The 57,671-nt window shown below is 41.4% G+C and carries 42 protein-coding genes (1 of these 42 running past the window's edge); 27 read left to right on the forward strand and 15 right to left on the reverse strand.

All coding sequences use genetic code 11. The features are described from left to right. Nucleotides 1-2,143, forward strand: partial view of a lantibiotic dehydratase gene (locus G7092_RS15765; RefSeq protein ID WP_166090760.1) — the 3' portion only. Its footprint begins 791 nt before the window's first position; the window shows 2,143 of its 2,934 coding nt (coding positions 792-2,934); its start codon lies beyond the left edge, outside the window; the stop codon is at nucleotides 2,141-2,143. Between the two features lie 243 nt (nucleotides 2,144-2,386). Here G7092_RS15765 and G7092_RS15770 read toward each other — a convergent pair whose 3' ends face one another. Continuing rightward, nucleotides 2,387-3,322: a hypothetical protein gene (locus G7092_RS15770; RefSeq protein WP_166090761.1), complete on the reverse strand. Its 936-nt coding sequence runs from the start codon at nucleotides 3,320-3,322 to the stop codon at nucleotides 2,387-2,389. Nucleotides 3,323-3,480: 158 nt separating this feature from the next. Between G7092_RS15770 and G7092_RS15775 the strand changes: the two genes are divergently transcribed. Together G7092_RS15775 and G7092_RS15780 are read left to right on the forward strand one after the other, a co-directional pair. Continuing rightward, nucleotides 3,481-4,410 carry a dienelactone hydrolase family protein gene (locus tag G7092_RS15775; protein WP_166090762.1) on the forward strand — a complete coding sequence of 310 codons (930 nt, stop codon included), beginning with the start codon at nucleotides 3,481-3,483 and terminating at the stop codon, nucleotides 4,408-4,410. A gap of 16 nt (nucleotides 4,411-4,426) precedes the next feature. Further along, nucleotides 4,427-7,459, forward strand: coding sequence for a lantibiotic dehydratase (locus tag G7092_RS15780; RefSeq protein WP_166090763.1), 3,033 nt, complete (start codon nucleotides 4,427-4,429; stop codon nucleotides 7,457-7,459). Between the two features lie 10 nt (nucleotides 7,460-7,469). Here the strand turns inward: G7092_RS15780 and G7092_RS15785 are convergent, their stop codons facing one another. Both G7092_RS15785 and G7092_RS15790 read right to left on the reverse strand, forming a co-directional pair. Continuing rightward, nucleotides 7,470-8,195 (reverse strand): LytR/AlgR family response regulator transcription factor, encoded by a 726-nt coding sequence (locus G7092_RS15785; RefSeq protein ID WP_166090764.1) that lies wholly within the window; start codon nucleotides 8,193-8,195, stop codon nucleotides 7,470-7,472. Further along, on the reverse strand, nucleotides 8,167-8,985 hold the full coding sequence (locus G7092_RS15790; RefSeq protein WP_166090765.1) for a sensor histidine kinase: 819 nt from the start codon (nucleotides 8,983-8,985) through the stop codon (nucleotides 8,167-8,169). Before G7092_RS15790 ends, G7092_RS15785 begins: the two co-directional genes overlap by 29 nt. 376 nt (nucleotides 8,986-9,361) lie before the next feature. Here G7092_RS15790 and G7092_RS15795 point away from each other — a divergent pair, with 376 nt between their 5' ends. The 3 genes from G7092_RS15795 to G7092_RS15805 all read left to right on the forward strand — a co-directional run bounded on the left by G7092_RS15795 (nucleotide 9,362) and on the right by G7092_RS15805 (nucleotide 11,538). Next, a complete protein-coding gene (locus tag G7092_RS15795; protein WP_166090766.1) occupies nucleotides 9,362-9,547 on the forward strand; it encodes a hypothetical protein in 186 nt (61 codons plus the stop codon). Between the two features lie 488 nt (nucleotides 9,548-10,035). After that, nucleotides 10,036-10,821: a LytR/AlgR family response regulator transcription factor gene (locus G7092_RS15800; RefSeq protein ID WP_166090767.1), complete on the forward strand. Its 786-nt coding sequence runs from the start codon at nucleotides 10,036-10,038 to the stop codon at nucleotides 10,819-10,821. A gap of 156 nt (nucleotides 10,822-10,977) precedes the next feature. Beyond that, nucleotides 10,978-11,538 (forward strand): DapH/DapD/GlmU-related protein, encoded by a 561-nt coding sequence (locus G7092_RS15805; RefSeq protein ID WP_166090768.1) that lies wholly within the window; start codon nucleotides 10,978-10,980, stop codon nucleotides 11,536-11,538. 83 nt (nucleotides 11,539-11,621) lie between these two features. Here the strand turns inward: G7092_RS15805 and G7092_RS15810 are convergent, their stop codons facing one another. Next, nucleotides 11,622-14,060, reverse strand: coding sequence for an outer membrane beta-barrel family protein (locus G7092_RS15810; RefSeq protein ID WP_166090769.1), 2,439 nt, complete (start codon nucleotides 14,058-14,060; stop codon nucleotides 11,622-11,624). Nucleotides 14,061-14,344: 284 nt separating this feature from the next. Between G7092_RS15810 and G7092_RS15815 the strand changes: the two genes are divergently transcribed. Then, complete coding sequence (locus G7092_RS15815) at nucleotides 14,345-17,296, forward strand: endopygalactorunase (RefSeq protein WP_166090770.1); 2,952 nt, start codon at nucleotides 14,345-14,347, stop codon at nucleotides 17,294-17,296. A gap of 471 nt (nucleotides 17,297-17,767) precedes the next feature. Here G7092_RS15815 and G7092_RS15820 read toward each other — a convergent pair whose 3' ends face one another. Continuing rightward, nucleotides 17,768-18,379, reverse strand: a complete 612-nt coding sequence (locus tag G7092_RS15820; protein ID WP_166090772.1) for an FMN-dependent NADH-azoreductase — start codon at nucleotides 18,377-18,379, stop codon at nucleotides 17,768-17,770. Between the two features lie 501 nt (nucleotides 18,380-18,880). Between G7092_RS15820 and G7092_RS15825 the strand changes: the two genes are divergently transcribed. The 11 genes from G7092_RS15825 to G7092_RS15875 all read left to right on the forward strand — a co-directional run bounded on the left by G7092_RS15825 (nucleotide 18,881) and on the right by G7092_RS15875 (nucleotide 32,726). Further along, a complete protein-coding gene (locus G7092_RS15825; RefSeq protein WP_166090774.1) occupies nucleotides 18,881-19,315 on the forward strand; it encodes a hypothetical protein in 435 nt (144 codons plus the stop codon). A 49-nt stretch (nucleotides 19,316-19,364) separates the two neighbouring features. Continuing rightward, nucleotides 19,365-19,958, forward strand: a complete 594-nt coding sequence (locus tag G7092_RS15830) for a penicillin-binding protein activator LpoB (RefSeq protein WP_166090775.1) — start codon at nucleotides 19,365-19,367, stop codon at nucleotides 19,956-19,958. A 135-nt stretch (nucleotides 19,959-20,093) separates the two neighbouring features. Beyond that, entirely contained in the window at nucleotides 20,094-21,521 is a 1,428-nt protein-coding gene (locus G7092_RS15835) for a COG3014 family protein (protein WP_166090776.1), read from the forward strand. A gap of 529 nt (nucleotides 21,522-22,050) precedes the next feature. Beyond that, complete coding sequence (locus tag G7092_RS15840) at nucleotides 22,051-22,473, forward strand: DUF1801 domain-containing protein (RefSeq protein WP_166090777.1); 423 nt, start codon at nucleotides 22,051-22,053, stop codon at nucleotides 22,471-22,473. A gap of 118 nt (nucleotides 22,474-22,591) precedes the next feature. Beyond that, nucleotides 22,592-23,131 carry an RNA polymerase sigma factor gene (locus G7092_RS15845; RefSeq protein WP_166090778.1) on the forward strand — a complete coding sequence of 180 codons (540 nt, stop codon included), beginning with the start codon at nucleotides 22,592-22,594 and terminating at the stop codon, nucleotides 23,129-23,131. 86 nt (nucleotides 23,132-23,217) lie between these two features. Next, nucleotides 23,218-24,258 carry a FecR family protein gene (locus G7092_RS15850; RefSeq protein ID WP_166090779.1) on the forward strand — a complete coding sequence of 347 codons (1,041 nt, stop codon included), beginning with the start codon at nucleotides 23,218-23,220 and terminating at the stop codon, nucleotides 24,256-24,258. Between the two features lie 138 nt (nucleotides 24,259-24,396). Then, on the forward strand, nucleotides 24,397-27,594 hold the full coding sequence (locus tag G7092_RS15855) for a TonB-dependent receptor (protein ID WP_166090780.1): 3,198 nt from the start codon (nucleotides 24,397-24,399) through the stop codon (nucleotides 27,592-27,594). Between the two features lie 25 nt (nucleotides 27,595-27,619). Next, nucleotides 27,620-29,200 (forward strand): RagB/SusD family nutrient uptake outer membrane protein, encoded by a 1,581-nt coding sequence (locus tag G7092_RS15860; protein WP_166090781.1) that lies wholly within the window; start codon nucleotides 27,620-27,622, stop codon nucleotides 29,198-29,200. Nucleotides 29,201-29,329: 129 nt separating this feature from the next. Beyond that, nucleotides 29,330-29,737: an HYC_CC_PP family protein gene (locus G7092_RS15865; protein ID WP_166090782.1), complete on the forward strand. Its 408-nt coding sequence runs from the start codon at nucleotides 29,330-29,332 to the stop codon at nucleotides 29,735-29,737. Nucleotides 29,738-29,864: 127 nt separating this feature from the next. Next, on the forward strand, nucleotides 29,865-30,380 hold the full coding sequence (locus tag G7092_RS15870; protein WP_166090783.1) for a DUF3347 domain-containing protein: 516 nt from the start codon (nucleotides 29,865-29,867) through the stop codon (nucleotides 30,378-30,380). Nucleotides 30,381-30,395: 15 nt separating this feature from the next. Beyond that, nucleotides 30,396-32,726 (forward strand): multicopper oxidase domain-containing protein, encoded by a 2,331-nt coding sequence (locus G7092_RS15875; RefSeq protein ID WP_166090784.1) that lies wholly within the window; start codon nucleotides 30,396-30,398, stop codon nucleotides 32,724-32,726. Between the two features lie 302 nt (nucleotides 32,727-33,028). Here G7092_RS15875 and G7092_RS15880 read toward each other — a convergent pair whose 3' ends face one another. From G7092_RS15880 to G7092_RS15895, 4 genes are all read right to left on the reverse strand, one after another. Then, nucleotides 33,029-34,258 carry a multiheme c-type cytochrome gene (locus G7092_RS15880; protein WP_166090785.1) on the reverse strand — a complete coding sequence of 410 codons (1,230 nt, stop codon included), beginning with the start codon at nucleotides 34,256-34,258 and terminating at the stop codon, nucleotides 33,029-33,031. A 161-nt stretch (nucleotides 34,259-34,419) separates the two neighbouring features. Further along, the gene (locus G7092_RS15885) at nucleotides 34,420-35,919 is read right to left on the reverse strand and encodes a RagB/SusD family nutrient uptake outer membrane protein (protein ID WP_166090786.1); all 1,500 of its coding nucleotides are present in this window, start codon (nucleotides 35,917-35,919) and stop codon (nucleotides 34,420-34,422) included. A 21-nt stretch (nucleotides 35,920-35,940) separates the two neighbouring features. Then, nucleotides 35,941-39,396: a TonB-dependent receptor gene (locus G7092_RS15890; protein ID WP_202985281.1), complete on the reverse strand. Its 3,456-nt coding sequence runs from the start codon at nucleotides 39,394-39,396 to the stop codon at nucleotides 35,941-35,943. A 211-nt stretch (nucleotides 39,397-39,607) separates the two neighbouring features. Further along, nucleotides 39,608-40,627, reverse strand: a complete 1,020-nt coding sequence (locus G7092_RS15895; protein ID WP_166090787.1) for a FecR family protein — start codon at nucleotides 40,625-40,627, stop codon at nucleotides 39,608-39,610. 174 nt (nucleotides 40,628-40,801) lie between these two features. On the opposite strand from G7092_RS15895, the gene G7092_RS15900 reads away from it, so the two are divergent. Next, the gene (locus tag G7092_RS15900; RefSeq protein WP_166090788.1) at nucleotides 40,802-41,242 is read left to right on the forward strand and encodes a MarR family winged helix-turn-helix transcriptional regulator; all 441 of its coding nucleotides are present in this window, start codon (nucleotides 40,802-40,804) and stop codon (nucleotides 41,240-41,242) included. 10 nt (nucleotides 41,243-41,252) lie between these two features. Beyond that, nucleotides 41,253-41,690 (forward strand): GNAT family N-acetyltransferase, encoded by a 438-nt coding sequence (locus G7092_RS15905; protein ID WP_202985282.1) that lies wholly within the window; start codon nucleotides 41,253-41,255, stop codon nucleotides 41,688-41,690. A 101-nt stretch (nucleotides 41,691-41,791) separates the two neighbouring features. Here the strand turns inward: G7092_RS15905 and G7092_RS15910 are convergent, their stop codons facing one another. Further along, nucleotides 41,792-42,454 (reverse strand): RNA polymerase sigma factor, encoded by a 663-nt coding sequence (locus G7092_RS15910; RefSeq protein ID WP_166090789.1) that lies wholly within the window; start codon nucleotides 42,452-42,454, stop codon nucleotides 41,792-41,794. Nucleotides 42,455-42,739: 285 nt separating this feature from the next. Here G7092_RS15910 and G7092_RS15915 point away from each other — a divergent pair, with 285 nt between their 5' ends. Then, entirely contained in the window at nucleotides 42,740-43,717 is a 978-nt protein-coding gene (locus tag G7092_RS15915) for a CobW family GTP-binding protein (RefSeq protein ID WP_166090790.1), read from the forward strand. Then, nucleotides 43,696-44,559 (forward strand): prolipoprotein diacylglyceryl transferase, encoded by an 864-nt coding sequence (gene lgt, locus G7092_RS15920; RefSeq protein ID WP_166090791.1) that lies wholly within the window; start codon nucleotides 43,696-43,698, stop codon nucleotides 44,557-44,559. The genes G7092_RS15915 and lgt overlap by 22 nt, the downstream gene beginning before the upstream one ends. A gap of 55 nt (nucleotides 44,560-44,614) precedes the next feature. Here lgt and G7092_RS15925 read toward each other — a convergent pair whose 3' ends face one another. The 4 genes from G7092_RS15925 to G7092_RS15940 all read right to left on the reverse strand — a co-directional run bounded on the left by G7092_RS15925 (nucleotide 44,615) and on the right by G7092_RS15940 (nucleotide 51,107). Then, nucleotides 44,615-46,783, reverse strand: coding sequence for a S46 family peptidase (locus G7092_RS15925; protein ID WP_166090792.1), 2,169 nt, complete (start codon nucleotides 46,781-46,783; stop codon nucleotides 44,615-44,617). An 18-nt stretch (nucleotides 46,784-46,801) separates the two neighbouring features. Next, complete coding sequence (locus G7092_RS15930) at nucleotides 46,802-47,731, reverse strand: NAD(P)/FAD-dependent oxidoreductase (RefSeq protein WP_235953833.1); 930 nt, start codon at nucleotides 47,729-47,731, stop codon at nucleotides 46,802-46,804. Between the two features lie 143 nt (nucleotides 47,732-47,874). Then, a complete protein-coding gene (locus G7092_RS15935) occupies nucleotides 47,875-49,305 on the reverse strand; it encodes a sugar porter family MFS transporter (protein ID WP_166090794.1) in 1,431 nt (476 codons plus the stop codon). Continuing rightward, nucleotides 49,302-51,107: a class I mannose-6-phosphate isomerase gene (locus tag G7092_RS15940; RefSeq protein WP_166090796.1), complete on the reverse strand. Its 1,806-nt coding sequence runs from the start codon at nucleotides 51,105-51,107 to the stop codon at nucleotides 49,302-49,304. Before G7092_RS15940 ends, G7092_RS15935 begins: the two co-directional genes overlap by 4 nt. A 271-nt stretch (nucleotides 51,108-51,378) precedes the next feature. On the opposite strand from G7092_RS15940, the gene G7092_RS15945 reads away from it, so the two are divergent. Further along, nucleotides 51,379-52,107, forward strand: a complete 729-nt coding sequence (locus tag G7092_RS15945) for a GntR family transcriptional regulator (protein ID WP_090472617.1) — start codon at nucleotides 51,379-51,381, stop codon at nucleotides 52,105-52,107. 636 nt (nucleotides 52,108-52,743) lie between these two features. Next, on the forward strand, nucleotides 52,744-54,228 hold the full coding sequence (locus G7092_RS15950; RefSeq protein ID WP_166090797.1) for an aldehyde dehydrogenase (NADP(+)): 1,485 nt from the start codon (nucleotides 52,744-52,746) through the stop codon (nucleotides 54,226-54,228). A gap of 371 nt (nucleotides 54,229-54,599) precedes the next feature. Here the strand turns inward: G7092_RS15950 and G7092_RS15955 are convergent, their stop codons facing one another. Continuing rightward, the gene (locus G7092_RS15955; RefSeq protein WP_166090798.1) at nucleotides 54,600-55,496 is read right to left on the reverse strand and encodes a LysR family transcriptional regulator; all 897 of its coding nucleotides are present in this window, start codon (nucleotides 55,494-55,496) and stop codon (nucleotides 54,600-54,602) included. A gap of 226 nt (nucleotides 55,497-55,722) precedes the next feature. Between G7092_RS15955 and G7092_RS15960 the strand changes: the two genes are divergently transcribed. From G7092_RS15960 to G7092_RS15970, 3 genes are read left to right on the forward strand one after another with little or no spacing between them, the layout of a single operon-like run. Continuing rightward, nucleotides 55,723-56,361, forward strand: coding sequence for an NAD(P)H-dependent oxidoreductase (locus G7092_RS15960; RefSeq protein WP_166090799.1), 639 nt, complete (start codon nucleotides 55,723-55,725; stop codon nucleotides 56,359-56,361). Continuing rightward, nucleotides 56,333-56,620, forward strand: coding sequence for a putative quinol monooxygenase (locus tag G7092_RS15965; protein ID WP_166090800.1), 288 nt, complete (start codon nucleotides 56,333-56,335; stop codon nucleotides 56,618-56,620). Before G7092_RS15960 ends, G7092_RS15965 begins: the two co-directional genes overlap by 29 nt. An 18-nt stretch (nucleotides 56,621-56,638) precedes the next feature. Further along, the gene (locus G7092_RS15970) at nucleotides 56,639-57,622 is read left to right on the forward strand and encodes an aldo/keto reductase (protein WP_166090802.1); all 984 of its coding nucleotides are present in this window, start codon (nucleotides 56,639-56,641) and stop codon (nucleotides 57,620-57,622) included. The last annotated feature ends 49 nt before the right edge of the window (nucleotides 57,623-57,671 follow it).

The following is a 57,671-nucleotide window of genomic DNA, read 5'->3' on the forward strand; positions in this document are numbered from 1 at the left end:
AAATGCTTTGGGACCTGCTTACATTAATGATGATCTGCTTCATTTCGTAACAGAATTCACACACCATTATGGCGATGCTCAAATCCCTTTATTAACAGCGCTTGATCAGCAAAGCGGCATTATTTACCCATCTTCCAACGCTGAAAGCTGTACCTTCAACGGTCATATTTCTCCCTTGTCCGCGCAAGAAATTACGGGGGGCAGAACGGATGTTTTAAAAAGCTTACGACTTAAAAAGTTTGCGGAGGCAATGATCAACAACCAAAAAGAGGTTGAAATTACCGCTGATGATATTAACCGTTTTAAAAGCCACCAGTCGGCCGCGGTTAAAAACTTTTATTTGCAGGGCAACCTTATTGCTGCTTCATCAGATGAACTTGACCGGGAATCATTTCAATTCTTTATCAAAAAACAATCAGCACCATCTGCCTTAGCCTTAGTAAGTAAGTCGGCCTATGGTTTGCCGGGGCTACGCAATCAATTATCCGATTTTATCAGCCAGGAAGATGTATTAAGCGGAGATTCCATTTTAGCCGAAATAGTTTTTATCCCCGGCGATGTTATCGACAATTCTATTTACCGGCCAATCCTCCGGCGGTTTACTATTGATCTTCAATCAGGTGCCTTGGGGCAATCCGAAGAAAATATACATTTAACTGATCTGTTTATCTCGGTTAAAAACCAGGAGATCATTTTACATTCCAAAAAGTTAAATAAAAGGATCATTCCTATACTCACTTGTAATCATAATTTTTATAAAGGTCCGGCGGTATACCGTTTTTTAAGCGAGCTGCAATATCAAAACCCTAAACAGGTATTCGCCTGGTATTGGGAGCATCTGGCAAGCGAGTCTTTTCTTCCCCGCATCACCTACAAACACCTGGTACTTTCCAAGGCCCAATGGCATATCAGTCAACAAGAAATTAACGCTGTAACCGAACGGCTTGCAGAGCCTGTTGAGGCTTTGAAGGAATTACAGCGCCGGCTAAAATTCCCGCAGCTATTTACTATAGCGAATGATGATAAAGAAATGCTGATCGATATCCGGTCGGCATTTTCCTGTACCCTTTTCCTGGAAGCCGTAACCGAAAATGGCATTACCATTATAGAGTATCTTGGCAATCCGGCGTCAACCTTATTTAAAAACAAGGGCGATAGTTTTCACCACGAAATGATCATCCCTGTTTTGGATAACCGAAAAGCTTCGGCCATATACAATGAGATAACAACACAGCAGTATCCGGAACCGGACGAAAACCTCCCGGAGCAAAATGAGTGGATATATTATAAAATTTATGGCCGCCCAATAGTTCTTCACCAAGCTATGGAAACCCTTTATCAGCTATTAAACCTGATGACCGATGAAGGCATCATTTCGCAGTGGTTCTTTATCCGATATGATGATCCGTATTATCACCTGCGGTTAAGGATAAAAATGGCTTCGTACGCCATGGCTAAATATACCAATGTTATTGCTGAATTGAAAAACGCGTTAAAGAGCCAGATAGAAAACCACCATATCTGGTCTTTAGAGCCCGATACCTACATTCCCGAGGTTGAACGCTATGGCTCCGCGACCATGGAATACTGCGAGCAATTATTTTATCACGACAGCTGCGCCGCTATGCAATTGTTTAAAAGCGGTGTTACCATACCGGATAGCTGGCTGGTTGGTATACTTAACGTTGAAACCTTGATGAATGATTTTGATTTGGATATTGCCGGTAAAATTGAGCTGTTGTATCAAATGGAGATTGATTTTTTTAACCGGGCAGGCGGTTCCAAACAACTCCAGGTATCTTTTGATACACTATACCGGGCGCATAAACAAAGTATTGAAACCATGATCAATGGTGAAAATGAAGCGTATTGGGTATTTAAAGAAATATTTAAAACCCGCACCGAGCAAAATAAACTGACCCTCTCTGCCCTTCAACATACCTGTAAAGAATATCCTTACAATTGTAAAACACCTTCGCAAATTATCAACAGCGTTATTCACATGGCACTTAATCGTTTCTTTTTGACTCAGCAAAACAGGAATGAGTTGTTGATATATGGATTGTTACGCAGATACTATGTTTCCCTTATCTGCAAAATTCGTTATGAGGTAAAACAGTTGGCTAATCACATCGGAGCATAACCTATCCTCAATTCAAGAAAATCATTCTCTTAATTTATTCGGCTAAAGCCATTTACAATTTTATGTTTTCCGCCCCATAAATGGGACGGCAATGAATTTTGATTTCTATCGTGAACTAAATTTCAACTCATTCTCGTTCGGCTTTAGCCAACGGATAGGCCAGCTAATCAAAAAAGGCTTTAGCCAAATTTCACTAAGAAGGTGCTTTAAATGCAATTCCGGTAATTTCGAATGATGCGGACACTAAATTTTATTATAATATTCCATAAAACTATTGATCAGCAACTCCCAATGAGTTGAAGGGCAAAAGCCCGGTGATGTGGCAATAGTAACATCAACAATTTGTGGTCTAATACGACTTAGCTCGGCACAAATAGAACGAATCTCCTCTTCCAATTCACCATGGGTTATCATCTCAACCGGGTCATCATTCCGGTAATTACCGTTGAACTGATTTAAGAAATAGTCCAGATCGATATGCAAAAAGGTAGGATCATCATTGATTTCCCCGATCAGGGATTTCATATCATTTCCCCGGTAATAAAAGCCCTTTGCGGGTTCATCATTTTTATCGGTAACCGATATAGAGATGCGGTCTTTAGCCAGATATGGAAAATCGTTAATGTATGATTCTACCAGGTTCTGCTTGGTAGGCCCATTGGGCGAAAGTTCTTTTCGCAGATGAAAAATATTTACTCTGTCCAGGAAAAAAATAAGCGGAGCTATAAACGATCCCAGGTTTATACTTCCTTCCCGGATAAAATCAGTAATGCTTTCCGGATCATCAAAATTCACCTTCTTATCATCTGTCACCTGAAAATATTCACCCTGCTCTTTATATAACAAGGGCGGCATCAAATCGGTATGATCGTCCAGGTGAATGATATTGATTTTTTTTACCCCGGGATTTGCTTTTAAATATCGTAACCAAAACAAAAGCGACCAGGTATCTTCAAAACAAAGATTATAGTCCGCCTTCGCCTCATGAAAGTCTGCCACATCTGCCAGTGATAACTTATGCTCTGAAAATCCGGCCAGGTTAGCGGTCAGGTTTTGATCCAGGCCCAAATAGCTTAGTCCGGGACCTTGCAGTTGAAATTCGTTACCTGCCTGGGTCCATTTACAGTTTGTAAAATAACGGTTTAACTGTTGTTCAAAAGTAGCTTCTAACATGGTCATGAATACTTAGATTTATATATGAATAAGCTTATTTGTAGCTATAAACTATATTACATTCAAGATAATAATTTGGTGAGATAAAACCATTTTATTTTATAATATTTATAATAAAATAAATAACAAAAATATTTCTGTCAACCCTTATCCAACCAGCATATATGCCAGTAACGCCGCAGGAGTACAGCTTTAAGGAATATGTGATTCAACAGGACCAGGAAACCATCCGGTTCTACATCCATACGCCCGGATTTTCTCCAGAAAAAAGCACATTTCTCTTCCTGCAAGGCTCTGGCGCTGTACCCTTGTGTATGGAAAATGATCAGGGGCACCGGTTAACTTTTTCGCTTCATACCAGGCCCGAGATTGTCCAAAACTTTAATTTCGTTATCATTTCAAAGGCGGGTTTTACTTTCAGCCGCCACCAGGATGCAGCCGCACCTGCTGAGTATCATCAAAAAACCAGTCTGGCTTACCGGGTGTTTCAAGCCGATACGGTATTGCGCTATCTACAATCAAACCAAGTAATCAACAGTAAGCATATCCTGGTATGCGGCCACTCCGAAGGATCGGATGTTGCAGCTAAGCTAGCTACTATCAATAAAGATATCAGTCATCTTGGATTTTTAAGCGGAGGCGGGGCATCGCAATTCCTGGAATATTTTCTTTATACCCGCAAGCGTATTACACGCGGAGAAGTTCCGTTCAGGGAAGGGCAACAGGAGATCGAAACACTCACCAGGCAATTTGAAGAGATTATGCAAAGCCCAACCTCAACCATCAAATTCTGGCAGGGGCATACCTACCTGCGCTGGGCCACCTTTGCCGAGCCTGCGCTAAGAAACCTCCTGCAACTTAACATACCTGTTTTTATGGCTATGGGTTCCCAGGACCCAGTGGTACATCCCGAAACTTTCGACCTCATCATCAGCGAATTTTTGTTCAACAAAAAACAAAACCTCTATCATCAAATTTACGAGGGTGCCGATCATGGATTTAAGGAGAAAAGTGATACCGGCCCCGGTATTGATCATATACCTCCATTAATAACCGACATGGTTAACTGGTTCCATCAAACTTTAATAGCCTAATAATCCAGAACCATACATGGCCGATTATCAGTTTATCCCCGACCTTATATTGCGGATCCCCTTATTTAGTTTTGAACGTTATCAGGCAGATAATGTACAGGGTATTGTCAGCGACCCGCAGTTTCAGTATGCTATTTACCTCGCTAACCCGGCATTACATCAGGTATTGCTCCATAAACATTTTGATATCAGCGCTTTTAATGACAAGGAATTATTAAGCATCAAAAAATATATCAACCGCACCTGTTTCAGGCCTACACCTTTTGGCTGTTTTGCTTCGTCCACGGTTGTGGATTGGGGGCAGGATGACCAAATCCTGCTGAAAGATAAAACACACGACCACGTTCATCTGCTTTTAGACCTGGAGATATCCTTACTATTAGCCAAAAAACTATTAAAGAATAACCCCTATTCCAGGCAATTATCTTTAAATCCAACCATTTATCGTTTAAAAAGAACTTACCGGTTTGTAAAGACCACGCACCAGGAAGGAGTATCGGCGCTATCTTTTACCCTCGATTCCATTAAGGCGAATAACTTTATTGACAGCATTGTTAAGCTGTTTAAAAAAGGGCCATTACCCGAAGCTCATCTGTTATCCCTTATCACCAGCTGGGGTTTTCAGGATACAGAAGCGACAGAGTTTTTAAACAGGCTGCTTGCCAGTCAGATTTTAACTACACAACTGGAACCCAATCTAATGGGTGAGGATTATTTGTACCGGTTAATAAATACATCTTCTGCAGCGGCCAATCCGCTTTCGCTTCAATTAAATACTTTATATAAAAAACTAAATGCAGCAAAACCCTTTGCGCAAGAAGTGTTACAGGAGTTTGACGATGAAATAAAACAACTAACAGCCGATTGTACAAAAAAAAGCAGTCTGAATTTTTATTCAAATCTGGAGCGAAAAAAGCTGAGTGGGAGTTTACATATAAAGTACCAGGAACAGATTTCGATGGCTATAACAGCCTTGCGGGTTTTAGTTCCATATGCTTCACCACAAAACCTTAAGGATTTTATAACGGAGTTTAAAACCCGGTTCGACAGGCAAAAAGTGCCGCTGCTCCTGACCATCGATCCGGATACAGGTATTGTATATGGAGGTGCTTCGGGCTCTGACAAGGGGCCACTCCTGAGCAAAGTTAAATTTAGCCCAACCACTAAGAGCTCTCCGGTAATGGAATGGACCATGGTTCACCAGTTACTATTTCAGCTTTGGACAAACAATACCAACCGCGGCACCTTTGAGCCCATCAAATTAAGCCCCGCTCATTTAAGTAAGCTTGATCAACCTCCACACCCGTTACCGCCATCGATGATGGTGATGTTCCGGGAGTTTGGTGACCAGATCTTTATCGAAAATGCAGGAGGCTGCTCGGGTACATCCATCATTGGGCGTTTTACCTTGTTTAATGATAGCATATTAGACCTCGGCAGGCAGATTGCTCAAATCGAGGAACAGGCCAATCCGGATATAATTTTTGCCGATATCGGGATACTATCAGATACTCATACCGATAATATCAACCGGCGGTACCCGGTTTATCAGTATGAAATCCCTATCAACTCTGTCCCTGCACAACCAATATCTCAACAGATTGCGCTATCTGATCTGTTGGTATCAGTAGTAAATGATGAGGTAGTACTGGAATCTGTTTCGTTGAAAAAAGTTGTACAGCCCAGACTAAGTTCGGCCTATAATTATGCACATAATCATTTAAGCATTTTTAAATTTTTGTGCGATCTTCAATACCAGGGCACTCAAAATAATTTAACTTTCGACCTCGAATATTTTTTCCCGGGCTTAAAATTTTATCCGAGAGTAAGCATGGGAAACGTTATCCTGAGTACAGCTAAATGGTATTTAGCAACCAGCGATATTGACTATCTGAATAAGGCAACCGAAAAAGAAGGCTTAGATAAAATACTGGAGATAAAACGGCAAATTAACCTGCCCGATTTGATCTGTTTAACCAGGGCCGATCAGCAGCTTGTTTTTGACCTCGGCAAAAAAGAAGAAGTATCGCTATTATTAAACTGCATAGCTGGTGCCCAACAGGTTAAGCTGCAGGAATATTTTTTACCCCAATCATCCCAATCTAAAGTAGTAATAGCAGGGAAACCGATGGTTAACCAGTTTATCACTTTTCTGTATCAAACCAATAGAGTTTACCCCTTAAAGTTTAGTCCGCAGCACGTATCTGATAAAAAAATTAAAAGGGAGTTTGCAACTGGGACTGAGTGGCTTTATTTTAAAATTTATTGCAGCCCTCAGGTAGCCGATCATCTATTATCCGATCAAATTTTACCGCTTATGGCTGCTTTGGAAAAAAAAGAGGTAAACTCCTGGTTCTTCATCCGTTACCTGGAATCGGGTTATCACCTGCGGCTCCGGTTAAAAGTAAATCCGGCTGATATTGGTCGGGTGATGATCAAATTGAACAAGCAGTTGGCCATTAGCCTGCAAAGCCATGAAATTAAAAAATTACAAACCGATACTTATACCCGGGAAATAGAGCGATATGGTGCTGATATGATAGCGCTTGTTGAAGAGTTTTTTAATACGAGTAGCAAGCTGGTAGTTCACTTCATAAAAAACCGGTTGCCGGTTTACGCCAATTATAGTCTGGCGATTATAGATATTGACCAACTAATGAGGTTATTTATACCATCCGTAACCGATCAAATATCTTTTTTACAGTTAGTAGCGGATAATTTCTATCAGGAATTTTCGGGCAATAAAGCTTTAAAAGTTGATCTGGATATGAAATACCGGGAATTAAAACCCGAAATTCAATCGTTGTTTAATGACCCTCATTTCTTTAAAACACTCAGGCTTGATAAATACCACAGGAGCTTTTTACACCAGGCGGCCCAGGTAGCCAACGCAGCCCTCCATTTCACTGCCGAACGCCGGATTGCACTGCTTGCCGATATGATCCACATGCACTTTAACCGTTTATTTACCGAAGATGAGCGGGAGCAGGAGTATATTATTTACTACTGCATGTTAAAATATAAACTATCGATAAAAGCCCGGCTTTAAAAATGCGAAATCAACGCTTTTTCAAAATACTCAGATCTAATTTTTTAAAAAACAGGTCGCGGTAGGTTGCTCCTAATTGGAGTACTTTTTTGTTAGCCAAAAAAATCTGGTTGCCGTTTATAAATTTAATTTTATTGGTATTAACGATAAATGATTTATGGATGCGGCTAAAACTGCTTTCGGGTAAGTGTAATTCTATATCTTTTAGGGTTATGTAGGCTTTATAATCGGTATCGTTTAAAAAAATGGTAATAAAATTATTGCTGGCTTCTATGTAAACGATGCTTTCATGATCAATCTTTACTATTTTACCAAAGTCGCTTTTTATATAGAAAAAGCCTTGTTCCTGTTCGCCTGTTTTTACGCTATCTTTCTCGACCATGCTCCCCATCACTTTTTTAATACAGGTTAAAAACCGGGGGTATGAGATTGGTTTAAGCAAAAAATCGAGTGCGTTTTTTTCAAAAGCTTCCACAGCATGGTTGGCGTAACCGGTAACAAATATTATTTTAATCTGAGGGTCGAGCAGGGTTGATAATTCCAGGCCATTAAGCATAGGCATATCTATATCCAGAAAAAGAATATCGGGTTTGTTATTCCGTACAGCAGCCAAACCTTCCATGGGGCTATTGGATGTTCCTAATAAAGTTAGGTCAGGTGTATTAGCTATATAATCTTTAAGTAAATCAACAGCATGTGATTCATCATCAATTATAAAGCACTTTATTGTGTTCATGTAAGTTTATGTTTAGGTCTATTGAGAATATACCATCCCTGTTATTGATAGTTAAATCATATTGGCGTTTGTACTGATTTTCTAACCTGTTTTTTACGTTCACCAATCCTAATTTGCTATTATTATGAGGCATGGAATGAGTTTTCCCTATTTTATTGATGGTATAAAAGCTAAGGCTTCCGTTATCTAATCCAACATAAATTTGTACCGGAAAATCACGATCTGATAAGTTAGCGTATTTAAATATATTTTCAACAAAAGTGAGCAGCACCAGCGGAATTATTTTTATCCCCTCAAAATCGCCCTTTAATATTAGCTCGATACAAAGCTTATTATTAAACCGTATTTGGTTAAGTTTAATCAGGTTTTCTATCGCCACTATTTCATCTTTTAAACTAACCGTTTCATTACTGCCTGTTGATTTAAATGAATAATGGGTTATCTCTGATAAAAGCATAATAACCTCTGCCGCTTCTTCCGAGCTTTTATACACCGTATTATAAATATAATTTAAGGTGTTAAATAGCAGGTGCGGGTTAATTTGCGCCCTGAGTAAACTGTTATGCGTAGCCAGCAGGTCTTTTTCAAGCAATATCTTCCTGCTTTCAGATTTCATCCGTTCATTTTCAAGCTGAAGTATTTTCCTTTTATTGTATACACTGTATAAGGCAAACCAGTAACAAGTGCTCAGGCCAATAAAATAAATGGCGCGCCATATACTGGCTACAAAAAAGAGATAAGGCAGGTGGATTGATCTTAAAACTTTGATGTGGAACCAATTTTCCAACATGTAATTTAAGCCGTAATTAAGCGCTAAATAAATAAGTATCTCTAATGGAAGTAAAATCAAAAATGAGACGAACCAATTATGTTTCTTTTCAGAAAAATTTTTGAGCAAAACCATCGCATTATAATAAAACAATGCAATGTTAAGGGGGTAGTGAACTATTTGATCAATCAACGGGATTGAGCCCGAAGACAATATTAATAATACCGAAAGTTCGTATACAATAAATGAGCCCCAAAAAATCAAGTGCCAAAAAACGTGAATACCATGGGTATTATTCACCATGCGTTTAAAGTTGTTTACCATCCATTTAAATCTGTTTGCACAATAAATTTCATATTATTTACACTTTACTCTAACTTAAATAAAAAAAGAACCTATGAAAAAGTCTCACTCCTTAAAAGCAATTTTTGAAATTGAAACAGTTTTCAAATTTCAATCAGATTCCAAGGCCCTACATCTAAACGTAACACAAACCGAAACAACAACAACGTCGTCAACAGCCACGATAACTTCTTTTCAAACTATTGGTTTCCACAAGGTACCCAATGGCTTAAGAATATAAGCTACTGCCGATTAATGATTAAATTAAACCGCTTAGAATAAAAGGAAAAGAACGATATATGGTTAATTCATACTAACTAATAATACAGCAATTAATGAAAATCGGAACAGATTGACAGTTCTTAAAGCTACCTGTCTGATATCGGCCATTCATTGTTTGGGCTTATACTATATATTATTAAGTTAATTAAAGGGGTATTTAAATAATGGCCGCTTTTAATGCTTTGATATAAATATATATTTTTTATCACTAAAAGCTAGCAGTAATTATTTAAAAAAAACTTACAGCTAACTTGTTTATTTAATGCGGCTAAAACAAATATATCAATCATAAATTGAAATTATAATTTACAGATTAATATCTGCTTAAATTATAAGAATTTATGGCAACTAAGAAAAAATAAGATAGAGCTAAAAGTTTTATTTCAATAAATATATGCCCTTAATTTTAGCAAATTATTAATTATTTGATATCATAATACTTGGATTATGAATAATTCTTGTCAACTATCTGTTATTATTGTTGAAAATGACGAGACAGATGCGTCTACATTAAAACAGTATATTTCCCGTATCCCGTTCCTCCACCTGTTAACGGTTTGCCGAACAGCTATTGAGGCATTGGATCTGATCTATATCAAAAAACCGGATATTATTATAGTGGATGTAAACCTCCCGATGATGTCTGGGCTGGAACTGATCAGCGGGTTAACATCACAGAAGCCCCAGATCATCCTGACGTCTGCCCACCAGCAATATGCCTTTAACGGTTTTGAACTTGATGTAACCGACTTTTTGTTAAAGCCATTTGATTACCAGCGCTTTATTAAAGCTATATGTAAGGTTAAGCAAAGGCATTATAATTTAAACAGCGAATTAAGCGTCAAAGAATTAGCGCCTAAACGTAATAACTTGCTGGCAGACCTCAACACCAGAACAGCTACAAAGCCTTTATCAAAAGAGGAGCGGTTTATATGGGTTAAGGTTGACAAGAAAATGATGAACCTGAATACTTCAGAAATTGTATACGTTGAAGGGTTAAGGGATTATGTAAAAATACACCTGGCTAAAATCAATTACGTGGTTAACTTAACCATGACCAAAACCGAAGAGCTCCTGGGCAACAGCAGCTTTATACGGGTAAACCGATCTTTTATCATTAATAAATCGTTTATCATTTGTGTTAAAGGCAATACCATTGAAACCAGCTTAAATAATTCTTTACCTATCGGTGTAAACTATAAAGATGCTGTGAAACAGTTGCTGTTTAACTAAGTTGTCTTACATTTTTATAGCTTAAGCGAAGAAATTTTACTACGCCCCAATCAAACCTACTTTATAAAAGACGCCCCTGGTACTTTACACCAGGGGCATTTCTGTTTATAAAATTTTATTCAAGGCCTTATCTTTGGCATGTTAAACTCATAATTTATGCCGGATAAGGACAGTACCAGGATGATTTACAACAGGACGCCGGAATCAGCAGCGATGTCAGCAAACGTAAAACGGGCAATGGCGATCACTGCCAAGCTTAATCAACTAACGTTTAACGATGCGGACGAGATCCGGGCCCTATTCAGCGAACTGATTGGTAAAAAGGTTGACGATAGTTTTTTACTGATCCCTCCATTTTATACTGCCGGTGGCGACGAAATCTGTGTGGGGCATAATGTCTTCATTAATCAAAACTGCACGCTATATGACCTTGGCGGCCTTTGCATAGGAGACGATGTGATGATTGGGCCTAACGTAAGCATCATCACCACAGGGCATTCACTTGAACCATCGCAACGCCGCAAGGTCACCATTGGCAAGCCCATCGTTATTGAGCGAAACGTCTGGATTGCGGCCGGCGCAATAATTATAGGCGGAGTAACAATAGGAGAAAACTCGGTTGTGGCTGCAGGCGCTGTAGTTACCAGGAACGTTCCCCCAAATACCCTTGTCGGCGGAAATCCGGCCCGGGTTATTCGCTCCATTGGCGACGAATAAGGTACATCTGCCAAAAGTAGTGAGCAAAAATTCAAACGAAAATGCGACTACATTTTCTGATGATCCCTGGTCTTTAAGTAAACCTATTGATTCAAACCATTCTTAACCCGGTCGCCTTCTTCGGTAGCTTTCGGTTCATTTTTCAGGTTGCCATTGATAGATTGGTTACCGAACGAATAGGTAATCCTGAAATTAAAGTATCGGGTGTTGGTAAACTGAGATAAAGAATTATGCAGATTTAAATAGTTCACCGTTAAAACATCTTTACGGCCGCGATAAACATCGTAATAGTTAACATCTATAGTCAATTTCTTTTTCAGGAGTTCTTTTTTCAACCCAAAATCAAGCGAGCTGAGGGCATTAACCTGGTAAAAGTTAAATACCGATGGTGAGGTATAAAAGAAAGCCGTGTTAAAATAAAAACCTGTACTAATGGTAAACGTGCTCACAAAATTATTGGTAAAGTTTATTTTATTCCGTGTAAATGAACTTCCGGCCAGTTGCGATTCATAATGATCATGCAATACGGTACTGGAGTTTTCGAGGGTCCACCAGCTGGCCACCTTTAATGGAAAATTCAGATCGAATGAAATGTTTCTTTTTTTATCCAGGTTAAGCGGCGAGTAGGTTAAAATGTTGGTTTCGGAATTTAACACCGGTAACTGGGTGATAATATTTTTCTGGGTCCGGTAACTCAATGACATATTAACGGAATGGATGGAATACTCTACCTTAAAGTTATTGTACGTACTTGGATTTAAAAAAGGATTACCGCTTACATAGGTGTAGGGATCGATAATAAATACAAACGGATTCAGATCGCGATAGCTGGGCCTGCTTATTTTTTTGGCATATGAAAGGGTAAGTGTTTGGCCCGAACCCCATTTTTTATACAACTGGGCACCCGGTAAAACATTGGTATAGTTTTTTGTAAAGCTTTGCGATGCTATAACTGCGGTACCTACTGAGCGCGTATCCTCCACCCTGGTGCCAACTTCCAGCGTGGCAAAACCAAAGTCGTAATCTAAATTAAAATAATAGGCGTAAATTTTTTCGTCGTATTTAAAGTTATTGGTTTGGCCTGCGGCATTAATAACCGCATTGTTTTTTACAGAGTCGCTTACCAGGCCATCTTTGGTGGTACTATTATTAAACTTACCACCTATTTGCAAGGTTACGGCTTTTGACAGCGCTGTCGAGAAATCGGCATTAATATTAAACAGATCGATGGTTGATTTGGCATCGTTAATAATTCCCGAGGTATTGGTGGGTGTATTTACATTTGAACTGATGGTATTTTGATTTTGGGTAAGATCATAACGCCCCAGGTTTGACTCTAAACTAAACTTGGTGCCTTTGTTAAAAATGTGCTCATAATTAACCGTATAGGTGGAGTTTGTAGCATCGGTTTTGGTTAAACCTGTAGTGTTAATCAGACTAACCAGTTGACTATCATCTGCGGTGTTACCTAAAAATGTTTTTGAAGCGCTGTTGGGCTCCTGGGTAATTTTAGTATTAGTACCCCTGTAATACACGCCAAAGGTATTAGCAGTATCTATATAGTACTCCAAACCTGCATTATAATATAACAAAGTAGGTTTATTTTTAATGAACGATTTGGTGTTGAGCAGATAGTTCTGCCCATCCTGCTCATAATAACGGTTACCGGTAATGTCGGTAAAAGCCGGGGTCCATATCCTGCCTGCCGACGCGGTAATGGTATATTTTTTCTGCTTAAAGCTAAAGTCGCCGCCAAAGTTAAACTGGTTGTATTTGTTGCGGGCATATTCTGTATACAGCGATGTATTGTAGCCGGTTTCCTTTACTTTGTTTTTGAGTAAGATATTGATGATGGCTTTTCTATCCCCCTCATATGAGGAATTGGGATTACTGATGATCTCAATTTTTTCAATATTATCATACGGGATCGATTTTAACTCCTCCATGCTTAAAGGTGTTCTTCGGCCATTCAACAAAATATCGGGCTCCACATTACCGTTTATTTTGAACGATCCGTTGAGCAAAGCCACACCCGGCGCTTTTTGCAAAACATCAAAAGCTGTATTTGACGATGCGAAGATCTTGCTTTGCGCATTAATCTCCATTTTGCCGGGTTTATTAGAAACCAACTGTTTTTCGGCCTTTACCTGTACTTCGCCCAATTGATTTAAATTGGGTAAAAGTCTTAATACACCTATATTATATACGGTTGTGGAACCGGTAAGCTCAATACCGGCCTTATCCAACATTTTATAGCCCAGGTAGGATACATTAATGCTATACTTCCCTTTATTAAGCCCTTTGATGGTAAACTTACCGGCCGAATCTGTTTGGAGTGATTTGATATTATTAGGATCTTCGGTACTAATCAGTTTTACGGTGGCCAGTTCAACCGGGGTATTATTGGAGTTATCAACAACGGAACCGGTTAATGTTAAATTACCCTGGGCTTTCAGAGTTATCGAAGTAAATTCAAGCAATGCAATAAATAATGTGAGCAACCTGATTAGCCGTTTGTTCATAAGTAGCTTTGTTATGATATTTTAAACTTTATTGTAAAGTCTCATTTCTTCCTAATTTAGTTTAAAGAAAATCCACCGCTTAATTTTTTCGATGAACTAACCTATAGTTTCGATATATATCCTATTTGTTTATGACGAGTTTAATCGGAAACCAGGAGTGGGTAAATGTCAAAATAGATGAATAGTTAGTCAGAAACTTATAGGCACTATGTTGTAATTTCCTATTTATTTGTACAGGCTGATCTTCACCGGTTGGTCTCCCGTTCTCCCTTGAATATCATGATATGACCAGGCAATCTGTAATAAAACTTGCACTCTTTTTGTGTTTCGCTATTCGGGCTATAACAACCTATGGTCAAACGAAAGCCATGGGCACCCGCATTACTTTTGGTAAAAACGCCAAAAACATTGCCCGCATAACTAACGATTCCCTGATACTCATTAGCGGCTCTACCAACCTGTTTACGGTAGATACACCCGAAGACCAGGGCCTGGTTTCCACCAAGGCGAGTATAGGTGATCTGCTCAGGCAGCTGGTTTCTGTCGATGGTTCTATTCAACAATATACCATTACCGATAAAGATGGCACCCCAAAAACTACCGGAGATATCAACACCGGAGATAAACTGGTGGTAAGCTCTTCGAAAGGGATATCGACCAAAACCTACCACATCGCTGTTAAACCCATGGCGCTTAGCGGGCAACTCACTTTAGATAATACCACCATAACTGCCAACACCAACCATGACCTGATACTGTATTTTACAGCGGGGCAACGCAGTTCGGATGCTACCGTTAAAATTTACGTCCCCGCAGGCATTCCTGTTACCATGGATAATACCACGGTAAATGTGATTGGCCGGGGCGAGGTAAAATTAAGTGGCCTCGCCACACAATCCATCGGAAGGGTAGGTACCAGATATTCCTACTCCAAGGTTGGCGAAGCAGCTATTTCCACTTCGTCTGGTGCAGGATCTGTTATCACCTTCAGCCACCTCGATCTGCGGCCCGCAAACGGTGCCGATCTGAAGATCAGGATCAGCGGGGTAAATCTTAAAAAAACGGGCAGGTACCAATTCAAGGCATCATACAGTACCTCCAAACCCGAGGTATTGACCAGCCCCGGCACAGGCCCCGAAACAGCTGCACTAACCGCCACCCGCACCATCTCGGATTTTATGCGGATCCCCGATACCGCCATGAGCTACCGGGAAACACCCACCTTATACACAACAGCCCATTTCAAGTGGGGACAAGGCGGTAACGCATCCGGCCTGCAATTAATGCAATCTGTGGATAAGGGCAAAACCTGGTCGGCAGCATCAGCCAAAATCGACCTCCAAAAGGCCACCGCCTCGGTTTCGGGTCTGGCTCCCAATAAACTGTACACCTTTAGGCTCAGCATTAAAGATGGCACGCAAAAAGGCTATTCCAACCCTGTTTCGTTTTACTCGGGCAAAATGGATATCAAATCCTTTGGTGTTACCGGCAGCGGTACCGATGATACCGAAAATATCAATAAGGCTATAGCTTACCTCAATCAATTAGGCGGCGGAACCTTGTTATTCACCCCGGGCACTTATATGGTGCGTACCGTTCACCTTCTGAGCAATGTTTTCCTGTACCTCGAAAAAGATGCCATCATCAAAGCGCTCAAGGGCGGCGACGCCCCGGAATCAACCTGGTTCAGCGATCGTAAATACCGCTCGGGACTTTCGCCTACCGATGCCGGCCCCTATACCGACCCCGAAAACTATATGACCAAACAGGACGTGGGTCATCATTATTTTAAAAACGCCATGTTCTTTGGCGAACGACTGGACAATGTGAAAATTATAGGCAATGGCCAGATCAACGGTAACGGCAACCTGGTTAACGGCGACGGCGTGATGAAAAACCTACCCGATAATCGCTGCGATAAAATGTTTTCACTCAAGCTGTGTACCCATGTCGAGATCGGCGGTATCTATCACCCCGAAGATCTGTGGTATGATGAAACCAAGGATGAACCCTATTACATTGGCGCTAACGGTGCTAAAAATTTCGATAGTGACAATATGCTCAAACTTGATCGCTCCGGGCATTTCGCCTTGCTGGCTACCGGTACCGATGGCATCAACATACATGATACCTACATCTGCAAAAACAATCAAACCAACGTGCGCGATGTGTATGATTTTATGGAGTGCAATAATGTAAAGGTCACTAATATATTTTCCAGGGTAAGTTCTGATGATGTGGTAAAACCGGGCTCCGATTGTTCGCTGGGCTTTACCCGGCCTGCCAGTAATTACCTGGTGCGTAATATTATTGGCGATACCAATTGCAACCTTATCCAGTTAGGCTCCGAAACCGCCGACGATATTACCCAGGTTTACGTAGATAATATTTATGTACTGGGCGCGAACAAGGCAGGTTTTTCTATATCTACCAACGATGGCGGCCATGTAAAAGATATTTACCTCAACAGCGGTCGTACAGGTCCTATTCGTGAGCGCTCCAAAATGTACCGGGCCATGACACCGTTTTTTATATCCATCTCCAACCGCGGCCGTATTATTGGTGCCGAGGCAGGCAGATATGTATTTACCGAAAATGGCAAAAAGCATGATGAACTGCTGGTTAAAAACGTAAACATAGGCCAGGTAGAAAACATTAACCTAAAAGCACTGGATGTATACGAGGTTTACAGCGGCAGCTCCTACAGCGGTAAACGCTGGAAACCTTATGATGGCACCCAGCGCAAAGCCTCGCCCATTATTGCGGGCTACAAGCTGCCCGATAATGCCGATGTTACCGGCGGATTGGATTTTAAACTCCCCAACGGCTTACATACCGGCTATATAAAAAATGTTGTTTTTGACGATATCAACTTCCTGGTAAAAGGTGGCAACCCGATAACCGATACCACCGCCGTTCCGGCCGAGCTTGGCGTAGGGCAGTACAATGCCGCCGATCTTAAAATACAACCGTCATATGGGCTCTGGGCCAGGCACGTGAAAGATATCTCAGTCAACAACTGCACGTTTAATTACGAGAAACGCGACAGCCGCTATGCGCTGTTTTTTGATGATGTAATTGATGCCCGGATCAGCCATATCAAAGCGGTAAAGGCACTGGATAATCCTATAGTAATCGGCACAAAAAAAGCGCAAAACGTACAGGTATCCAACTCCGTGTATTATCATGATACCTGGGGAAACGCATCGGCAAAAGTAGACGGGATCGATAAATAAAGCCTCGGTATCGATCTCAAAACGAACCAAAACACTTACGAAGTTTTGAAAACTTCGTAAGTCTGCACACCGTTAAAACTTTTAAAAGCCGGGCCTTGTGTGATTCCTTCCCTCGGGAAGGGGAGGAAGGGGTTTCTCTTCGCCAATGTTGGTGACAACACCAACAACGGCGCGAAATATATCAGACTTAAACCGAAGGGAACAAAAAGGAATAACGCATAGCCGACTCACCCGGTCTACGCTTCGCTGGACCACCCTCTCTCCGGCTTCGCCGCATAGAGGGTCAAAAAAAATTAAAAACCCCTCTTTCCGCCGTAGGCGAAGAGAGGGGTGAAGAGCGTAGCGATGTCGGGGTGAGTCGACATCGCGTTTCATCCATTAGCCTATGGTAGGTGTTATCACCGTACCATTTCTTTCGGGCTTAAACACTTACGAAGTTTTAAAAACTTCGTAAGTGTTAGCAAATGCCTATTAATAAGCATACTCCTCAACAGCACCCAAAGCCTTGGGCAGCGCGGTTTCTTTGGTTTCGGCTTTAAAATGTCCCTCTACCCTAAAAGTTGTAATATCAGTTATGCCAATAAGACCAAAAATAGTTCTCAGATACGATTCGGTAAAATCATAGCTTTTCATAGGTCCTTCGGAGTACACCCCACCAGAAGCGATAGCCAGGTAAACTTTTTTGTTTTTTACAAGTCCTTCCAATACTCCCGCCTCTGTATAACTAAAAGTAACACCACGCCTAACAATATGATCTATCCATGATTTTAGCGTAGAAGGGATACCAAGATTATACAAAGGGACACCAATTACAATAATGTCGGCATCCTTAATTTCGTTTATAGCGGCATCAGAGTGTTTAACGGCTTCGCGATGTTCTTCTGTACGTGCTTCATCAGGTGTATAAAACGCGGTGAAATGTGATTCTTCTAAATGCGGAAATGGCTTTTTGGTTAAATCACGTGTATGCACGGTGCTGCCAGGATAAGCTGCGGCCAGTTTTTCTAATATGGCTCCGGATAGTTTGTTGCTGAAGGATTCGTTCCCTTGAACACTCGAAATAATATTCAGTATCTTTTTCATTTGTTTTTATTTTTTGTTTAGTCAAAGGTATTTACCATTGCTATTAAAAAGATACTAGTATACTAAAGGATAGTAGTATCCTTTAGTATAGTGACAAACAAGATGGAAGCACGGTGAAATAGCATGGGGCGTAATTGACTCACCTGGTCTACGCTTCGCTAGACCACCCTCTCTTCGCCTGCGGCGAAAAGAGGGTAAAGAAAAAGTAAAATCCCCTCTATGCGCAAAACGGAGAGAGGGGTGACAAGCGCAGCGACGTCGGGGTGAGTCGATAACCAGGCGTTTCAAACTAAATTTTATTTACAAACCCCATTAATCCATTTCCCAAAATTCAAGTCTGATGAAAAATAGCTTATCTTACCAAAATGGCAGACCAGCTTTTTTATTTATTCATATATGATCGTAATAGTTAAAAAACGTTAAATAAATGACTGTACGTCAACTTTGTGTAGGTACATAATATTTGTTTTTACTTATTTTTGCTACATCAAATTTAAAGTCATGCAAAGGAAATTAATTATCATTGCCAGCTTACTGATAGGTAGTTTTTACAGCAGCGTAGTACGCGCCCAACAAACAACCGCCTTAGAACCTGATCAAAATCCAAGATATCTGGAAAGTCAGTATAAATATATGCGTGGGGCCGACAGCCTGAACAGCCTGCACGGTACTACTGTTCAAAACACCTATAAAGCTTACGATTGGTACGAAGCCAGAATGGAACGCCGCCGTCAAAATCGCGAATGGCGCCATGAAGAACGGATGAACGGTTATGATTATAGCCCGTCATGGAGCGTTTATGGTGGTTACTCTTATCCTTACAGCAATTGGGGTTGGAATAGCGGCTGGGGCGGTGGCTGGGGTAACCGTTGGGGCGGTGGCTACGGCGGCCGCTGGGGCGGACGTACCAGCGTTGGTATAGGATTTGGCTGGTAACAATTTACTCAAAATACACTCTTATTATATAAAACCCCGAACAATACACATGAAATTCAACAAAATTATAGCAATTGCTGCCCTTGCAGTTTCAGGAATGTTGGTAGCTTCTTGCTCCAGACAAGTAACACGTGTTAGTACAGACGAAACCATTGATATCAGCGGTAACTGGAACAACAGCGACTCCAGATTAGTAGCAGCCGACTTAACCGATAAAATACTAAATGCCGCCTGGATAAATACCCACCTGGAAGAACACCAGGGCAAAAGACCGGTAGTTATTGTAGGCTTTGTTCAAAACAAAAGCCACGAACATATTGATGCCGAAACATTTGTAAAAGATGTGGAAACCGCATTTATACAAACCCAAAAGGTACGTTTGGTACAAGGCGGCAAAAAGCGTGATGAGTTACGTGCCGAAAAAGAAGATCAGCAAACCAATGCTACCGTTTCGAGCATGAAAAAATTTGGTTTGGAAAACGGTGCCGATTATATATTGCAAGGTTCTATCAACTCTATTGTTGACGCGCACAAACGCCAAAAAGTAGTTTACTACCAGGTTAACCTGGAACTGACCAACATCCAAACCAATGAAGTAGTTTGGATAGGCGAAAAGAAAATAGCCAAATACGTAAAAAACTAAATCGGTATCAAGTAGCTAGTATCAAGTATCAAGATTCCTCATCTTTTTGCTAGTACCAAATATCATGTAAAAAATACTTGATACTTGATACTAGCTACGTGATACTAACTATACCTACTTGATACCCTATAAACAATGATAAACCTCCGCAAGTATATTCTCCAGGCATCGTCTGTTATAGGATTGATGCTTTTTTTGTCGGGCTGCGCATCTTATAATGACCGTATTCTTCCGTATTATAAAAATGTTTCGGCCGGGAATTACAAAGCGGCGGAGACTGAGCTCGACAAAAACAGCCTGATCCAAAAACCCCGCAACAAACTCCTTTTCCTGATGGAAAAAGGCAGGATTAGTCAGCTGAATGGCGAATACGAAGCAAGCAACCGTTATTTTAACGAGGCCGATCAGATGCTGGAGCAAGGCCTTACCAGTGCAACAGACGAAGCCGTTGGCGCCTTGGTAAACCCCATGGAGCAACGGTATAAGGGCGAGGATTTTGAAAAATTCATGATCCATTACTACAAGGCGCTCAATTACATGTATCTGCATAACATTGATGAGGCTGTAGTAGAGGCCCGCCGCATTACCCTGCAGGCGCAACAACAGGGCGATAAATTCAATAATAAGGATAACCGCTACTCAAACGATGCATTTTCACTGATGCTGCAGGGTATGTTGTATGAAAGCAACAACGATGTGAACAACGCTTTTATATCGTATCGCAACGCGGCCGAGATCTACCTGAAAAGCTCCGACAAAACCTACTATGGCACCCCGATGCCACTGGGCCTGCAGCAGGACGTGATCCGCACGGCCAAACTAAACGGCTTTACAACCGAGGCCGATGAATTTGAACAAGCATTCGGCTTTAAATATGATATGCCCAAACCCAGCGATGGCGGCGAACTGATCCTTTTTTGGGAGAATGGCCTGGCCCCGGTTAAAACTCAGGTCGACTTATTTTTCAGCCTGATCAGGAACGATAACGGCGATCTTTTTTTTACCGATGCTGCCGGAGGCATAGTAGTTCCTTTCAATTACAGCGGCGACAGATATAAAGTAAATACCAAATCGGTAGAAAGCCTGCGGGTAGCCTGGCCAAAATACGTGGCGCAAACCCCTTATTATTCTGGCGCGGTGATCACCAATAATCAGCAGCAAATACCGCTTGAAAAAGCCGAGGATATCAATCAGCTGGCCTTTAAAACCTTACAGGAACGTACCTTAAAAGAGATTGGTAAAACACTCTCCAGGCTAGCTGTAAAAAAGATTGCCGAATATTCTGTACGTGCAGCCGCTAAAGATAACAATGGCAATAACAATTCCTTATTACAAGGCATTGGCTATGGTATACAGCTATACAGCCTGCTATCAGAAAAGGCCGACACCCGTAACTGGCAAAGCCTGCCCTCGTACATTTCATACGCGCGCATACCGCTTCAAAAAGGCGAAAACCAAATCAGCTTAACTTTAAAAAACAGCCATGGCGCCGACGAGGTTAAAACCATCAAAGTAAACGGCACCGGCAGGCTGCAGTTTTATAATTATTCGTCATTAAGGTAAAATTCTTATACTTAATTTGTCATCCTGAGCGGAACGAAGGATCTATCGGCGATTAGATTCTTCGCTCCGCTCAGAATGACAAAAAACTATTCGCTTCGTGCCTCGCAATGACGCATTTTTATTAAAGCACTTCCGTCCATCCATTGCCAATCCCAAACATTTTTTGTATCTTTAAATACATCCAAAGGCCAGCCCTGCTTACTTGAATATTGTAAGCAGGGCTGTTTGGTTAAAGAGATAAAAAGCTCCAAAAATTAACTCTTTGAAATATATCTACCTAAATTTCAGACAAGTCAATCTTTTTAAATATTAAAAACCGTGTCGAAAATTTGTTAAAAAGTGTTAAAATCGATAGTTATGAATAAGTTTTGAGCTGTTTTTGATCCATTTTTGCCTCGTTTTTGAGGAGAAAAGTGTTAAAATTGAGGTTTAAAAAGTCCTTCCTCAATTATTGCTGTTTGAATTTTATAAGTATCTTTAATTAGGTCGTTCAAACTTCAGGAACCTGTCAATTTCAACCTATCATACCATGGCCGAAAATAAAACCAAAGAAAGCACCGCCAGTGTAACCGAATTTCTGAACCTGGTACCCGATGAAACCAAACGAGCAGATAGTTTCCGGCTGGTGCAAATCATGGAAGAACAAACCGGCCTGAAAGCCAAAATGTGGGGACCTGCTATTGTGGGTTTTGGCAGCTATCATTACAAATATGAAAGTGGCCGTGAAGGAGATGGCCCTATGGTAGCGTTTTCGCCACACAAAGCCGAAATTTCCCTGTACCTGATGCTGGATGCTGTGGAGAAAGAAAAACTGCTTGCCAAATTCGGCAAGCATAAAACCGGGAAAGGCTGTATCTATATCAAAAAATTGCAGGACATTCAGGAAGAAGTACTTAGGGAGATGATCAACTCTTCTGTAAGTTATGTAACAGCAAAATATAGCACACCATAACATCCTGAAAGCCTTTATATATGCTCCATTGGGCTTTTAAAGCTTAACAATAACTTAACTTATAAAATTAAGCATAGTAATACCTTAGTGATATAATTGCCCCTATTGAATAATTATAATGGATGATATAGAATTACTGTCGCAGGTAAAAGCAGATGACAGGGAAGCCTTCAACTCCTTATTTCTAAAATACTATCCATTATTATCAGACTTTTGCAGGTTTCTAGGTATAAATAGCGATGATGGAGAAGACATCATTGCCGACGTTTTCCTGGATCTGTGGGTAAAACGGGAAAGACTTCACATCCATACCTCTATAAAATCATACCTGTACGGCGCTGTAAAAAACAGGATTTATACGCTAAAAGGGAAAAATCAAAAGATGCAGCTGCTGCCCGAGGAGTATGCATCGGATAAAGCCATCAGTGATCATCTCAGGCCCGATGAAATGCTTTTCAGAAAAGACCGCCGCCTGATGATCGAACGCTTTGTTGATGAATTACCCGAACAGGGCAAGCTTATTTTTCTAATGAACTGGCAACACCAGCTTGACTACCAGGAGATTGCCGAGATCCTAGGCATCTCGCCCAACACGGTAAAAACACATATTTACCGGTCTATAAATTATTTCCGGAAACGCCTGCTCTTTGTTAAGTAATCCACTCCAATATTAACATTACATTAAATCGCAAAATCATGTAATCGAATTATGCCCTTTTGAATACTTACCTCAAAATGGCATACATGGATGAACATCACTACCTGCTGATTATAGGTTACCTGGAAGGAAAAATAACCGAGGAGGAAACCCAGTATTTATTACAAAAAGTTCAAACAGATAAGGAATTTTCCGATGCTTTTGAGGATATCGCCGAGATCTGGTCGGCCAAAAAGGCCGTGCCCAATAATAGTAGTAAGGCCAATGAAGCATTAGCCCGTTTAAATAGAAAAATAGATGATCAGGAAGCCACAGGACTGGTTTCCAAAAACGGATCGGCAAAAACAAGCCATCCCAATACTATCATTCTAAAGTTACGGCCCATCCTTGCTGTAGCTGCATCTGTGTTGGTTTTGGCAGGTGCTTTTTGGTTATATAAAGCTAAACTCAGTAACAAACCAGCGGATAACCTGGCTATGGCCGAAAAACATACGGCTCCTGGTGAAAAGAAAAAGATCAATTTGCCAGATGGCACCGCGGTTACACTTAACGTATCCAGCAGCTTGCGTATCGCGAACAGCTTTGGCGATGATAAACGTGAGGTTTACCTGGATGGTGAAGCCTTTTTTGACGTAAAAAGAGACCCACAAAAGCCCTTTATTGTACATACAGGCAAGATAGCTACTCAAGTACTCGGCACGCATTTCAACGTTTCGGCTTACCAAAACGACAGCAATATCACGGTATCATTGGTACAGGGTAAAGTTCAGGTGGATATGAATAATGATCTATCCAAACGCATTATCCTTGATCCGGGTAAACAAATGACCTATTCTAAAACAGATCATCAGGCCCATGTATCTGATTTTATGACCGAAGATATTACCGGCTGGAAAGAAAACAAATTGGTATTTAACTATGATAGCTGGTCTGATGCCGCCAAAAAATTAAGCAGATGGTATGGCATACCCGTTCAGTTAAAAGATAGTACACTGCTACGCTGCAAACTGAAAGGCACTTTTGATAATATTCCGCTCACTAAAGTGATGGAACAAATTAAGATAGTGGCGGATGTATCATGGCAAATGCAGGGCAATAAGATGATCATTTCCGGTAAATGTAACTAAACCAAAGAAAGGTAAAATTTAATGAAGTAACAAAAGCATAAAACAACAACAGGCAGCATGATCAGATCATACTACCTGCTCCGTAATCAGGTTCTCGCCAAAGGACCCAATTCATTTTAGTAAAACAATCTCAAAAATATGAAAAAATATATATTCTCGCTTCTTAGTGCTATTTATTTGATGTGCACGGTTATACCAGCCAGTGCAGCCAATGTAAACCGCACTTCAGATTCTATCAATTGCACTATACAGGTCTCCGAAAAAACCATCAAGGAGGTATTTTCATTAATAGAAAAACAAACCGGTTTACGCTTTATACATAACGCAACCGAGGCACAGCTCAGCAAAAAGATCAGTCTTTCTGAAAATAATCAGCCTATTGATGAGGTATTAAAAAAAATAGCCAAACAATCTGGTTTATCATTCAAAAGGGTTGATCAAACCATATACGTACAAACCACCGCCAGGCTCATGCGGGTTACCGGTAAAGTTATTGATGCGCAAACAGGCGAAACCCTACCCGGCGTATCGGTAAAGATAAAAGGCAGCACCGATGGAACCGTAACTGACATTGCGGGTAGTTACCATATCGAGGCTGCCGAAAACAATATCCTGGTATTTTCATTCATCGGCTATGTATCACAGGAACTTCCGGTTTCTGGTGGTATACTCAACGTATCTTTAAAAGCAGACCAGGCGGCGCTAAAAGAGGTGGTAGTGGTTGGTTACGGTAAACAATCTCGTCAACTGCTAACCAGCTCTATTGTATCTGTTCAAAATAAAGATTTTAATAAAGGTGCGTTCAGCAACCCGGCGCAACTGCTGCAAGGTAAGGTAGCCGGTCTGAACATTACCCGTTCGGGTGATCCAAACGAGGCGCCTTCTATCAGCCTGAGAGGCCCATCAACATTGCGTACAACCGGTGGTGCACAGGAACCTTTTTATGTAATTGACGGTGTAGCTGGTGCTGATTATCGATTGGTATCGCCAGATGACATTGAAACCATTGATGTGTTAAAAGATGCATCAGCAACAGCTATATATGGTACTCGTGCCGCTAATGGTGTAATTATCATTACAACCAAAAAAGGAAAAACAGGACAAACGGTGATTTCTTATAATGCTTACGCAGGCGTTGAAAATATCGCCAACAGCATTAAAATGATGAATGCCAGTCAGCTCAATGACTATTTAACAAAAAATGGGCTGGCACTTGACCCATCTGATCAAAAAGGAGCTAATACCGACTGGCAAAAAGAGGTAAGCCGTACCGGATCGTCACAAAATCATAACGTTGCGCTTAGCGGTGGTTTTAATCAAACTACCTACAGCGCCTCTGTGAACTATTTTGATGATAAAGGTATCCTGAAGGGAAGTGAACTAAGCCGGTTAACCACTAAAGCGGCTATTGAACAAAAGGCCTTTAACGATCATTTAAAACTAGGCTTGTCTGTAAATAACTCTTCCAGCACTTCTGATATTATACCTAATCAGAACATTGTTTTATACAATATGCTGCGTTATTTACCAACCGTACCGGTAAAGCAAAACGGGGTATATACCGAAAACCTGCAACGGATACAATATTATAACCCGGTAGCATTACTGGCCGATGCCAATCAGCAAAGTAAAAGTAAATTAAACTTAATAAGCGCTACCGCTGAGTTAAAGCTGCCTTTTGGCTTTACTTATAATATAAACCTGTCTACACAAAATGAGCAGGTTAATGGCGGGGCTTATTATAACAGCCAGTATACGCTTGACCAGGGTGTAAATGGCGAAGCCTATCGCTCATCATATGAAAACACGCATAAAGTAGGCGAAACATTCCTGACCTATGATAAAATTACCGGTAAGCATAACATTAATGTACTGGCCGGTTATAGCTTACAGCAGGATGTAAATGGCGATGGATTTCAGGCCAACAACCGTAATTTCCCTACAGACGATATTGGCTATTTAAATATCGGCTTGGGCTCGCCACCAAACGGCTTTAAAACTGACTGGGGAAGTAACCTCTATCAAAAACTACGCTTAATATCTTATTACAGCAGGGCCAAATATAGCTTTGATAATAAGTACCTGGTACAACTATCATTAAGGCGCGATGGTTCATCTGCCTTTGGTGCAAACAATAAATGGGGAACTTTCCCTTCTGCATCGCTTGGCTGGCGGATCATTGAGGAGTCGTTCATGAAAAAACAGACCCTCTTTAACGATTTAAAATTGCGGGCCAGCTACGGTATCACCGGTAACTCCCTGGGTTTCGATCCACTGATTGCGCAGATCAAATATGGCAATGTGGGCGCATTTTATAACAATGGTACATTTACCAATGCTATTGGCCCAACTCAAAACCCTAATCCCGATTTGAAATGGGAAAAAACAGCCATGTATAACCTTGGCCTGGATTTCTCTTTACTCAAAGGCAGAGTTAGCGGAACGTTGGAAGTTTATGATAAAAAAACCAGCGACCTGATCTATTTCTATCCGGTATCAACCACACAATATTTTGCCAATACGCTTACCGCCAACGTTGGCGATATTTCAAACAAGGGATACGAAATAACGATTAACGCAACTCCGGTTCAAACCAGCACATTCAGATGGAACACCTCACTTAACGTAGCCCATAATAATAACAAGCTGGTATCATTATCAAACTCTTCCTTTAAGCTCGATTCTATTCCGGTAGCTGAACCTGGTGGCCAGGGCGAAACCGGGTATAAAGTACAGATCTTGAAAACAGGCTACCCTGTTGGCCAGTTCCTTTTATATAAATATGCGGGCAAAAATGCTGCCGGTGTATCACAGTTTTACAGCCGCAGCGGCGGGCTTACCACCACTCCAACCTCAAAAGATTATTATTATGCCGGTAATGCACAGCCTAAACTGCTGTTTGGTTTTAGCAACAGCTTTGCCTACGGTAATTTTGACCTGAATGTATTTATAAGGGGATCATTGGGTGGTAAAATACTGAACGCTACCCTGGCCGACCTGAACCGTACCAGTGACGTACGAAGCTATAACCTGCCGGTTTCCTCGGCAAATGAATCGCCTAAGGATGTTAATGCCTATATATACTCAGATCGTTATATTGAAAGTGGCTCTTACTTAAGGCTGGATAATGCTACGCTGGGCTATACCTTCCCTAAATTTACACCAGGTATACGTAACCTGCGCCTGTATGTATCGGGCAACAACCTGGCTACTATAACGGGATATAAGGGTATAGATCCTGAAGTATCATTAGGAGGGCTTACACCAGGTATTGATAATAAAAATTATTATCCGCGCACCAGGGCTTTCCTGTTCGGTTTAAGTGCATCATTTTAAATCATCATCTCATTAACAGATCAACATGAAAACTTCCATTCATAAATATTGCGCCATATTTTTAACCGCGCTAACCATATCATCATGCACCAAGGTTGATGTGCCGGTTGAAAGCGAATTAACCCCTAGCAATTTCCCTGTAACTTCTGCTCAGTTTACACTGGCATCGGGTGCCGCCTACGTACAATTAAGAGGGAGCTTTGCACAATCATACTGGCAAATGCAAAGCTTAAGTACCGACGAGGCCATTATGCCTGCAAGGGCAGGCGGCTGGCGCGATGGCGGCCGTTATCAACAACTGCATTATCATAGCTGGAATGCCGACCTGCCCCAGGTTGCCGACGCCTGGAGCTGGGGTTTTGGTACCGTAAGTACCTGTAACCGCGTTATTGCCAGTTTTGCCACATCGCCTGATAATGCGGCCAAAGCCACATCTATTGCCGAATTAAGAACCACCAGGGCCTTAGCACTTTTCTTTATGATGGACCTATATGGCAATATCCCCGTAGTAACCACTTTTGGTTCCGCCGATAAGCCCGCTACCACCGCCCGTAAAGATGTATTTGCTTTTATTGAAAAAGAACTGCTTGCCGTTATCCCTAACCTAAGCCAGGTAGTTGATCAAACCACTTACGGCCGCCCAACCCAATATACTGCATACGCCATACTAGCCAAAATGTATCTAAATGCTCAGGTTTATACCGGTACGTCCCGTTATGACGATGCGGTTAAAATGTGCGACCTGATTACAGCCTCAGGTAAATTCAGTTTGGCCGACGATTATCTGAAAATGTTCTATCCAGACAATGGCCCACAGATGAAAGAATTTATTTTCGCTATCCCTTATGATCATGCACAAGCACAGGGCGAACAATTTACCTGGTATAACCTGCACCCCGCATTACAGGCTAAATATGGTTTGCTGTACCGTTTGAGTAACCCATGCAGTACCATACCCTCTTATTACGCGCAGTTTAACGATCCTAATGATGTCCGTACAAGCCTTTGGCTTATTGGTAAACAGTATGATTTTGCGGGTAACCCAATCATCATCAAAACTACTAAGATTGGACTGGATGCATCTTATAAAGGCTCTGACCCTACCGCACCGGTTGATTACCAGCTAACCTTTACGCCAGATCTGACCCTGGTTGATGTACCCACCTTTGAGGTTGGCGGCGACGAATTGGGTAAAGCCAAAGGTATCCGTAACAACAAATATTACCCGGATGTTACCGCTACAGATCGTAACCAGAGCAATGACGTACCGGTATTTCGCTATGCGGATATATTGCTAACAAAAGCCGAAGCTATTTTACGTGGTGCAACTCCAACCAATGGCGATAGCCCCCTGTCATTAGTTAACCAGTTAAGGGCAAAACGTAAAGCCGCCACCTGGACGAGCGTCGATCTGCCCAATCTTTTACAGGAGCGGGCACGCGAGCTGAACTGGGAAACCTGGCGCAGAAACGACCTGATCCGTTTTGGTAAATATGAAGATTCATGGGGTTACAAAACAGACAAAGACGTAAACAAACGTCTTTTCCCAATCCCTTCTGCCGAAATTATCCTGAATTCAAAACTGCAACAAAATCCAGGTTATTAATTTAATACCCCTAAACCTTATCACAGCCCTTAGCTTTTAGCTAAGGGTTTTTTATTGACCAAAATTTTATAAATAGCGTATAAAATTTTATAAAACATATCCGTTATAATGCTTTAACTTTGTTGTTGGATGAAAAGAGCAGCCGTTTTAAGCATTGCAGCATTTTACCTGTTACTCACTACAGGGATGTTTGTGTGCCTGGTACATTGTACAGGCGAAAGCTTAATGGGCAACAAAATGGCCATGCAGGCCATGGATCATAAGGCGGCTCACCACCACCATCATAAACACAGTTCAAAAAACGACGATTGTGATTGCTGCAAAAAGCATGGTAATTATGTGATTAAAGAAAACATAAAACCAGTTGGCGTTGATGCGCAATCTCCTTCGGTGGCCATCATTTCCCAGCCATTTCAATCTATTTCGACTGCTACGCAGTATGTCGTTTTAAATACATTTAAGCTAAGTTTAGGTAAGGCCCCACCAGGTTTATCGGGCAAGGCAATAGCTATACAGCAGCGTTCTCTCCAGATTTGATCAGTTAAAGTAATCCTATTTTAAAGTGGCCCAACTATGTCTGCTACTTATTTTATCAGGCTATTATTCGTAATTGCCGGGTAATGATTATCAACTAAAAATTAATTACTTTTAATAATAAAAAATCATGAGAACGTTAAAAACCTTCATTATACTTTTCACCGCATTCATCACTTATTCAACCGTTAAGGCTCAGGATAAAACAGCTAATACGGCTGTGAATAATGTACTGAGCGCCTACCTGGATGTTAAGAATGCACTTACTGCCGATAATAACGCGCAAACCAAGGCAAAGGCTAAAGATCTGCTAACCGCCATTGCCGCTGTGCCCATGGATAAGCTGAGTGCCGATCAGCATAAATTATGGATGACCTATGCCGAAAAACTGGAGTTTGACAGCCGCCACATCAGCCAGAGTGATGCTATTGATCATCAGCGTGAACATTTCACCAGTTTATCTAAAAACATGTATGCCGTAATTAAAGGTCTTAAACTAAATACCAACACAGTTTATGAGCAATACTGCCCTATGAAAAAGGCAACCTGGCTAAGTGAAAGCAATGCCATTAAAAACCCATACTATGGCAAACAAATGCTAACCTGTGGTAAAACAACAGAAACGCTGGCTCCAGCTGCCAAATAACAAACAGGCTTTTTTATGAAGACTTACCTTTTAATATGGGTAAATCTGTTTCTGGTGGCTACTGCTTTCGGTCAGCATCACATGTCTATGAAAATGGATCAGGGTGCAGGCGGTAAGCGGGAGCCTTTCTATACCAAAATAGGCAACAGGGAGATTTACCATTTATATATAGGCGATACTACGGTAAATTATACCGGTAAAGCCCGGCCAGCCATGGCTATTAACGGATCGATACCGGCGCCTACCCTAACCTTTACCGAGGGCGATACTGCCGAGATCTATGTACACAATAACATGATGATGGAGACATCCATCCACTGGCATGGGCTGATACTGCCTAACCGGTATGATGGCGTGTCTTATCTCACTACATCGCCGGTAAAGGCTGGTGAAACACATCATTATAAATTCCCGCTGGTGCAGCATGGTACTTATTGGTATCATTCGCATACCATGACGCAGCAGCAAAGCGGGATGTATGGCGCTTTTATCATCAATGAAAAACAACCATCGCCCATTAAAGATTACACCTTGCTGCTGAGCGACTGGACAGATGACAATCCCGAACAGGTACAACGCCTGCTGCATAACGCTACCGATTGGTATGCCATACGTAAAGGCAGCACACAGAACTATGCCGAAGCCATTAAAGAGGGGCAATTGAAAACCAAACTGACCAACGAATGGAAGCGGATGACAGCCATGGATGTAAGTGATGTTTTCTACGACCGCTTTTTCAGCAATGGTAAACCGGAGAATGCCGCGCCGCAATTTAAAGCCGGAGACCAGGTAAGGCTGCATGTGGTTAACGGTAGTTCATCAACCTATTTCTGGCTCAATTATGCAGGCGGTAAAATCACCGTGGTAGCCAATGACGGTGAAGATGTGGAACCGGTAAAGGTCGACCGCTTGATTATCGCCACAGCCGAAACTTATGATGTGGTGGTCACCATCCCTAAAGATGGCAGCTACGAGTTTTTGGCAACGCCCGAAGATAGAACCAAATATACATCGCTTTGGCTGGGCTCGGGTACACAGCATAAAGCCACGCATCTGTCGCGCCTAAAATATTTTGAGGGCATGAAAATGATGAACGGGATGATGGACATGCAAGGCAATATGAAAGAGATGGACGGCATGACCATGACCAACCAGGTAATGGATATGAACACCGTAATGTATCCCGAAATAACAGGGGAAGCGAAAAAAGCCGCTAGTCAAAAGAATCAGAAAGCCGACAAAATGGGTGGTATGAATATGGGCGATAAAAAAGCTGATGACAAGGATATGGGCAACATGAATATGGACGGGATGGATATGAGCAGCAATTCCTCAGATATTGTCACCCTGAACTATGGCATGTTACGATCGACAAAAGTAACTACTTTACCCGAAGGGCCAACCAAACTACTGCGGTTTGATTTGACCGGCAACATGAACCGTTACGTGTGGACAATCAACAATAAAACCGTATCCGAGTCGGACAAGATTCTGATCAAGAAGGGCGAAAATGTGCGCATCATCCTATATAATAACACCATGATGCGCCATCCTATGCACCTGCATGGACATTACTTCAGGGTATTGAACGGCCAGGGTGATCATTCCCCCTTAAAAAACACACTGGATATTATGCCCATGGAAAGGGATACCATTGAGTTCAGGGCCAGCGAAAGCGGCGACTGGTTTTTCCACTGTCATATACTTTACCATATGATGAGCGGTATGGGGCGCATATTCAGCTATGAAAATTCGCCGCCAAATCCCGAGATCCCGGATCCCGCCACAGCCATCAAAAAGATCTATGCCGATGATCAGCATTTTTATGCGTCGGCAAGAGTAGGATTGGAAAGTAACGGCAGTGATGGTACAGCCGCGCTGGCCAGTACCCGCTGGAAGTTTTCGACCCTCTGGCACCTGGGCCTGCATGATCACGATGGTTATGAAAGCGAAACTATGCTGGGCCGTTATTTCGGCCGCATGCAATGGCTATACGCTTACGGCGGTTTTGATTATCATTACAAAAAAGAAACTGGCGAGCCCGAAAAGAATCTCTTTGGCCAAATAAGTAATAAAAATAACCGTAAAACTGTAGTTGCCGGTTTAGCCTACACCCTGCCCATGCTGGTAGTGGCCGATGCCCGTATTGATGGCAATGGCAAATTAAGATTTCAGCTAAGCAGGGATGATATACCGCTTACCAGTCGTCTGCGTTTCACCTTTATGGGTAATACGGATAAGGAATATGCGGCCGGGTTCAGGTATATTTTTACCCGCAACTTTGCGCTGTCTACCCATTATGACAGCGATATGGGTTGGGGCGGTGGTTTAACGCTTACTTATTAATTTATTAAAAAGAGGCTGTATCATCCACCATGATCAGCCTCTTTTTCCTTTGATCTACACGGATACGCTATGGTCTTGGATTAACCAAAAGTGGGTTTACACATTTCAGGGCCTAAATTTATTTAACTATCTTATTTTCAATATCTTAAGTTGTTTTTAGTCGTAAATTATGTAAACCCATGTTAACCCACTTTTTAATAGCGTTGAACGCTCGTTAATCCATAAAAAAAGATGCATGCAATGCGTCTTTACAAATATCTCAACACGTAGAGACGCATTGCATGCGTCTTTTTACGTCCCGTTTATATTTTCTTTGTCTTTATAAAATCCAGCACCTTTTGAGTCTCTTCCGGATAAACCGCGATGTGATGATTGCGTAAAAGGTAAGGCGCACTGGTTTTACCCTGGGAGCCCCCTCCTACCATAATCACATGCGATGATTGCTGCGGCATATGGCAGTTGATACAATAGTTATTGATTACCGCACCAATTTGCGGAGCCATTTTACAAAAATTATGTTTGGCTTCGCTATGACAACTCAGACATTTTTGGGTAAACATGCCTATATTTTTCTCCTGGTTCACGTGCGGATCATGACAGGTATTACAATCCATTTTACTCATGATAAAGCACTTGCTGGCAGGCAACAGCGAGCTCTGATTACCATGCACATCGGGGCTTGGATGCGTAGGATCATCAGGCAAAAAGGTCATTTCCTTAAACTTAGATAAAGTATCGCCCATATGAAAACCGTATGATGTTCGCAAAAAACCACCCTTTGTACCGGAATGACAAACCGCGCAGGCGTCCATCTTTTGTCCTCTGGTTAAAGAGGCATAAGTGGTAATGTATTTTGGCTTCTTTTCATCCGGATAAGCAGTATGATAATTAACGTGATTAGCCGCAGGGCCATGGCAACGCTCACAATCAATACCATATATGAGTGATGCTTTGTCAAACCCAACCTGCATGTGCGCCTGGGGCAGATCGCTGATATAGGAGGTATGGCACTCCAGGCATTTACGCAATATAGGCCGCTGAAAGTTTACCCGGGTTGGATCGTAACCCGGACTATTGGCCCAGCCATGTAAAGCCGTAAAGTATGACACCGGCAATTCAAATAGCTGGCTATCTTTCCAATATAAATACGTTTGGGCGTTTACCAGTCCTACTGTGATCTCAAACTTTTCGGCATCGGTCTGTTTATTGTTCATGTATCCAACCTGGTAAAGGCTATCGCCTCGTTTTTCCATGGCTACGTGCAACTCGTTTCCATAATCCAGGATGTTAAATCCTTTTGCAAAACTGCCTTTGATGTTATCAGCAGAGGCAGGACGCGTAGTCTGGAAGTGGGCAGTATGCTGATAGGAGTTATATACATCGCTATGGCATTTAACACAACTCTCGGACCCGGCAAATAATTGCCCCCGCGGATCATTTTCAGGAGCTCCGGCGTTGTAACACTGTGTTAAAATAAAGCTTAAGGGGATAAGGGAAATTAAAACAAAAAAGAAGGTCTTTTTTTTAAGCATGTCCTTAATTCACAAATTGGATACGGTGGTTTAAATCTGATTTTATTGGCCGGGGTACGCTTATAAAACCAACAACAATTTACCGCAATAATTATATAAAACAAATAAAAAAACAAAGGGCCGCCACATCACGCGGCAGCCCTTCTATATAAGCGGTTATATTAATTATAGCCCGGGTTTTGTTTTACTTTACTGCCATTGGTTGTTTCATTCAATGGGATAGGTAAAATTTCATTGAGACCTGCTTTAAAGCCCTTGAACGCTAAGGCAGTAGGTGCCTGTCCCCAGCGTACAAGGTCAAACCAGCGATGACCTTCAGTAGCCAGCTCTAAACGACGCTCTGTATAAATATTATCAAGCGTAGCCGGTACAGATGGTAAACCTACACGACTACGTACCGCATCAAGCAAAGTTTGTGCACGTGCAGTACTACCACCACCATTCAGATCAGCTTCAGCTTCCATCAGGTAAGTATCCGCTAAACGGATCTCGATGTAGTCATTAGGCCAGTTAAGCTCGGTGATACCGGTTGTTACTTTATTGGCGTTTATAGGCGCATATTTCTGTATAAAGTAACCGGTATTCTGATAGCTTGGTGAATAGCTTGTTTTTGTAGCCTTGGTTAAGCTGTCGATATTTACAATAGTATAGCCATAGCGGGGATCGCCTTTCATTGCGGTAGCCAATTGTGTAGTAACCGGGCTAAAACCATAACCTCCACTGTAGTAGATTGGGCCAGTATAGCTTCTTGGGCCAACCATTTGTACATACACGTTTGATTTAAACTGATCCCAGTTGCTCCAGGTATAGCTTTGTGTGCCAGAGTGTACCAATTCAAAGATCGACTCACTATTGAACTTATTTTTGGTGCTGAATATATCACCGTAATTAGGTAATAATTTATAGCTGTAGTTGGTATTTACATCATTTAACAAACGTGCAGCATCCGACCATTTTTTCTCATATAGGTAAACCTTACCTAAAAGGGCTTTGGCGGCACCTTGAGATACACGACCATTTTCGGCAGGGATTATAGTTACCGGTAAGCCATCAATAGCTGCAATAAGATCCTTTTCTATTTGCGCATATACCGCATCTGGTGTAGCCTGTGGCTGATCATAAACATTAGTAAGATTTAGTGTAGATAAAATCAGCGGCACATTTTTAAATAACCTAACCAGGTCAAAGTAGTAGTGTGCACGCAGGAACTGGCCTTCGGCAGTATATCTCTTTAACAAATCGGCACTTAAACCCGGCACTTTAGGTAATTGCTCCAACAATACGTCGGCACGATTTACACCCTGAAAATTGATGGCCCAGAACTGGTTCTGAGGGCCAACAGTTGGCGATAGGGTATAATTATTAATTGCCTGCCATGCGGGCACATCTGACGAACTTCCACCGCCTGCGTAACAATCATCCGAAGCTGAGTTCAACGCGCCCAACGGTGATGAATAGGTATTATCAATACCGCCTGTCTCGGTAACCAACGGATCATAAGCCGCCACTACAGCAGTAAGCGCTTCCGCTGGATTAGCATAATAGTTTGACTGCAGGAACTGCCCTTGCGGTGTTAATTCCAGGAAAGATTTTTTACAGGAAGCTAAAGCACCTACACCCAGCAAAATTGCCCCTGTATATATAATATATTTTGATTTCATGATCAATCTTGTTATTTGTTATTATAAAGTAATGTCTAAACCAGCCATAAATGTGCGGGCCTGCGGATAGATACCCATATCAATACCACCACTTATTTCAGGATCATAGCCTTTGTAACCTGTAATGGTTACCAGGTTGTTACTGCTTAAAAATACCCTAACCTTTTTAACATCTGCCGATTTTAACCAGCTTTGTGGCAGGTTATAACCTAACTGCAAAGTTTTGATACGGAAGTATGCCCCATTTTGCAGGTAAAAGTTTGATGGGTTTTTAAAATTATTGTTAGGGTCTGCATCTGTTAAACGCGGGTAGTTACTACCTGCATTATCTGGCGTCCAGGCATTTAAAGCGGCAATAGGATAATTTGCCGAAGCAATATCTAAACGACGGTAGGCCTGGTAAATTTTATTACCCCAAACACCCTGACCAAATATCTTAATATCAAAGTTTTTGTAGCTGGCGTTAAAGTTTACACCGTAAGTAAAGGTTGGCAGCGGATTACCCAAAAATTTACGATCATTTGCCGTTATCTTGCCATCACCATCTACATCTGCCCATTTAAAGTCACCGGGTTTGGCATTAGGTTGAATTTTAACACCATTGTGTGTGTAGGCATCAATTTCTGCCTGTGAATGAAATACACCTAACTCCTGGAAGCCATAGAATGCCCCAACCGGCTGGCCTACGGCTGTACGGCCAATTTCATAGGTTGAGCTTTGCACAGTACCTACAGTAAAGTAGTTGATTTGGTTACCCAGACTGGTTACTTCATTGTGGTTGTAAGAGATATTACCCCCTACGTTGTAATTAAAATCTCCCACTTTGCCAGTATAACCCAAACTTAACTCCACACCTTTGTTTTCCATATCACCAACGTTGGCAAATGGCTGACCATTAAAACCGGCATAAGTTGGTAACTGCACATTTTGCAGCATACCTTTGGTTAGCTTTCTGTAAACATCAAAGGTTACGCTTAAATTATTGAACAAGGTAGCATCAAACCCGATGTCGGCAGTACGGGTTTCTTCCCATTTCAGATCCGGGTTGGCCGGAGCATTAGGGCTGTAACCTACAATCAGGTTATCATTACCAAACACATAGTTACGGCCACTGCCAATAGTTGCTGCGTAAGCAAAATCGCCAACGGCCATCTCATTACCTACTATACCGTACGAACCACGCAGTTTAATAAAATCAACAAAAGTGTTTTTTGGGAACCAATCTTCACGGCTGATCACATAACCCGCTTCGGCAGATGGGAACGTACCATAAACATTGTTACTACCAAATCTTGATGAACCATCGCGGCGTACGATACCTGTGAACAGATATTTTTGATCATAGTCATAAGTCACCCTACCAAAATATGAAGCCAGCGTATGTGGTTGAGCTATGATGCCAGTAGCAATTCTATTGGCTGCAGGTAAAGCAAATCCTGTGGAGGCATCGGCAAATGAATTTACCGGTTCACCAATGAAAGTACCTCCTAAGCCAGACGATGTTATTTTCTGCGCACTGGTACCTATTAAAGCAGATAAATTGTGCTTACCGAATGAACGGGTGTAGGTTGCTGTATTATCCCAGTTCCATGACAAATTTCTGTCGTTTTCCTGATACTGTGAAGTGTTTGATAAATTGCTTGTACTTGAGTTAAGATAGTAAAGCGGCGTAAAACCATCCTGACCATAGTATGATTGTTTAGCACCTATTTGTGTACGGATCTTTAAACCTTCAATTGGTGAAATTTCAGCAAAAGCGTTACCCAAAAGATTGGTAGCGTAGTTATAATTACCTACACGGGTTTGAGCATACGCAAAAGGATTGGTTATCTCCTGTGACACATAGTTGGATATACCATATGGTAAACCTTGCGCATTTCTTACAATATAGTTAGCCTGATCTGTATAAACAGATGCATTTGGCTGGGCACCAATATCGCTTACTGTTACCGGCGTAAGCGGATCAAGGTTTAAAGCAGAACTAAGTGGACCGCCAAATACACTATTGGTATTACCTACACTTTTATTTCGATTGTAAGAGTAGGTAAAGTTTTCTCCTACAGTAAGCCACTTTTTAACCTTGTAGGTTGTATTGGTTGTAAAGTTAAATTTCTTGTAATCAGAAATATCAGGCATTACAATACCTTTTTGATCAAGATAGCCAAAAGAAGTATAATAAGTAGCCTTATCAGTAGCACCACTAATATTCAGGTTATGATTCTGGATCAAAGCGTTATTGCTGAATATCTCATTTTGCCAGTTGGTGCCAGCGCCTAATGATCCCGGATTGGTGAATATGGGAGCTTTACCATCATTAGCTTGTGCTTCATTTCTTAAAGTAGCATACTGTGATGCATTGGCCAATTTAACCTTGCTTACTGGCCCCTGAAAACCAATATAACCGTTATAGCTAATTACAGCGTCGCCTTTTTTACCTTTTTTGGTAGTGATGAGGATAACGCCATTTGATGAACGTGAACCGTAAATAGCTGCTGACGCGTCTTTCAAAACCTCTGTTGATTCCACATCATTAGGGTTCAATAACGATATGTCGTCAACAACAACTCCGTCAACAACATATAACGGATCGCTATTTATTCTTGATGTAACACCCCTTACGCGTATTTGCGGAGCAGCACCGGGCTGACCTGAGCTTTGTACAACACTTACCCCGCTAACACGACCTCTTAAAGCATCATCAATACGAGTTACCTGCTGATCTTGTATATCTGCTGCTTTAACGCTGCTAATAGCACCGGTAACGGTAGCTTTCTTTTGAGTACCGTAACCAACAACAACAACTTCGTTCAGATTTTTTATGTTCTCAACCAGCGTTATGGTAATGTTGGTTTGGCCACCTACAGCTACTTCCTGGTTATTGTAACCAATGTAGGCAACTACAAGTACCGCGTTTGGTCCAGCCACATTCAGCTTAAAATTTCCATTCAAGTCTGTCGATACGCCATTGGTGGTTCCTTTTTCAAGGATGCTGGCGCCAATAATGGGCTCCCCCGTCTTATCAACTACTTTACCGGTTATTGGGGTTGCAGCGACACCTGTTGTTGTATTTTCCGGAGTGGTTACCGGAACAACCGGGGCGGTTTCGTTAACAGTACCGGCTTTACCCAGCACAATTCTGTCTTGCAGTACCTCATAGCTGATGCCTTTACTTTTTAATACCTCGTCAAGCACATTTTTAAGCGACTCGTTTTCCATATTAACAGAAACCTTTTGAGTGCCGTTGATAGCTGTGCTGCTATATATAAACTTAACATTATCATTCTTTTGCAAATGAGTTAATACATCAACCAGGGTGGTATTATTTAATGATATACTTATCTTTTTATCAAGTATACCCTGGGCTCTCAAAGTGTTTGAGTAGGCCATACCGGTTAACATGGTTGATATCAGAATTTGAATAAAAGTTATCCTCATGATTTGATACCAGGGAATAGGTGTTCGTAAACGAAATTTCATATATTTGTTATGTTTCTTTTTAAAAATGAGACAATTAACGCCCCGCCACCATTAAAAAATGGTGTCAATTCATTTGGGCTGATCTGAACTTAGGAGTGGTCGCAACACTTCTAAGTTTTTTTTATTTATCCAGCTTTCTTGCTGGTTTATAACTGATTTTTAGGACTTTGTTCTCTCTTTCATTCAATGACGGTTTTGGTTAATAGTTGGTTTATTTTAGTTCGATGGTGTTATTTTTTATCTCATAATCAATGCTTAACGACTTATTAAGCGCCTCCAGAACATCCGGTAGATTAAAACCCGTAAAATCTGCGTTAAGCATATAGTGGTTCAATTTTTCGTTGGCTACAACAATGTGAGTTTTATACCTGGCATTTAATGCAGGTATAATATCTCTCACGAGTTTATTATCAAATAACAAATCCTCATGATTCCATATTTTAAGCGTGCTTTCATCAGATTTAATGACAGGCTTTAGCGTATGATCATGTGCAGAGTATATCGCTTTCTGATGAGGATAAAGCATCACATCACCGTTTTCTATATTTAACTGCGTGTTATTTATACTCTGTTTAGTTTTGATGCTCACAGACACTTTACCGGTTACTACAGCCACATCAGCTTCGTTGCTTTGCTCATTATCACGTACACGGAAACTCGTTCCCCATACCTTGGTGATAATGGAATGGCTGTTGATTATAAAAGGACAATCCGGGTTTTTTGTAACCTCAAAAAAGCATTCGCCCGACATAAAAACCATACGTGATGATGCTGCAAATACTTTTGGATATTTCAATTGTGAGTTGGGGTTTAGCCAAACCATGCTACCATCGGGAAGTTTTGATTTATAAATGCGGTGAGAGTTATTGGTAATAGCAACCATATTCTGCTGATCATCCGCTACTTCCTTTTTGTTTCCCTTATTTGTCTGGCGGTATAAGCCTATCATTAAGGCTATCAACAACATGGCTGCTACCGCACTTACATACACCCAACTACCTCTTTTCTTTATTACCGGAATCTCCTCACTATTTACAACATCTATATTTTTAAGGATACTGTTATATATCTTTTCCTCCAATTCCTTTTGCTGAGAAGCATTTAAGTTCGAAGTATAATCAGCATCATGTTCGAATGATTGGTACCATTGTTTTACCAGGGCGACCTCGTCATCCGTACATTCGCCATTAATATACCTTTCCAGTAATTCAATAGATAGATGTTCTTTCATGAAAAGAAAAAAATTCGGTTTATACAATGATTGACGTTTGAGAAAGGCACATCCCTTAGTCTGATTGAAAAAAAATTTTAAAAAATTTCATTTCATGTGTTACACAGCAAAAGGATCTAAAAAGATAGTTAAATATTGTTGACTTTGTCAACCATATTTAACTATCTTTGCTTTATGACTACTACACTTACAGATCCTATTGCTGAAATCCGTGCCTTCAACAGGTTTTACACCGATATCATTGGTCTGCTCGATAAGCACCTGTTGCATAGTGCATACTCCCTGGCTGAAGCCAGGATTATATATGAAATATATGTTGGTGAAAATGTACAAGCGTCACAAATTATGACGGCCATGAACATTGACAAAAGTTATTTGAGCCGGTTGTTAAAAAAGCTGGAAAAAGAAGGCCTCGTCATCAAAAAACCGTCCGGACATGACGCAAGGGCTATGCTTATTTCGTTAACAGCAAAAGGATCAAAGGAGTTTGCTATGCTTAATAAAGCCTCTGACAAACAGATTGGTGCTATGACGGCCGGTTTAAAAGTATCCGATAAGCAGGAGTTAGTCGCTCATATGAATGCCATCATGAACATTTTAACAAAGTCTCTATAATTTAATTTACATGGATACTACGATAACGCTAAATAATATTAAACTAAGAACCCAACTGCTCCCCGGCGATTTGGGCTATGTTGCTTATATACACGGCAAACAATACGCACATGAGCTGGGCTATGGCCTAAACTTTGAGGGCTATGTGCTGGAAGGTTTACATGAATTTGCCCGCTATTATAACCCGGCAAAAGACAGGGTCTGGATATGTGAGCATGATGGTAAAATCATTGGTTTCTTACTTGGATTTCATCGCGGACAGACTGTTCAGCTACGATACTTTATTTTTTTGCCCGAGTATCGCGGTATAGGTTTGGGCAAAAGATTGATGGATGAATTTATAACCTATATGCGTGAGCTAGGTTATAAAGAAGCCTATTTGTGGACCACTAATGAGCAGCAGCCGGCAATAGCATTATACACCAGATATGGCTTTCGCCTGGCCTAGGAAAAAATATCCTACGCATTTGACAAAGCCCTTACGGAATTAAGATATAATCTTATTCTGGAAGATTAAATGAAAAAAGAGGCAGGGAATTTAATGGTTAGTTATACCGACCTTGTAGATTTTAACAGACCAGATAATGGTCGATGTACCTTAGATACACGGTAACCCATGGTGTAAGTAACCGTAGCCTGTAAAACCAATACTAGCATCAGGTAATGTGTAAGGGTTAAGCGTATCTGTTTTAAAGCACGGGTCAAATGCTGCTCTACGGTTTTTTCTGATATACCCAGGTAGCTGGCTATCTCCTTATTACTTTTATGTTCTTTCCGGCTAAGCTCAAATACAGAACGGCATTTATCAGGCAGGTGGCTTATTTCTTCGTCGATGGTATAAACCAGATCTTTCAACATGATGGAATCTTCGGTCGAATTATCAACCTCAGTATGTACCACTTTAAAAGCTTCTTTATATCGTGAACGCACCAGTTCTTTACGATAAATATCAATAACCTGGTTGGCTATAGCCGAATGCAGATATGCGCCTATGGTAGTGTTAATTTGTAGTACTTGTCTTTTTGTCCAAAGTGTTGTAAAAAGTTCTTGCACAACTTCCTCAGCCAGTTCTCTGTTCTTTAGGCGCTTATATGCCTCATCAAATAGCTTTTTCCAGTACCGGGAGTATATTTCACGGAACGCACCAAGCCTGTCTTGCTTCAGCAAGCGTATCAGTTCTTCTTCAGACAGCTCTTCTGTGAAATCAATCATAACCTAGGTAACAGCAGGTTAATAACATATAATTAAAATATTAACCAATCGACAAAACTGAAAAAAAAATAACAATCAACCAAGTTTGGATTGTAATAGTTTCGTTTAATTTTTATTTCCCCTCGTAACATTTTAGCTATTAAAAACTTACAAAGTGTTATAAAAACACTTTGCTATGTAAAAACGGATCTGCAAGTACATTATTATTTTCATAACTAACAATAATCAAAAGCAACAAAATTGCATTTAATAATTATATTTGTTCCACTTTAAATAAATTAAAAGATGAGTGTGACAGCAGCAAAGCCCGTTACCATAATCACTGGTTTTTTAGGTGCCGGTAAAACTACTTTTCTGAACGGGTTGATAGCTTATAAAAACACAGAGAAACTGGCCGTAATCGAAAATGAATTTGGCCAGGAAGGGATAGACGGACAATTGGTTATTTGTGCAGATGATAAACTATTTGAACTTAGCAATGGCTGTTTGTGTTGTACTTTAAATGAAGATTTTTACTCGTTGCTGGAAGTTTTATGGGAAGGCCGCGAGGAGTTTGATGAGCTGATTATAGAAACCACCGGTATCGCCAACCCCGCATCAGTAGCTGCACCGTTTCTTACTAATGCAAACGTGCCCTACTACTATAAGCTTAAAAGGGTAATATGCCTGGTAGATGCCCGTAATATTGAGCAACAATTGCGCGAAACAGACGAGGCGCGCAATCAGATTAGTTTTAGCGATATTTTACTCATCACTAAAACAGACATGATAACTACAGAACAACTGGCTCATATTGAAAAACTGTTAAAAGGCATTAATCCATTAGCTACGGTATTATCGGGCCATCGTGAGTGCTATCCTTTTACTGAAATTTACCAGGTATCACGTAATGCCATAGTTGAAGACAAATTGCCCAAAGTAACCAACCGGATCTTTACAGTACAACGTCATCAACATGAAGATCTGGTTTCTTTAAGTTTTAACTTTAACGAACCTTTTGATTTGCAACTGCTATCGCATCGCTTAACTGTTTTTCTGAATTTTCAGGCTAAAGATGTTTATCGCGTAAAAGGTATTTTTAATATTCACGATCAATCACAAAAAATCATCATCCAATCTGTTATGCAAGACCTGGCTGTTGCCGCTGGCGATACCTGGACCGAGGATACTGAAAGAAACAGTCGTATTGTATTTATTGGTAAAAACCTGAACCCGGTTGGGTTTGAAAAAATGTTAAGACAATGCTTTTATCGACACATTTAAACATCTGCGGGTACATTACCTGGAACCCTAATCCCAACATTTTTGACCTTGGCTTTTATGCCCTGCGTTGGTATTCTGTTTTATTTTTAGGTGGCTTTATATGGAGTTACCTCATCATTAAACAACGTTTTAAAAGCGCTCTTATTAATCCTTATCTTCTTGAAAAACTTACTATTTATATAATAGCCGGCACGCTGATTGGCGCCCGGTTAGGTCATTGCTTGTTTTATGACTGGGAGTATTATCATTCGCATCTGATAGAAATAATTTTGCCTTTTCAGTTTGCTCCAACTTTCAAAGTCACTGGTTATCAGGGCCTGGCCAGCCACGGTGGTGGCATTGGTATATTTATAGCACTTTGGCTTTATCATCGCAAATATCAAAAGTATATAAACCTGCTATGGGTTATGGATCAACTGGCTTTAGTTGTTCCGCTGGCTGGATGTTGTATTAGATTAGGAAACCTCATGAATTCTGAAATTATCGGGCGCCCAACGGAGGTGAGCTGGGCATTTATTTTTGTCAGGGAGGATAGTATTCCCCGGCACCCGGCGCAGCTTTATGAAGCATTGGCATACATTGGTATCTTTATCATTTTAAACTTAGTAACCAGATACCGGTCATTAAAAAATGGTTTTCTGTTGGGTTTATTTCTGGCTCTAGTGTTTACGGCCAGATTCCTGTTAGAAGGCCTGAAGGAAGATCAGGCAGCGTTTGAGGCTCATATGTCACTAAATATGGGGCAATTATTAAGCATTCCTTTTATTGTAGCAGGCGTGATTTTAATGATCATTAAAAGCGGTAAGAATACTGTAATGCCTAACAAGATTGAAACCATATAAATAAAAGGGTGGCTTGTATATACAAGCCACCCTTTTATTTTGAATAGACAGATACTTAGTTTTTATGAATATCCAGTTCACTGATCAGGTTATCAGCATGGCCCAACTTATCCATACACCATAACACATAGCGGATGTCAACACAAATGGTTCTTTTGTATTTCTTGTCGAATGCGATATCTCCGCTCATGGCTTCCCAGTTACCATCAAACGCCAAACCAATCAGTTCACCGCTACCATTTATAACCGGCGAACCCGAATTTCCACCTGTAATATCATCATTGGTGATAAAACATACCGGCACGGTTCCATCAACAGCGTATTGCCCGAAATCTTTTTTATTATATGCATCAATTAGCGACGATGGCAGATCAAATTCACTATCGCCAGGCTTATACTTTTTCATTACCTCATCCAAATTAGTGGTAATATTATAGTGTTTACCATCCTTTGAAGCATAATCCTGCACATTACCATAGCTAATACGCATGGTTGAGTTAGCATCCGGATACATTAAACGGCCTTGATTTTTCTCAAGTAAGGCCTGCAGGTATATCTTATCCAGTTTTTCCTTTTGTTCTTCAAAATCGCTCACCTTTGAACCAAAGGCGTTACGGGCATAAGCCCGGGGGCTCACCTGCCTGGCATATTGACACGCCGGGTCGTTACCCAATGCTTCGATAGAGGGGTTTTGCATAAACGCTTTAAATTTATCCGGGTTGATTACAATGCTCTTACTCCAAAGTTCATCGGCAAATTTTGTAAATGATTCTTCAATGGTGGTTCCCTGATATTTCTTAACAATGTCTTCTATAAACTGTGGATGCTGATCTTTGGGAACACCTGCATAATAAGTAGCCATAATCTGCGCGAAGATCTTTTTATCTGCTATTTCATTATAGTTACTTAAATAGCTATCATTCACCTCTTTCAAATCCTTCTTAAGCTCCTCAACAGCTTTGGCGTCGTCCTTACGAGCCGCAATGCCCCTTAAAATATTATAGGTAACCAGCGTATTATAAACAAAGCCAGGGGCCAGCAAACCTTCCTCTACAAAAGTGCGGTGAACAGCATAAGGCTCATAAGCAGCATATAATTTCTTATAACTGTCCATTAAACCTGCATAAGCCGGTTTATCAGCAGCCCATTGCGTAAACTCGGCTTCCTCTTTCAGCTTTTGATCATAAATATTCAACTGCTTTAGTTGCTCTGTCTGGCCAATAAAGTACTTCCAATAGTTGGCTATCTCCGCATATTTTGACGATAGTTTAAGGCGGGTATCTACACTTTTATTCATCTCCTCTTTCCAGGCTTTAAGGCGGATATCACGCAACTTTACTATTACCGGGTTGGTCTCCTCTGTAGCCAACCTAACACCATTTGATGTCAGGAATCTATCTGTATGGCCGGGGTATCCGTACACCATAGCAAAATCGCCATTTTTAACGCCTTTGATAGATACCGGCAGGAATTTTTTAGGCAGCAATGGCACGTTATCAGTAGAATAAGAAGCGGGTTTACCGTCTTTACCGCTGTAAATTCTGAAAATGGAAAAATCGCCGGTATGCCTTGGCCATTCCCAATTGTCCGTATCGCCTCCAAATTTACCTATGGATTGAGGCGGAGCACCCACCAGGCGAACATCATTATACGTTTCATACAGGTACAGAAAATATTGGTTGCCGTCAAAAAAATCTTTTACAGCACCCTCATAGCCCGTACTCTTCGTAGCATCAGCTATCAACTGATTCTTAACCTCTTCCAGCTTTTCTCCACGGTTGGCTTCTGTAGTACCTTGTAAAGCGGCTTTTACTTGAGGTGTTACATCTTCCATCCTCACCAAAAACTGCACAAACAATCCTGGTATCGGTTTCTCCTCAGCATAACTTTTAGCATAAAAACCATTATCCAGAATATCATTCTGAGGGGTTGAATTGGCAGATATCGCCTCGTAACCACAATGGTGATTGGTAAAAACCAGGCCTTTGTTAGACACTACTTCACCTGTACAAAAACCACCACCCAACGAAACTATGGCATCCTTAATACTAGCCTTGTTAATATTATACAGATCTTCAGGAGTTAGTTTAAAACCCTGTTTTTTCATCTGATCATAGTTTTTACCTATTAGCATAGGTATCCACATCCCCTCATCTGCCTTAGCTCCCTCCATAAAAATAAGTGGGAGTATGAACATGGCAATCATTAATTTAAGTTTATTCATACTATTGGTCTAAAATTTTCAAATATAGCTATTGTCTATTAGATCTTTATTGATAAATGCGCCTGCCGCAGTTCCCAAGGCCACGGACATAGATACTGCACGCATGGGCATAGTATTATCACCAGCTGCATAAACCCCCGGGATATTGGTACGACCGAAACCATCTACATTAATATAACCAGCATCTGTCAGATCACATCCCAATTTCACCGGTAGATCGCAATGCTGTATAAAGACTGGCCGGTGATATAAGGCATCTATCAGGTACATCTCATCATTTTCTAGTGATATACCTTTAAGCTGACCATTTTCATGTACGATTTCCCTGATCCGGTTTTCTTCTATATTAATATTGCACAACCGTAGTTCTTTCACCTGCTCAACACTCAATGTTGATACGCCATTGGTAAAAAGTGTAAGATCTTTTGTCCAGTTATTAATAAGCTTAGCATATTCATACCCCACATCGCCGTTTCCCAAAATACCTGTTGGTTGCTGACGAACCTCGTAACCATGACAATAAGGACAATGTATTACAGAAATCCCCCAACATGCGGCAAAACCTGGTAGTTCGGGCATAATATCCTTTATACCTGTAGCAAAAAGCAGTTTCTTTGCAATATACCTTTTGCCAGACTGGGTCAGTATGTGAAAACCATCTTCTTTTGCTATAGCATCTATAGCCGTATCAGCAATCAGCTTAACTGTGTCGTACATCATGAGCTGTTCAAGAGCTATTTGGGTAATAGCTACTGGCATCTCGCCGTCACGAGTTAAAAAATTATGCGAATGTGGGGTTTGCTGGTTGCATGGTCTGCCAGAATCAATCACTAAAACTTTGCGTAGGGCCCGTGCTAAGGAAGTTGCCGCAGAAAGTCCGGCGTAGCTGCCCCCTATAATTATTACCTCAAAATCTGTTTCGAAATTATTCATCACTTTATTCTTCATTATTTCGGGTTGAAAGTTAATGAAGAATAAATTTAAATGCAACTTAATTGCATTTAATGACAAAATCAGAACTAATACTTACCAGAAATGGAAGTAACCTTTACGAATATCATTATTATTAAAATATCCAGAAATGAATATTATTATTTACCGTTTGGGATATAAGTTTGTTTCCAGAAGGTTTCGATATTTTCCAATGAGCGCCCCTTGGTTTCGGGAATAAGTTTAAAAGTAAGCCACAATGCTGGCGAGCAACAGAGCGCAAACAGCCAAAAGGTCCATGCAGATCCTAAACCTTCCAACATAACAGGGGTTAACTGTCCTACTAAAAAATTACCTATCCACAATGATAAGGTAGCCAAAGCCATCGCCTTTCCCCTGATAGCATTAGGAAATATTTCGCCTACAACCACCCAGCAAACCGGCCCAAAAGAGAACGCGAAACAGGATATAAAGGTGAGTATAAAGACCAATATCCACGGTCCGGTAGTTATTCCGAGTGCAAACAGCACCCCGATAATGAGCAATGAAATAACCGCGCCACCAATACCTGCAAACAGCAAAGGCCTGCGCCCCCATATATCAATAGTAAAAATAGCCACAAAAGTAAATATTACGTTAACCAGCCCTATAGTTACTTGCCCGCCAAGGGCATTATTAAGCGTAAAACCCGCCTGTTCCAAAATTCTGGGGCCGTAGTAGATAACCGCGTTGATACCACATACTTGCGATAAGAACGGTAACAGCAAGCCTATCCACAAAGCCTTACGGTAAACCGGAGCGAATAGCTCTTTAATAGAACCGTCATCATTATTGCTATCCAGTGTTTTAAAGGCATCTATTTCTTTCTGCGCCGCTTTTATACCATCAATTTTTATAAGTACCGCTTCTGCTCTCTGCTCCTGTCCTTTTAATAATAACCACCGTGGCGATTCGGGTACAAAAAACAAACAGATCAAAAATATACCCGCTGGCAATGCACCCAATCCCAGCATGCCCCGCCAAACTTCTACCGAAAATATTTTGTTGATATCAGCATTGTTAAATACATCTGTTGTATGATTTGCCAAGTAAGCGTTCGAAAAATAAGCCAGCACAATACCAACAGTTAAGGCGAGCTGATATAATGATACCATCATTCCTCGGAAACGTGAGGGTGAGAATTCAGAAATATACAAAGGCGATACCATGGAGGCTACACCTATACCCAAACCTCCAATTAGCCGGAACACAATTAAAACAGTAAATGAATCAGACAACATACAGCCCAAAGCCGATACCAGGAAAAGCACTGCCGAAATGATCAGCACGATCTTGCGGCCATATTTGTCGATCAGTTTACCAGAAAGGCTTACGCCTATGATACAACCCAACAGCGCACAGCTTACAAACCAACCTTCACTAACCGCGTTTAACCCAAAGTCATGTTTAACCAGGCTTACCGTTCCCGAAATTACAGCAGTATCAAAACCAAATAAAAAACCACCGAGAGCAGCCACAAGACATACCAGATACAGATAGACCTTGCTTGGTTTTGCGGTCTCATTATTTTCAGGAACAGTTACTCTATTCATTTTAAAAAAGCTTTGATCACTTTAGCACGATTTTTACCCAGATTGATTAACGTATAAGATTGTGCCGCTGCCGGTACTACAAAAGTTTCGGCGTAAGCAAAAGTTTGTTCTGTTCCGTTGGCTGTTTTTATGGTAATGGCCGATCCTTCAACCAACATCATTATATGACACTGATTATGGGTTTCAATGATGATCTCTTTGTCAAACTCTATCCGGTGTACATCATAAAAATGCTCCTGATGCGTGGGGACATGCACCAATTGCCAACCTTCGCCCTGCCGGATAACCTCTTGTTTGGAAATAAGCTCCACCGGAACTTTTTCGCCTTTCCGGTCAAAATTTAGATTATTAAAGGCGTGCTCAATGTTAATGGGGCGTGGGTTACCGTCAAGGTCAAGCCTTAGCCAATCATACATCTTAAAGGTGAATATATATGGCGTGGCGCTGATCTCCAGTACCAAATTATTAGCTCCTGCACTATGCACTGTACCATTTGGGATCAGGAATAGATCGTGTTTTTTGGCTGCATGGGCCTGCACATAATTCGTAATCTCTACTTCTTTGTTTTCACGCTGACTGGCTTCCAATACCGATTTGAATTCTTCAGGTTGGATGTTCTCCTGAAAACCAAGATAAACCTCAGCCGTATCTTTACAATCCAGTATGTAATAGGTCTCATCTTGGGTTATGGTTTCACCAAAGTTATCCTGTATATATTTTAGTGAAGGGTGACACTGGATAGACAAGTTACCACCATCATAAGTATCCAGAAAATCAAAACGAATAGGAAACTCGTAGCCAAACTTTTGCGCGTGTATTCCCAGCACCTGTTGCTGGTTATTGAACATCAGGAAATCAAAAGATACCTCGAGTAAATAACCATCACTTTCAAACACTAAACCATTCTCCGGTACAATCAGTTCAAAAGACCAGGCATAGTTAACCACATCTTTATTGATATTTTTGATGTGCTCACGTATCCAATGCCCTCCCCATGCCCCCGGCTCAAACCAGGGCCTAACCCTGATAACCGATTGACCAAGGCGACTCAGGCCATCAGTAAAATCAGTTTTGTACATCCAGTTAATATCATCGGGCCATTGTCCATCGGCAATAACGCTTATCTGATCAAGTACCTGCTTTTTATGATTATTTAATAAAACCCAATCAACAAAATAAAACCGCTTGTACATGTAAAGAGGCTCATCAGCTTGGGCAGCACCTAAATTGGTTATAGCCCCCGCCCTCATCCTGAATTGCAATTCATTTTTAGGCAGATCTATATAAATTATCGGCGCATCCCAGTTGCTTAATGTCGCTCCAGAGCCCATCACTATATTAATATCTACTGTTTTATTGGGTGATTGCACCGTTAACTTATCCAACTCAAACAGGTCATGAAGAGATAATGTACATTTGGTTCCCCAAACCGCATCCCGGGCACCCAAAAAGGGTTCTACCAAAGCCTCAATTTCATGCTGAGACTTTAAATACGCCGAAGTTTCTACCCAATTAACCGTTAATCCATCGGCTATAAAATACTCACTCAACGATGTCTTTATGGTATTCCACAAAACGCCGACGTAACCATCAATAATCACCGTTTGTTTTTCGATGATGTACTGAGCTAACGAATGATATCCGTTAAAAATCTTTCCTCCTCCTAATGAACATACAGGGTAAATATTATATTCATCTTGTTCTATATTATTATTTAAGCTTACAGGCATTAAAAACTGCGAAGTTTTTCGAAACTGTTGGTAGCTGGTTTTGTTCAACTCGGGAGTTAGATTAGAGTTCATTTATTTGTAATAATGTATGTACATATTTATTTATACTGATAAAAAACCCTTTAAGAATTTTTTAATAAATAAATATTCATAACTAGTCGGTTTAATGTTTATTATGTACAAACATATAAATAAATTCATGATACAAGTAATTTCCAATTAATTTATTTTTGTACTTGGAAACAACAACAACCAAATACTAAAAACTGTTTCGACACGTCTTTATGTAGCAACAAATAAACTTGTTGAATAAAATGGTTATTATTGTAATTCACATTAATAAATGAAATACGCGATAGATCATAAAAGCCCTATTCCTTTACACGTGCAGGCCGAGGCCTTATTAAGAACGTTGATAGCAGAGGAAGAGTACCAGGAGGGCAAACTTTTGCCCAATGAGGTTGATTTGGCCAAAAAATTGGCTATATCGCGCACCACCTTAAGGCAAGCTATCAACAAATTGGTTTTTGAAGGATTACTGGTACGCAAAAAAAGGTTTGGCACCAAGGTTGCGCAGGCTGCGGTTAGCTCAAAATCAAACAACTGGTTAAGTTTTTCGCAGGAAATGGCATTACGGGGCATTCCCATTAAAAATTTCGAGCTGCATGTTACCTGGGTTTTCCCGGATGAAGCACTTGCCAAATTCTTTGAAATAAAAACCGATCGCAAAATATTAAAAATGGAACGGGTAAGGGGCCGTACCGATGAGCCATTTGTTTATTTTGCTTCTTATTTCCATCCCCGTGTTGGCCTTACCGGCGATGAGGATTTTAAGAGACCACTATACGAAATGTTAGAACAGGATCACTCTGTTATAGCCACCTTATCCAAAGAAGAGATCAGCGCAAAATCAGCCAATACTTCTATTGCCGAGAAACTGCGGATAGCCGTTGGCAGCCCGGTACTATTCAGAAAAAGATTTGTTTTTGACCAGGGAGAGCGGCCAATTGAATACAACCTGGGTTACTACAAGGCGGATAGCTTTGTATACACCGTAGAGAGCACCCGGTAAATATCCGAACTATCATTATATTTAATTTGATGCCTGACTCATCAAATTAAATTTCCAGATTATTTCTTCTTTTACCTCCAAAAATTCGGGCATCAGTACTTTGTATTAAGTACGGGATTGCTTAGCCTCCCCTTTAAGGATACTATTCAATAAATCGGCCATATATTCTTTTCTTATTGCTTGCTTGTCTGCGATCATTGTTTATTTACTTATATTTTATGGCATCAGCGGTTTTAATTTGGTGTGTGGGATAAAAACAAAATGCGCTCCGGGTTTTACCCCGGAACACACTTGCTTTCCAAAAACTATAACCGCTTATAGTGGAAAATCTTTAACCAATTTGATACAATTACGGCAGCACCAGCTAAATGGTTTTTACAGGTGTAAAATTAACACGTATTCATGCATAATCAGTATATTTTTTTAAATTTTACTACAAATTATTCTAAAGGCATATCTATTTCCCTTTCAAAAGGTTGCCAGAGGTAAACAAACACTTTCTTTTTTACAAAAGGCCAAAATCATAACATTAAAGGATAGTTTCGGCTAATTTATTGAACCATGTTTAAATATCTTTGTTAAAAATATTTGCGGCCTTAAGCCGCTGTTATTTATCATCTATTATAAACATCTGTCATGGCCAACCCATTCAAAGAAGCGAGTGTCGACGAAATAAACCAGGTAATGCAGCGTTCGTACGCTGCGTTCGGGATCTACCGAAAAAAAAGCATCGAAGAAAAAAGCAATTTTCTGGATACCATAGCCCAGGAGATTGAGGCGTTGGGCGATGCCCTGTTGCAAAAAGCATCCGAAGAAACTAACTTGCCCATAGCCCGCCTCACCGGCGAACGCGCCCGTACAACGGGACAACTGCGCATGTTTGCCACCATGCTGCGTGAAGGCAGCTGGGTAGAAGCCACTATTGATACCGCAAAGCCAGAACGTACTCCCCAGCCCAAACCCGATCTGCGAAAAATGCTGATCCCCCTGGGTCCGGTAGTAGTTTTTGGGGCCAGTAATTTTCCTTTCGCCTATTCCACTGCGGGGGGTGACACCTCCAGTGCGCTGGCCGCGGGTTGTTCTGTGGTAGTAAAAGCCCATCCTGCCCATGCCGAAACTTCCGAAATGGTATACGGCGCTATAAAAAAAGCCATTGCTGCCTGTCATATGCCTGCCGATGTTTTTCAGCATGTACATGGCACCTCGTTCGAGAGCGGCAAGGCTCTTGTACAGGCACCACCTACAGCAGCTGTAGGTTTTACCGGTTCAACCGCGGGTGGCAAAGCCCTGTTTGAATACTCGGCACAAAGAGAAAATCCTATTCCTGTTTTTTCTGAAATGGGCAGCATTAACCCGGTGATATTTTTACCGGATACCCTGCAAAAAAACACAGCCGATCTGGCCGCACAATATGCAGGTTCCATTACCTTGGGCATGGGACAGTTTTGTACCAATCCCGGCCTGATGCTGGCGGTGGAAAGCCCGGTCCTGCATGAGTTTCTGGAACATTTAAGCACGGGCATCAAAACCGTACAGCCTGCTAAAATGCTGCACGCCGGTATCCATACCGCTTATCAAAAGAAAAGCACTGCGGCACTTAAGCAGGATGGGGTAAGCCTGGTTCAACAAGCCGAAGCAACAGCGTACGATATAGAAGCATTGCCTATCATTGCCAAAGTAAGCGGCGAAACATTTCTGCAAAACCCGCTGCTGCACGAGGAAGTTTTTGGCCCTTACTCGCTCCTGGTAAGCTGCCGCGACGAGCAGGAACTGATAGCCGTTTTAAAGTCGGTATCGGGCCAGCTTACCACTACGATAATGGGTACCGAAAAGGACCTGACTGACCATCCCGAGCTGATCGATCTCCTGCCATCCATTGCTGGTCGTATATTGTTTAATGGTGTGCCTACCGGGGTGGAGGTTTGTGCCGCTATGGTTCATGGAGGTCCTTCGCCTGCCACTACCGATAGTCGCTTTACTGCCGTGGGTATTAATGCCGTTAAACGCTGGGTTCGCCCGGTATGCTACCAGAACTGGCCCGATAGTCAGCTACCGCAAGCGCTGCAGAATGCCAATCCGCTGGGTATTTGGCGTATGGTGGATAATGGGTGGAAGAGATAACACCCTCTCATTTTGTTAAAAAGTGGGTTTACATGGTTTACACTTTTTACGGCTACAATTTATATAACTGATTTACAATCAATAAATTAACTATATAAATGCATGATTATTGGCATTTTCATGTTAACCCACTTGGCAGGCCTCTGCGAGAGGATCGTAGAGGGCACTGAGCTATAGGCAAGGTGGAGGTGGACAACCTCAGGATCCCTTTCAGGAGACCCTGAGGGAACGAAAAGGGGGTGAGGAGAAATCTTTTACGCCTTGCAATACTCGTCTGGCTAATCGCAGAAGATTTCTCCTCGTGCCTCGTTCGAAATGACATGCTTTTTATAAGCTACCAGAGAAGCATTACATGCGCCCCCTATCCTATCTCACGCCATCTCCTTTATAAAAATCTCTTTGATGCGCTCAATCTCTTTCGCATAAATAGTTTTCTTGCGCATCGAAAAATAGAGGGTATTCTCTACCTTTTTCCGGCCTTCCCATATCAACTTTACATCGCCGGCCTCTAATTCCTGTTTACATAAAAAATCGGGGATCACGGCCAAACCTGTACCGCTGCTCAGGCAGCGTACTATCGAATTTAAATTCGGCACAATAAAGTTGGGTTTAAAGTTGGGTCTGCGGTTAAAATTATTGTACCAAAAACGCAGCCAGTGCTCCATGTCGCCGGTGGTGCCATACCAGCGTTGCGCACTAAGCCATTGTTCTAAACCGGGCATATCGTCTTTTGCCAATAGTCTGTCAAATTCGGCACAGTCAATATTCTTACCAGCTACCAGCACAATGATCTCCTTAGAAAAAGGGGTGTATTCGATACTTTTATTATTGCCTTTCTCCGGGGTGATGATGAGGTCGAGAATGCCATTATCCAGGTCGGCCAACATCTGCGGGTATTCACCAAACTTAATGATCACGTTAAAAGGCAGCGTAGCCAGGTAGGGCTCCAGCGTAATCTGGAACGTCTCGAAACACATGCCTATACTGATGGTGGGCGTATCTTTTTCGGTACTGCGGTGGAAATGCTTTTCGGCCGATTCCAGTTTTTCCAGTGCTTCCTGGATATAGTTATACAGGATCTTACCCCGTTCGGTCGACACCATTTTGCGCGAGGTACGATCAAACAATTTATAGCCCACATACGCCTCTAACGAACCCAAGTGCAGGCTCACACCAGGCTGCGATACATACAGCGCTTCTGCCGCTCCGGTGAGTGTGCCTGTTTCATATATCGCTTTAAAAGTCCGGTACCACTCTAAATTCACCATAATAAATATTGCTAATGCCAGATAAGAATCAAGATATAAGAGTCAGGAATCAAGATATGCGGAAAACAGCTTTGCTTCGCTTATAATGTTCTTTCTTGGTTCCTGACTCTTATATCTTGATTCTTATTTAAACTATTATAATTATGATACAAATGTATGATTTAAATTATTTTAATAGTATATAAATCCGACATAATTTTGTGCTATCAAAATTGAAAAAAAGAAAATGAAAAAAATATTTGTAATAAACGGAGGACAAAAATTCGGTCATTCCGGTGGTAGATTCAACAAAACCATCAGCGATGCCACTGTTGAATTTTTCAGCAATCAACCCGGTTACGAGGTAAAATATACTGATGTTAACGACGACTACGACCCGGCCGAAGAGGTTGAAAAATACGTTTGGGCTGATGTAGTGATCTACCATATCCCTATCTGGTGGTTCCAAGTGCCGCATGCGCTAAAACAATATATCGATGTGGTGTTTACCGAAGGTCATGCTAAAGGCATTTACCACAGTGATGGCCGTTCATCAGCCAATCCGGCCATCAATTACGGTACAGGCGGTATGCTGCACGGCAGGCAATACATGTTAACTTCATCATGGAATGCCCCGCGCGAAGCGTTTACCCTGCCCAATGAGTTTTTTAATGAAACCAGTGTAGATGACGGCGTACTCTTCGGTTTTCACCGCATGAATGCCTTTACCGGGATGACGCCTATAAAAAGCCTGCACTTTCACGATGTAGAAAAAAACGCCAACATTCAGCGCGATCTGCCCATTTACATTGATCACCTGACCGAAAATTTCATCACCAATTCAAAAACAGAACAACATGAGCATTTACTTAACAGCGCTAATTAAAAGCATCCCCGGTGAGGCCGAAGCATTAAAAGCACATTTGCTGGAATTGGTAAGCCATTCCACCAAAGAAACCGCCTGCCTACAGTACGATCTGTACCAGGCGGATGATGAGAACACTTTTATCTTTCACGAAGAATGGGCCGATGCCGCCGGCTTGGAACTACACAACAGCCAGCCACACATCGAACGCTTTATTAGCAACACTGCCCATCTGCGCGATGGGGATATTATTATTTACAAAACACAGCCGGTAAAATAATTACCGGCAACACAACAAATGGAATACAGAAAATTAGGAAATACAGAGCTAAAGTTATCGGCCATTACTTACGGCGCATTTGCCATTGGCGGTAATATGTGGGGCGGTAATGAGCAACAGGAATCGATAAAAGCTGTACGGGCATCTATCGACCATGGCGTTACCACTATTGATACCGCGCCATTTTACGGTTTTGGTTTAAGCGAAGAACTGATAGGCAAGGCAGTGACCGGGTATGATCGCAGTAAAATACAATTGCTTACCAAATTTGGCCTGGTTTGGGATCAAAGCAAAGGCGAGTTCTTTTTTGATGCCGCCGACGATCATGGCAACAAACTGCCTGTTTATAAATACGCGGCTAAGGACAGCATCATCCGTGAGGTGGAAGCCAGCCTGAAAAGATTAGGGACCGATTACATCGACCTGCTGCAAATTCATTGGCCCGATACTACCACTCCCATCGCCGAAACTATGGAGACGCTGGAATTGCTCATCAAGCAAGGTAAGATCAGGGCGGCTGGCGTGAGCAATTACAGCCTGCAGCAAATGCAAACTGCGCAGCAAAGCATCCAGCTGGCATCAAACCAGGTACCGTACAGCATGCTTAACCGGGCTATTGAACAGGATGTAGTGCCCTATGCTATAGAAAATCATATCGGCATTATCGCTTATAGTCCGCTGGAACGTGGTTTACTGACCGGCAAATACAAACCCGATTTTAAACTGAGTGATGACGACCACCGCAACGGCTACTTCAACCAGTTTTCGATAGGTAAAGTAAACTTGTTTTTAGAAGCTATCCATCCGCTGGCGCAGGAAAAAGGAGCCAGTTTATCGCAACTGGTATTACGCTGGACGACGCTACAACCCGGCATAACCGTGGTGTTAGCAGGTGCCCGCAATGCAACCCAAGCCATTGACAATGCTAAAGCGGTTGATTTTACGCTTTCGGCAGGGGAGTTGGCTTTTATTAATAAGAAGTTTGAGGAGATTTTTGGGTAAGGTAAGCGTCTTTCTATCCCACGCGTCATTGCTTCGTACCTCGCAATGA

It is taken from the genome of Mucilaginibacter inviolabilis, from assembly GCF_011089895.1.
Taxonomy (GTDB): Bacteria; Bacteroidota; Bacteroidia; order Sphingobacteriales; family Sphingobacteriaceae; genus Mucilaginibacter; species Mucilaginibacter inviolabilis.

Excerpts from the sequence above, each read along its gene's own strand:
- G7092_RS15770 (WP_166090761.1), bottom strand. The coding sequence starts at position 3,322 with ATGACCATGTTAGAAGCTACTTTTGAACAACAGTTAAACCGTTATTTT.
- G7092_RS15775 (WP_166090762.1), top strand. The coding sequence starts at position 3,481 with ATGCCAGTAACGCCGCAGGAGTACAGCTTTAAGGAATATGTGATTCAA.
- G7092_RS15780 (WP_166090763.1), top strand. The coding sequence starts at position 4,427 with ATGGCCGATTATCAGTTTATCCCCGACCTTATATTGCGGATCCCCTTA.
- G7092_RS15785 (WP_166090764.1), bottom strand. The coding sequence starts at position 8,195 with ATGAACACAATAAAGTGCTTTATAATTGATGATGAATCACATGCTGTT.
- G7092_RS15790 (WP_166090765.1), bottom strand. The coding sequence starts at position 8,985 with ATGTTGGAAAATTGGTTCCACATCAAAGTTTTAAGATCAATCCACCTG.
- G7092_RS15795 (WP_166090766.1), top strand. The coding sequence starts at position 9,362 with ATGAAAAAGTCTCACTCCTTAAAAGCAATTTTTGAAATTGAAACAGTT.
- G7092_RS15800 (WP_166090767.1), top strand. The coding sequence starts at position 10,036 with ATGAATAATTCTTGTCAACTATCTGTTATTATTGTTGAAAATGACGAG.
- G7092_RS15805 (WP_166090768.1), top strand. The coding sequence starts at position 10,978 with ATGCCGGATAAGGACAGTACCAGGATGATTTACAACAGGACGCCGGAA.
- G7092_RS15810 (WP_166090769.1), bottom strand. The coding sequence starts at position 14,060 with ATGAACAAACGGCTAATCAGGTTGCTCACATTATTTATTGCATTGCTT.
- G7092_RS15815 (WP_166090770.1), top strand. The coding sequence starts at position 14,345 with ATGACCAGGCAATCTGTAATAAAACTTGCACTCTTTTTGTGTTTCGCT.
- G7092_RS15820 (WP_166090772.1), bottom strand. The coding sequence starts at position 18,379 with ATGAAAAAGATACTGAATATTATTTCGAGTGTTCAAGGGAACGAATCC.
- G7092_RS15825 (WP_166090774.1), top strand. The coding sequence starts at position 18,881 with ATGCAAAGGAAATTAATTATCATTGCCAGCTTACTGATAGGTAGTTTT.
- G7092_RS15830 (WP_166090775.1), top strand. The coding sequence starts at position 19,365 with ATGAAATTCAACAAAATTATAGCAATTGCTGCCCTTGCAGTTTCAGGA.
- G7092_RS15835 (WP_166090776.1), top strand. The coding sequence starts at position 20,094 with ATGATAAACCTCCGCAAGTATATTCTCCAGGCATCGTCTGTTATAGGA.
- G7092_RS15840 (WP_166090777.1), top strand. The coding sequence starts at position 22,051 with ATGGCCGAAAATAAAACCAAAGAAAGCACCGCCAGTGTAACCGAATTT.
- G7092_RS15845 (WP_166090778.1), top strand. The coding sequence starts at position 22,592 with ATGGATGATATAGAATTACTGTCGCAGGTAAAAGCAGATGACAGGGAA.
- G7092_RS15850 (WP_166090779.1), top strand. The coding sequence starts at position 23,218 with ATGGATGAACATCACTACCTGCTGATTATAGGTTACCTGGAAGGAAAA.
- G7092_RS15855 (WP_166090780.1), top strand. The coding sequence starts at position 24,397 with ATGAAAAAATATATATTCTCGCTTCTTAGTGCTATTTATTTGATGTGC.
- G7092_RS15860 (WP_166090781.1), top strand. The coding sequence starts at position 27,620 with ATGAAAACTTCCATTCATAAATATTGCGCCATATTTTTAACCGCGCTA.
- G7092_RS15865 (WP_166090782.1), top strand. The coding sequence starts at position 29,330 with ATGAAAAGAGCAGCCGTTTTAAGCATTGCAGCATTTTACCTGTTACTC.
- G7092_RS15870 (WP_166090783.1), top strand. The coding sequence starts at position 29,865 with ATGAGAACGTTAAAAACCTTCATTATACTTTTCACCGCATTCATCACT.
- G7092_RS15875 (WP_166090784.1), top strand. The coding sequence starts at position 30,396 with ATGAAGACTTACCTTTTAATATGGGTAAATCTGTTTCTGGTGGCTACT.
- G7092_RS15880 (WP_166090785.1), bottom strand. The coding sequence starts at position 34,258 with ATGCTTAAAAAAAAGACCTTCTTTTTTGTTTTAATTTCCCTTATCCCC.
- G7092_RS15885 (WP_166090786.1), bottom strand. The coding sequence starts at position 35,919 with ATGAAATCAAAATATATTATATATACAGGGGCAATTTTGCTGGGTGTA.
- G7092_RS15890 (WP_202985281.1), bottom strand. The coding sequence starts at position 39,396 with ATGAAATTTCGTTTACGAACACCTATTCCCTGGTATCAAATCATGAGG.
- G7092_RS15895 (WP_166090787.1), bottom strand. The coding sequence starts at position 40,627 with ATGAAAGAACATCTATCTATTGAATTACTGGAAAGGTATATTAATGGC.
- G7092_RS15900 (WP_166090788.1), top strand. The coding sequence starts at position 40,802 with ATGACTACTACACTTACAGATCCTATTGCTGAAATCCGTGCCTTCAAC.
- G7092_RS15905 (WP_202985282.1), top strand. The coding sequence starts at position 41,253 with ATGGATACTACGATAACGCTAAATAATATTAAACTAAGAACCCAACTG.
- G7092_RS15910 (WP_166090789.1), bottom strand. The coding sequence starts at position 42,454 with ATGATTGATTTCACAGAAGAGCTGTCTGAAGAAGAACTGATACGCTTG.
- G7092_RS15915 (WP_166090790.1), top strand. The coding sequence starts at position 42,740 with ATGAGTGTGACAGCAGCAAAGCCCGTTACCATAATCACTGGTTTTTTA.
- lgt (WP_166090791.1), top strand. The coding sequence starts at position 43,696 with ATGCTTTTATCGACACATTTAAACATCTGCGGGTACATTACCTGGAAC.
- G7092_RS15925 (WP_166090792.1), bottom strand. The coding sequence starts at position 46,783 with ATGAATAAACTTAAATTAATGATTGCCATGTTCATACTCCCACTTATT.
- G7092_RS15930 (WP_235953833.1), bottom strand. The coding sequence starts at position 47,731 with ATGAAGAATAAAGTGATGAATAATTTCGAAACAGATTTTGAGGTAATA.
- G7092_RS15935 (WP_166090794.1), bottom strand. The coding sequence starts at position 49,305 with ATGAATAGAGTAACTGTTCCTGAAAATAATGAGACCGCAAAACCAAGC.
- G7092_RS15940 (WP_166090796.1), bottom strand. The coding sequence starts at position 51,107 with ATGAACTCTAATCTAACTCCCGAGTTGAACAAAACCAGCTACCAACAG.
- G7092_RS15945 (WP_090472617.1), top strand. The coding sequence starts at position 51,379 with ATGAAATACGCGATAGATCATAAAAGCCCTATTCCTTTACACGTGCAG.
- G7092_RS15950 (WP_166090797.1), top strand. The coding sequence starts at position 52,744 with ATGGCCAACCCATTCAAAGAAGCGAGTGTCGACGAAATAAACCAGGTA.
- G7092_RS15955 (WP_166090798.1), bottom strand. The coding sequence starts at position 55,496 with ATGGTGAATTTAGAGTGGTACCGGACTTTTAAAGCGATATATGAAACA.
- G7092_RS15960 (WP_166090799.1), top strand. The coding sequence starts at position 55,723 with ATGAAAAAAATATTTGTAATAAACGGAGGACAAAAATTCGGTCATTCC.
- G7092_RS15965 (WP_166090800.1), top strand. The coding sequence starts at position 56,333 with ATGAGCATTTACTTAACAGCGCTAATTAAAAGCATCCCCGGTGAGGCC.
- G7092_RS15970 (WP_166090802.1), top strand. The coding sequence starts at position 56,639 with ATGGAATACAGAAAATTAGGAAATACAGAGCTAAAGTTATCGGCCATT.